Source organism: Candidatus Methanoperedens sp. (assembly GCA_027460525.1).
GTDB lineage: Archaea > Halobacteriota > Methanosarcinia > Methanosarcinales > Methanoperedenaceae > Methanoperedens.
The window spans coordinates 1-54295 of sequence record JAPZAS010000003.1; the positions used below are offsets into that span (position 1 = coordinate 1).

Sequence of the window (54295 nt, forward strand, 5' to 3'; positions counted from 1 at the left end):
AGGTGTGGAGCCCGAGGGCAGGCACGGCTGTGATTGGCACCCTGAAAACGGAGGTGGAATGATGGAATCACAGCTTCCTGCAGAGTTCACCGTGAACGTTGACCATGAAAGGTGCCGGAGGTGCAAGCGCTGTGTGATAAACTGCAGTTTCAACGCGATTGAATTTAAGGACAAAGTCACGCCGAATCACAAGTTATGCGTGGCATGTCACAGGTGTGCAACATTCTGCCCCGAGGGCGCAATCACAATTACCGAGAACCCGCTTGACTACAGGGATAACTACAATTGGACGCCTGAAATCAGGAAGAATATCCTGAAGCAGGCTGAGAGTGGAGGCATCATACTTACGGGTATGGGCAACCCCAAGCCTTATCCCATCTACTGGGACCATATACTGATAGACGCATGCCAGGTTACCAATCCCTCGATAGATCCGTTGCGTGAACCAATGGAGCTGCGCACATACCTTGGAGCCAAACCCGAGGCTCTGGAGTTCGATGGAGAGCATAACGACGTAAGTCTAAGAACCGAGCTTGCGCCGCAAGTTAAATTAGACATACCTATAGTGTTTGCAGCAATGTCGTACGGCGCAATAAGCCTTAATGCGCACAAGGCGCTTGCCATGGCGGCAAGGCGCATGGGAACCCTGATGAATACGGGCGAGGGGGGTCTGCATGAGGACCTCGCGTCCTACACAGACAGGATTATAGTGCAGGTTGCGTCAGGGAGGTTCGGCGTAACGAGCAAATACCTGAACAACAGCGCAGTCGTTGAAATAAAGATAGGGCAGGGAGCAAAACCCGGCATAGGAGGACACCTGCCCGGTGAAAAGGTAGGAGAGGATATCTCAAAAACAAGAATGATACCGGTGGGGACAGACGCCCTATCCCCTGCTCCGCACCATGATATATACTCAATCGAAGACCTCTCACAGTTGATCTATGCCATAAAGGAGGCAACGGATTACAAGAAACCCGTATCAGTCAAGATTGCGGCAGTGCACAATGTTGCAGCAATAGCAAGCGGAATCGTTCGCGCAGGAGCGGATATAGTGATGATAGACGGATTCCGCGGTGGAACTGGTGCTGCTCCCATGATAATCAGGGACCATGTAGGGATACCCATCGAACTTGCCCTTGCAGCAGTGGATGAACGGCTGAGGCAGGAAGGCATCCGAAACAGGGCAAGCATTCTTGTTGGAGGCAGCATCAGGCAGAGCGCTGATGTTGTAAAGGCGATTGCTCTGGGAGCAGATGCATGCGTCATAGGCACAGCATCACTTATAGCGATAGGATGCAGGGTATGCCAGAAATGCTACACTGGCAACTGCGCATGGGGCATCGCGACGCAGAAGCCTGAACTCGTGCGACGCCTGAATCCTGAAGTGGCGGCTGACCACCTGTGCAACCTTCTCACTGCATGGGGTCATGAAATCCAGGAAGTGCTGGGGTCGCTTGGAATAAATGCAGTCGAGTCGTTGCGGGGCAGCCGTGAAAGACTGAGAGGCGTAGGGCTAAATCAAGAAGCTCTTGACATCCTGGGGATTAAACATGCAGGGATAGGACAGTGATTCGTATGAGCAATTTTATGAAAAATTGGTCACCTGACACGTATGGCGAAGCCATACGTGAATACGGCATAAAGGGACGTGACGCTTTATGAGAATCGACGCAAAAGGCATGCATTACAGACCGTTAAATAAAATAATTCGCGACGCGGTTGCATCGGGCGAAAAGGAGTTCGAGCTTGATAACGTGGGAGGGCAGAGGTATATCGGCGACGGGTTGAATGAGAACGTAAAAATCACCATTAACGGCACGCCGGGAAATGACCTCGGGGCTTTCATGAACGGACCCAGGATTATCGTAAATGCGAATGCGCAGGACGGCATCGCGAACACCATGAATGCAGGTGAGATTATCGTCCACGGAAATGTTGGCGATATCATCGGCTACGGTATGCGTGGCGGTAAATTATACATCAAAGGAGATGCGGGCTACCGCGTGGGCATACATATGAAGGAATACAAAAAGCAGGTGCCTGTAATCATAACTGGCGGCACTGCTGGTGACTTCTATGGAGAGTACATGGCAGGCGGGATAATGATACTGCTGGGCATGAACGAGAAGAGTCCGCTTGTGGGCGACTATGTCGGAACAGGTATGCACGGCGGTGTGATGTATATCAGGGGAAAAGTTGACCCCTATCATCTCGGGAAAGAAGTGAGCTGCCTTGAATTGAATGAAGAGGATACGAAGCTCATTGGTACTTTTCTCAAGGAGTATTGCGAGCATTTCGGGTTTGACCTGAACGAAGTGATGGGCGGGAAATTCACGAAACTGGTTCCGCTGTCGCATCGACCGTATGGGAATCTGTACGTATATTAGATACTTGTAGTCTCGGAGTTTTATGGTCTGTCAAGTCTGTAGCCAATTAGTCATGCTGTCAAAATTCCTCTGATAATGGTTAGAAATTTTAGTAAAAAGCCCCTACAATTTTCCCGCCCTCTGCATCCTATGCGGTGCCTACAACCAAACCGCAAAGCGCAAAGGTCGCAAAGATAAGTTTAAAATGTTTAGTTTTTAACTATAATTGCAAAATTGAAGAAGCGGTCGGCAAAAAGCTAAAGTTTATCGATACCTTTATCTAACAACATGCACTATGCGAACCCGCAGGGCCGGTAGCTCAGGGGTAGATCGCTCCCTTGGCATGGGAGAGGCCTCGGGTTCAATTCCCGACCGGTCCATCATAATTCTTGTTTTACCTTTATCCTTATATTATTGGAGAGCCTAATTGGGGGGCAACTCAAATGAAATCTATATCGTAAGAGACCTTGCAAATTATTATAATAACCGGGCGCTGAAACTTGAGAGGGAACTGGGTAAACCCATTATGAAGCCAAAGAAAGAAACCTCCGAGCTTCTTGTATCCGAAGTCCTCAAAGGAACCGAAATAAGCGAGAAGATTTTTGAGACTGTACTCAAAATAGCCATTGAAATCAGCACCGAAGGAAGAGAGGGGCGTGCCGTTGGCACAGCGTTTATCATTGGCGACACTGCAAACGTAATGGCTAAATCCAGACAGCTTGTATTGAATCCTTTCGAGGGGCACAAAAGGGAAGAGAGGATAATCACAGACACAGAGACGCTGAATAACATCAAGGAGTTTGCACAGCTGGACGGGGTTTTCGTAATCTCAGGCGACGGCGTGGTTGAAGCCGCAGGGCGGTACATTACCATTGATACGGGCGTGGCAAAAATACCAAGAGGGCTTGGTACACGCCACTCCTCGGTTGCTGCTATCACCTCGGTGACAGGAGCTATTGGTATTGTAGTTTCCCAGAGCGGCGGGATTATCAGGGTTTTCAGGGACGGTAAGATAGCGGCAACCGTAAAACCCTGACGAAACATTCATGCTCCTTATCGTCCTTTGAATACAAAATTCAGGATGTTCAACAATGGTAGATATTCGACCTTTTAAGGCTACTATACTTAACCCGGAAATGCAGATAGAAAAGCTTGTTTGCCCGGTTTACGATACCATAGACGGCGCCGATTATCAGAAATACGCCAGGGAAAAAAACAACATCATCCATGTTACCACACGAAGAAAAGACATGAAAAGGGATGAGTTTATTGTTCACGCCAGGAGAGAATTTGACCGTTTCATAAGTTCAAAAATCCTTGTAGATAGAGATAAGCCGGCGCTTTACATTTACGGTATCATGTATTCCCTGAAGCCAGAGATTCTTGCTCTGCTTCCTGAAAAAGAGAGGCGAAACCTGTATTTTGTTTTCGGGCTTGTCTGCCTTGTCAGGGTGGAAGAGCTTGGAGAGGGAAACATAGTCGGGCATGAAAACATTTTTGAGGTCAATACCAGGGAACGCTACAGCCTTATGAAAGCATGCATGATGAATTTCTCCCCGATTACAGCAGAATACACTATGCCTGACCATGAATTGAACAACCTTTTTGAAGAATACCTTGGATTCAAGCGTCCGCAATATATTCCAGATCCGGAAAAACCTCCTGTTGTCGATGTAACCCTTAAATGCAGCCGCCATTTACTCTGGGAACTAAAAGATGAAAGCCTTATCAGGAGAATCACGGAGATGGTATCGGAACTGAAACTGCTCGTTCTTGACGGGCACCACAGGTATACCGCAGCCAACCTCATGCGGGAAAAAGACGGGATAGAATATACCATGATGATGCTGCTGGAGGGCGGGGACAGGGCTCTTTTGTTGCTGCCGTGGCACAGGACGGTGAAGAATTTCAGCAGGAAGGAACTTGATAATAAAATAAATGAGAATTTTTCAACGGACTGGCAGGATGATGAAAACGGCGAAGAGTTCTATTCACAACTGCGAAAGCGAAGCGGCGAGTTCGATATTAAGCTCGGCATGTACGATGGGAAAAAATTCAGCATTCTCAGGGCTAATGAAAAAGCTGTACAGAGGCTTTTCGAAAAACGAAAAGAGAGTGTGGGGCTTGACCTCATGGTTCTCCATGAGTGGCTTATCAACCCGATAATAAAAAAACCTGAAGAAGACGTATCGTTCAATGCAAGCCCATCCGAGGCTATAGCCAGGGTAGACAGCAAGGAATTTGATGTAGCTTTCCTGCTAAACCCGATTTCTATTAAAGACGTGGAGAGAAAAGCATTTACAGAGCATAAGAACTTCCCGCAGAAATCCACGCTTTTCCTTCCCAAGGTTGCTGAAGGAATAGTGATGAGGAGAATAGAATAAGCCTTAATTACATTTTTAAACTCATGTTGCGTCACATTCCTGCGTTAATGGATAAAGGCAGACCGGTAAGCCTTCTTTTTACCAATGGCGAGGGTGAACAATCAGCCCTCCTGTACTGCGAGCTTGTACAGAAGGCCAGGTTTGGCGAGTCGTTCGTGATAAAAAAACAGGGCTGCAAGGTAGGTGCGTATGTGCTGGGTGATACAGAAATAAGTCCTGAGGATTACTATTATACATCAAAGAGATATAAAGACAGGAATGCTGCAAAACATGCAGTTTCTAATCTAAACAGGCTCGCAAAGAAAGAAAGCTCAATAAGAATAGCTCCTTATTCTGGCGGAGATTTTGATATCCTGCTCCTTTTCCTGAAACCAGAGCGTGCGATGCGAATAATTCAGGCTCATGCTTACCAGAGGGGAAGCCCTGTTGAGTTTAAGGGTGGAGGCATAGCATCTATATGCAGCGACTGCACTGCCTATCCTATGCAAGGGAAGCTGGGGATATCCCTTGGCTGCAAGGGTTCAAGAAAACACAGTAGATACGAGGATGTGGAACTTGTGGTTGCAATACCATTTCAATTAGCCGGGGAAATTGACGATGCCCTTGGAAACATTCCAGAAACTCGCGCATAGTTAACCTAACAGTATTTATTTTAGAATAGACAATAAACTATATTTATGGCAATCCTCAATAAAATTTCGAATTTTTTCACGAAAAAACCCGAACTCCAGGGAAAGAATGACAATACATCCAAGGCTCATGGATATGTTGGCAAATTCGTCAAACAAAACAGTGAAGATATCGGTGAGAGCATTGCAGTCGAGGATGGGAGGCTTATTGTAAAAAATTCAGACAACATTATGTCAATTCCCCTCGGAGTTGTGGTAGCAAATACTGATAATATTGTGGTGGGAGATTTTAACAGGGAAGAATCGCTTGCGCTTGGAAAAGAATGGTTTGACAGAAAGGACACATTGAAGTTTGACGAGAAGGGAATGCTGATTAAGTGACATGAGCGAGTATAAACAGTGCATCATCGTGCGCGATGACCTGAAATTGTCAAAAGGCAAGCTTGCTGTCCAGGTTGCGCATGCTGCAGTCTCAGCTTACGACGTGGCAGGCAGGGAAGTTCGTGAAGCCTGGAAAGAGGAGGGGCAGAAGAAAGTGGTACTGAGAGTTGCGACATTGCAGGAGCTTTTTGAATTGAAGGAGAGGGCAAGGAGGCACGGTCTGCCTGCTGCTTTAATCACGGATGCAGGTTTGACCGAGGTGCCACCCGGAACGGTTACAGTGCTGGGAATCGGACCTGCTGAAGTAGTAGAATTAGATAAGCTCACAGGGAATTTGAAGCTGCTATGAAACTCAACCACCCTTCAGCCTTCTATATTCTTTCATCATGCACTTATCCATCACCACTTCAATCCCCGCATCCCGCGCTTTCGCCGCAGCCTCTTCGTTTACGATACCCTCCTGCATCCACACAGCCCTGGCTTTTATCCTGATAGCCTCGTCCACGATTGGAGGCACAAACTCGGAGCGCCTGAAAATATCCACCACATCCACTCTTACAGGTATGGAGATGAGGTCGGGATAACATTTCTGCCCTTCCCACTCGGTCAATTTCGGATTGACGGGAATGATGTTATACCCGTGCCCGGCAAGGAAACTTGCCACGTAGTGGCTCGGGCGTTCCGGGTCTTCGGATATGCCCACCACTGCTATATTCCTGTAATTTAAAATTCCCTCTATGGTCATATCATTTTAAACTTTTCAGGGTATTGAGTTCGTTATTTAATGCCCTGCGCAACCGGAACAGGTTTAAAATATATACCACAAATACAATCCATACGATAGCGAAGGCAGCGTCCAGATAACTCATATTGACCATTCTATTCGCTTATTACATAAAGGTTAAGGTAGAGTAAGAATAACGTGAACCTGTGACAGAACATAAAGTCAGACCTCCGAGGCTTGTTGCATGGGAACTTACCAATGCATGCAATCTTGCATGCATCCATTGCAGAGCATCAGCAATTAAAGAGCCGCTGCCCGATGAATTATCCACAGCCGAAGCAAAACATTTCGTGGATGAACTTGTGGAATACAAACCGATTATTATACTCACCGGTGGGGAGCCGCTTCTCCGCGCAGATGTTTATGACATCGCTCGCTATGCAACAGGAAGGGGGCTGAGGGCAGTGCTTGCCACCAATGGAACGCTTCTTACGCCTGATATCGCCAGAAAATTGAAAGAGGCGGGCATACAGCGGGTGAGTATAAGTATAGACGGCGCGAATGCGATGACCCATGATACCTTCCGCGGAGAGCCCGGTGCATTTGATGCCGCGCTTCGCGGAATAGATATCCTGAAAAAAGAGGGGATAAGTTTCCAGATCAATACCACGATCACAAAAAGAAACCTTGATGAAATCCCGCGCATTTACGACCTTGCACTTGATTTAAAAGCGTCCGCGCTCCACATATTCCTGTTAGTCCCCACAGGGAGGGGAGAGGAGATAGTTGAGGATGAGATTCCTCCCGATGAGTACGAACGCGTGCTTAACTGGTTCTACGATAAAAGCAGGGATAAAAGGCTCCAGTTAAAAGCCACATGCGCCCCCCATTATTTCAGGATCATGCGCCAGCGTGCAAAAGCAGAAGGAATAAGGATAACAAGAGAAACGCACGGGCTTGAAGCCATGACAAAAGGCTGTCTCGGCGGCTCTGCATTCTGCTTTGTTTCAAGCAAAGGTGATGTCTATCCGTGCGGATACCTGCCCGCGCTTGCAGGGAACATACGGGAAAAGCCTTTTTCAGTCATCTGGGAAAAATCGCATGTTTTCAATGACCTCCGCAACCCCGATAAACTCAAAGGCAAATGCAGGGATTGCGAGTACCGAACCGTATGCGGAGGCTGTCGGGCGCGCGCCTATGCCGCCACGGGAGATTACCTTTCCGAAGAGCCGTATTGCGTGTATGTGCCTGTGAGAGGAGCATGATTTCCTTAGACGAGGTTGATAAAAGGATATTGAATGCTGTACAGCTTGATTTCCCGCTTGTGAGCAAACCATTTGAGGAGCTTGGGGAGAGCCTGGGTTTGACGGAGGATGAGGTAATCCGGCGCATCAAAAGGCTGTGCAGGGAAGGGGCTATCAGGCGCATAGGTCCGATTATAAGCACGAAGAATACAGGCGGCGTTAGCACGCTTGTGGCGATGAAGGCGCCTGAGGAGAGAATTGAGGAGGTGGCGGGGATTATAAACAAGTATGAGGAAGTTTCCCATAATTATCTAAGACCAGCAAATTACAATATATGGTTCACGCTTTCGGCTGAGAGTGAGGAGAGGATGCGGGAGATTCTGGGGGAGATTTCTGAGAAAACGGGGTGTGAGGTCATGAATTTGCCTACGAAGAGGCTGTTTAAGATTGGGGTGAAGTTTAATATCAGATAATTTAGTGCGGGAAAAACCATGCAAAGCGCAGAAACAGTATTCATAGGCGTTGACCTTGGAACAAGCACCAGACGCAAAAGCACAGGTCTGGCTTACGTTTTGGAGAAAAACGGGGTACCCTGGATAGAAAGCCCGCCATTACATATCAAATCCGACGATGAATGTATCCATTCCTGCATAATTCAAATGGCGGAAAATTTCAGTTCAAGAATTATAGCCATAGATGCGCCTCTATCAAAACCGGAGCACGGAACAATGAGAGAGTGCGAAACGCGGCTGCGCAAGCACGGCATCGCATGCTATCCATCAGGCGCAGAATGGGTAAGTAAATGGGTGGGGAAGGGGATTGGACTCAAAAAATGGGCTGAAGATGAGCTGGGCGCAAGGGTAATAGAGGTATATCCATACGCCGCCAGAAGGGCGCTTGACATAGGCGCTCTGGTGAAGAAAAAAACAAAGGAAGGGCGCAGGAATATCCAGAAGGGGTTGCTCGGGCTCATCGGAGGATTGGATGATCTCACCAAAGACAAGCTGCTGTCCGATGACGAACTTGACGCCATACTTTCAGCATATACTGCCTATTGCGAAGGAAAAGGTATTGCCAGTAAAATAGATGGAAATGACGGTGCAATTTATCTCCCTGTAAAAATGCGTGACCATACGATAGATGAATACACGAGCCTGGGCGATAATTTTATTAATTCCATCTCCCCTAACTAATACATGCACCTCAAAAGGCGTGAATTTCTAAGGCTCTGCGCCAGAGCAGGGTTGTATGCAGGTTTGGGAGTTGGTTTAAGCGGGTGTCTTGAGAAAACGAAAGAAGCACCGCAGAATACCACCCTCCCTTCGGGACTGCACCCTGTTAAGGGAACATATATAGATGGCACCTCCACAGGCGATGCCGAGACCCTGAACTGGGCTCTTGCCGCTGACAATGCCTCGCTTAATTATATCGGTCTCACCATGGACGGCTTGATAACCTACGACAACAGCCTCAATGTGCAGCTGCGGTGGCTCGCAGAACCGGTAAGGGTATCAGAGGACGGGCTGACCTATACCCTGGTGTTGAGGGACGACCTCTACTGGGGCGACGGCAAACCGCTTACAAGCGATGACTTTGTCTATACCTTTAAGAACCTGCTCTTCTCAGACTGGCTCCCCTTCAACTACAAGGACGATTACCAGGAGACCGTCAACGGCAAAAAGCTGTACGTTGATGTTGTGGCTGTGGACAGGCAGACCTACCAGTTCAGAAGGCAGACAGTATATCCTGAATTCATTTACAGGGTTACGGACTTCTGGGCGTATCCAAAGCACATAGCCCAGAAATATGAAGGGAACCTGGATGCTTTTACACAGGCTGATGAGCTGAACAACCTGAGATACACGGGCAACCTCGGTCCATACAGGTTCGTGGAATGGGTAAGGAGCGATAAGTTCGTGGTGGAACGCAACCCTGATTATTATCTTGGAAAAGAGAACGGGGCGCCGTTTTTTGAACAATATGTAGTAAAGATATTCGGAACGCCTGCGGCAAGACAGGCTGCGCTCGAAGCCGGGGATATCACTTCCACGACCATCGACCCTCTCCAGGTGAGTAAGTTCAAGGGGATGAAGGGAATCAATGTTTACACGAATCCCACAAGCGGCTATGATGTTCTTCTGTGGAACTTCAGGAAGAACGGCTGGGAAGGTTTCAGGAAGAAGGAGGTGCGGCAGGCCTTTGCAGAGAGCATAGGCAAGGATGCTTTAATCCAGTCCATATACCTTGGATTTGCAGACCCTGCATTCAGTTTCATACCCCGTCCCTCCCCCTGGTTCGTGGAGACAGGATTGAAGCGATTCGGAGTTGGGGCACTGTATAACAAGGAAGAGGCAAAGAAGAAACTGGAAGCTGCCGGGTATAAGCAGAAGGAAGGCTTGCTTCTTGATAACAGCGGAAACCCGCTCAAGCTCTCCATAATCACGAACTCTGGCAACAAGGTAAGGGAATCGATAGCCTTCCTGGTAAAACAGGAACTTTCGGACATAGGCGTGGAGGTTGAGCTCAAATCCCTGCCCTGGCCTACCATGCTAAACCAGTACCTGAAAAACAAGGCTCCTGGCGATAAAGCTTCAGGGTTCAATAATGGTCCTGATGCTGTGAGCGAGAAATCATGGGATATGTGCGTAATAGGTTTTAACACGGATGTGAATGCGCCGTCTGGAACCTCATCCTTCTTTGCCTCGGATGGGGGTTTGAACATGTCCGGGTATTCAAACCCTGATGTGGATGAACTCTTCAGGAAAGCCAGGTCGAAGGAGGCTCTTGATACCAGCGTGAGAAAAGGGATATTCGCCGGGCTTTCAGCCCTGATATCGGAAGAGCTGCCCGCAGACTTCCTGGCATTCCCGCAGAGCAATATCGGTATTTCAGCGAAGGTGAAAGGCATCGAGCCCGGCATCAGCATGGGCTATAACTCCCAGCTCTGGTATTTTGAGGAATAGGATGGCGGGAAAAAAAGCCTCCATGGGCGAATACATCGCAAGGAGGCTTATCTATTCCCTTGTAATCGCATGGGGCATATTGACAATCACTTTCTTCCTCCTGCGCCTTGGACCCGGCTCGCCTGCAGATAAGTACCTTGCCAATATCGCAGCCTCAGGCAGGGTAAGGGATATTGCGCAGGTGCAGGCAGCCATAGAAGCCAGATACGGGCTGGACAAACCTCTCTACCTCCAGTATGTGGATTACATCTCTAACCTTCTCCACGGCAACCTTGGCTGGTCATTGAGCACTTCCCTGCCTGTTACGGAACTATTATCAAAACACTGGATTTATTCATTCGAGCTTATTTTATTAAGCACAGTTTTTGCTGTTTTGATAGGCGTGGGTATAGGCATTTATTCTGCTGTCAAACAGGGTACAAAAGCAGATTATGCTGTCACGTTTTTTTCGTTCCTCGGCATCTCCATCCCCAACTTCTGGCTCGGCATAATGCTCATCTTGATATTCTCTGTAAAGCTCGGTTTGTTCAAGACATACTACGATACCTCGCTTCCCCTTTTCAGCCTCGAGAACCTGAAAGCCATGACGCTGCCAGTAATAACCCTTGGCTCTGGCATGCTGGCGGGCTACAGCAGGTATGTGCGCTCGGCAACGCTTGACAACCTGCGCAAGGATTTCGTGAGGACGGCAAGGGCAAAAGGGCTGCCTGAGCGCACTGTCATCCTGAAGCATGTATTCAGGAACGCCATGCTGCCAGTTATAACGATAATAATGCTGGACTTAAGCGGTGTGGTCTTCGGAGGCGCATACCTCACAGAGATCATCTTCGGGATTCCCGGGCTTGGAAGGATATCCTTCAACGCCATATTTGCGGATGATTACGCAGTCGTTGTTGCGGTAACGCTGATAGGCGCAATGGTGACGCTCATCTTCAACCTCCTCACCGATATTGCCTACACCTTTCTTGACCCGAGGGTGAGATATGTCTGAGTTGAAAATTTCAAGGAATATTCTCTTCACCCTGATAATTGCGGGTATAATGGTCACTATTGCAATCGACTTATTTGCGATGAAGGGAAAACTTTTCTCACCGCTTGATTATTTCTATGCCTTTTTCTCAGTTTTTATGCTATTCTACATCGTTTACCCGCTCTACCTCAACCGGCGACTTTCGGCTTATTACTGGGAAAGGACGAGGAAAAACAAGCTCTCCATGATGGGATTATTTTTCATAGTATTCTTGGTATTACTGGCTATTGGCGGACCTTTCTTCACGGTAAGCCCGAACTATGTAAACTTCGAGGAGAAGAACCTGCCGCCTGTGGGTTTCACCACAAGCCAGTCTGTCTATGACAGGGACACGGGAAGCCTGAGGAATGCTGAAATCCGGGGTACGTGGAAGCATCCACTGGGTAGCGATGATAAGGGAAGGGACATACTTGCCATGATAGTATCAGGCGCACGGGTATCGCTTCAGGTGGGTCTTGTTGCCACGTTCATCGCCCTCATGATAGGCACTGTAATCGGTGTTTCATCGGCTTATTTCGGAGGCGCGGTTGACAACGTGCTCATGAGATTCACGGATATCATGATGACGTTTCCATTCTTCCTTCTCCTCGTGTTCATAGTGTTCATATTCGGCGCTGACCTCACGCTTATAATATTGATAATTGGCGTGACCGGCTGGACCGGGGCAGCAAGAATAGTGCGAAGCGAAGCCCTGTCCCTTCGGACGCGGGAGTTCGTGCTTGCAAGCAAAGCGCTTGGTGCCAGTGATACAAGGATAATCTTCCGCCATCTCATTCCCAATGTGATGGGCACACTGATAGTGATAGCCACGCTCTCGATACCTGGCGTTATCCTGGCAGAAGCTGCCCTGAGTTTCATCGGGCTGGGTGACCCCACGGTGGCGAGCTGGGGCAGGATACTCAATGCAGGGCAGGACAACCTCGACACAACGTGGTGGGTGGCGGTCGAACCGGGTATAATGCTCTTCCTTACCGTGCTTTCCTTCAACTTCCTGGGAGATGGGCTTCGGGATGCCTTCGACCCGAGGAGCGAGCTATGAACATACTTGAGGTAAAGGGGCTTGTGACCTGTTTTTTCACCCGCAGGGGAATTGTCAGGGCTGTTAACGATGTCAGCTTTGACCTTCAGAAAGGCGAGGTGCTCTGTCTTGTTGGGGAGAGCGGCTCTGGAAAGACGGTCTCTGCATTATCCATACTCGGGCTTGTCGACTCCCCGGGAAGGCTAACAGGTGGAGAGGTAATGCTGGATGGTGAAGACCTGAGGCAGTACACGCCTGAGCAGCTTCGGCTCATCCGGGGAAAGCGGATAGCCATGATATTCCAGGACCCCAGGGAATCGCTCAATCCCGTGCTCACCATCGGCGAGCAGATAATGGAGCCGATGAAAGTGCACATTAATTTATCGGATAGAGAAGCCAGGGAAAAGGCGCTTCGTCTCCTTGAGAGGGTGGGCGTGCCTAAAGAGCGGCTTTTTAGCTATCCTCATGAGTTCAGCGGGGGCATGAACCAGAGGGTGATGATAGCCATGGCTCTTGGCTGCGATCCCGAGATACTGATAGCAGATGAGCCAACGTCTGCACTTGATGTCACAACGCAATCAAGATTCCTGGAGCTTTTGCTGGATTTGAAAAGGGAAAAGGGGATGTCCATGATATTCATAACCCACGACCTGGGAATAGTGGCACAGATCGCGGACAGGGTTGTGGTGATGTATGCAGGCAAAGCCATGGAAAAAGGGAACGTCTGGCAGATATTCGAAAACCCGAGGCATCCTTATACCATAGGCTTATTGAACTCGCTGCCAGATGTCGCGATGAAGCGGGAGAAGCTTGTGCCGATACCAGGGCAGATTCCAAGCCTCATAGCTCCTCCGGGGGGGTGTGTTTTCCACACACGATGCAGGTTTGCGAAGGAGGTTTGCGGAAGGGTCGTGCCGCAAGAGGCAACAGTTGAAGATGGACACGTAAGTGCATGCCTTTTCTGGGATTCGGAAGAGGTAATAAAAGCATCGAAGGAGGTCAGGGTTGAACAGCAAGCTTCTTGAGATTCGGGAAATCAGGAAATACTACCCCGTACGCTCGGGATTCCTTTCCAGGCGTGCGGGCGATTTAAAGGCTGTGGATGGCGTATCCCTCGGCATTAATGAAGGGGAAACCCTAGGGCTTGTGGGCGAGTCGGGCAGCGGGAAGACCACGCTTGGCAAGGTGATAATCCGGCTTGAGGAGCCTACGGAAGGGGAGGTGCTGTTCAGAGGCAGGAACATATTTTCATTGAAAGGCGATGAACTGAAGCAATATCGCCGGGAGGTGCAGATGATTTTCCAGGACCCCTCGGCTTCGCTTGACCCGAGGATGACGGCTGGTGATTCCATAGGCGAGGCGCTCCTTATCCACGGCATGGAGGACGAGGAGGAAAGGCTGGGGAGGGTTGGGGAACTGCTTACCGAGGTGGGGCTTCTGGCAAGTGATGCTTCCCGTTATCCGCATGAATTCAGCGGGGGACAGAAGCAAAGGATTGGCATAGCAAGGGCGCTTGCGCTTCGCCCGAGCCTGATAATTGCGGATGAGCCTGTGAGTGCGCTTGACATCTCAGTCCAGGCGCAGATACTGAACCTGCTCACCGAGCTTAAGAGGGAGCATGGGCTATCGTTGCTTTTTATCGCCCACAATATGGGGGTGGTAAGGTACCTGTGCGACAGGGTTGCTGTGATGAAGGCTGGGAAGATTGTGGAAGAGGGGAAGGTTGAGGAGGTGTTTACATCGCCGCAGCATCCTTACACGAAGGCGCTGTTAGAGGCTGCGCCTGTGCCGAATCCGCATGTGAGGAGGTTGTGATGGTTGACTATAAATCGCCATGTCTTAGTCGAGAGCCAGCCTCAATAAATTTCACCTTTTACTCTGGTTTTTCTGATGTATTCAGTGGGCTCTACAGACGCTGCAACTGCCTTTTTAGTTTTAGCGAGGTATTTCCTGTAATCTTCTATAGTAAGCAATGGCTCATGTTTTGAAATAAAAGACTTGAGTAATTCGAGCTGTTCTTCGAGAGCTTTGATTTTTTTATCCACCTGAAGTTTTTGCATATCTGCACTCAATGTACTATGATTTGATAATCTATCTACTGTTGACTTGTATATATAATCATGTAGCTATAGCCTTAATTACCTTTCATTTCAGAAAGGAGTGCCAGAGTATTCTTTTTCAAATCAGGTAGCTTGTTTTCCATTACATCCCATACGATTTCCAGATTTATTCCAAAATATTCGTGCGTGAGAATATCCCTTAATCCGGCAATCTTTTTCCACTCAATCTCTGGTTTTTTATTTTTTATCTCATCAGGAATTTTCTTAACAGCTTCGCCTATAATTTCCAGATTTCTTGCAACGCCGTCCTGTCTTAATTCATCTTCTCTGAAATCCCCATAAGACATGTTTTCGGTATATTTTTCAATTTTACGGATAGACTCAAGAATGTCTTTAAGATACGCTTCATACGCCCGCTGCATATTTTACACTCCCGATGATGTATGGTTTTAAATCTGGTTTAATTACTTCTTTCATTACAAGATCGACTTTACATTTGAACAGGTCTTCTAAAAAGAATTTAAGATCCATGTAGTTGTCGAATGTTATTTTACCTTTTTCAAATTCAACGAGAATATCGATATCGCTTTCGGGTTTTTGTTCTTTTCTGATGTATGAGCCGAATAATCCGATTCGCTTTACGCCGTATTTTTTTATTGCGGCTTTGTTTTCTTCGAGTTTGGTTAATATATTTTTGTAGTTCAGCATTTCAGTTCTCATTAAGTGATGTTATAAATAAATGATTTACTTATTTTTTCTTTTAAAATTGTGTAGGAATAACTATCTGGATACATAGTTGAGCCACACGTAATAACTTCATTATGGCTGTCCATGCAACAACCCCAATTGTGACCAATCCAATGTGCCAATCTCAACCTGATGATGAATTTGATTAATACCCCATTCAGCGGAATCAACCAACTTCTTCGCTCGTTCTTCTGGGGTTATATCGGGATACAACCCGATCATGATTGCCGCAAAAATACCTTCTGGATCTAGGCTGTTGATGTTTTGGAATGTCTCTCTCTTTCCTTTTCTTTCAGATTGATTTAAAACTATACCCAGCGCAGCACCTAGCCGCCACGCATCTCTCTGCTCATGGAATAGCCCCTTAGATACTAGCTCTTTCATTTGCTTTTTCGCGCGATCACTTGCAGGAAAGGTCCTCATATCTCCAAACGCATCATCATTCATGGCGCAACCTCCAAATCTTGCGTTGCGAACACTCGTGATCCCTCTTTTTGGCTTTTGTATATAATGGTGAAGTCATTCTTGATTTTTCCCTCAAGATATCTTTCATCCCCTTTTCTAAAATCTCGATCCGTTACCAATAGGACCACTTGATCTGCTAGGTTGGGGAGATATTTTAAGACACGCTCGCCATGTTTTATATCCAATCTACCAAAGGGTGTATCCATAAACACTGGTGCTTTTACGTGGGCTGATTTATTAAGGGCTCCAATCAATGCCAAGGCAACGATCTGCTCCTCACCCGCTGATCTCCATTCACTTCTGCTAAGGCAAGTTCCATTTTTAGTCATTATGGATAAGCCAAATTGCTCATTAATTTTGAGGCTATCAAACTCTTCTTTTGAGCGTATCGTTCGAAATATTTCCGTAGCAATTCGTTCAATATCGAATTTTTTCTTATCTCTATATGATGAAATAGCTTCTTCAAATACTTCTTTTACAGATTCTACAAACTCAATTCTTTTCCCCAAAATGTTGATCTCTCGCTTAGGAATACTGGCTAAACTTGCCTCAAATTCTGCCTTCGTTTCTTTAAGACCCAATACCTCTTCTGCCTTAACCTTTACAAGACCTTCAAGTCTCCCCTGTTCTTTTTTCAAGTTTTGTATAGATATTTCTAATTCTCGTGGCTCTTCTTTATCTTGCCCGGTCAGTTTCCCTATTATGTCATTTAATTGCGCCTGTAGTGATGCTAGTTCATGATCTATCTTGCCTATTTCGTTCTCGATTTCTCTGAAATCTTCTCTAATGTTACTGTGGGAAATTATCTTTTCTAATCTTGTTTTGTGATGCTCAAATGTCAAATTTGGCTCAGGGATTTCTGTTAATTGTTTAATAAGGATTTCAGTTTCATGAAGTTCCTCCTCTAACTGCCGAAGTTTCTTTGGCTCTAGAACAGTGCCGCATAAGCTACATTTCTGTGATAATATCCCTTTCTTTAATCTCTCGACTCTTTCAACCGCCCGTTGTTTATTATTATACTTCTCTAGTGATGCCTCAGATTTGGCAGTGAGATGAGATATAACATTTTTTGCAATCGGTTTAAGTAATTCCTTGTATAGGTCTTTAACCAGTGCTTGCATCTTCTCCAAAGCTTTTTCCTTTTTTTCCTTTTTAAGACTGATATCTTTCTCAATGCTGATCTGGCTGTGTGCCAGCTCTTGAACCTCTCTTATATCTGTCAGTCTTCGCTTTTTCTCAACTATTTCATCTTCAAGTTTAGATATCTGTCTAATTAGCCCTTCGATTGTTGTTTCCTTATCCTCTATTTCTGCGGTCACCGTCTGAAGACATTCTGCTAATTCCTCATACTCCTTGCCGCCAAGTTTTCTGATGAGTTTATTGCGTTCATTCTCTATTTTCTTTTGAATGGCTACCAAGTCGTCTCTGGCAGTCTTGAAGTATGGAACACCCAAGACACGCTCAATTGAATCTCTGATAATAAACATTGATCGGCTATCTTCATCTAGGAGTTCCTCATAATCCCGTAGCATCTCACCATCAAAGAAGTAGAACCTACTTACATCTGATGGCAGGATACGTTGTATAACGTTCTCAGGATCAGCGAGGACTTCGCCGTCTTTAACAACATTTAGCGTCATTCCCTCAATATATTTCTTATCTTGATGACTATTTGCTTTCATTTGTCGCAAAACCGCCCACCGCCCACCATCATGATTGAAAAAAACGCCGACTCCAAATTTGTATATGTCCTCACTCAATGCGGTAAGGTTCAGAAGAGAAGTCGGAGGAATCTCTTGTCCCTTCCTATCGTATACCTTGCCGTATAGTGCCCAAATTACTGCGCGTTGCAATGATGTTTTTCCTTGCCCATTGCCTCCACGAAAGATGATTATTCCAGGGTCACTACTCTGAAATTCAATCTTATGTTTTCCATAAAAGGAGCCAAAATTTAATATCTCAATAATATCAATCATCATGCTCTTCGCCTCCACTCATCTGAAATAGGACCTGCTGAATCTGCTCTTGGCATTTTAGTCGATCTTTCTCTAGAGGATTCTTTATGACTAGTGCCATGACTGTTTGGAGAACTTTTTCCGGTACTGGATTCTTCCTCTTATCATTTGTTATTTTCAGGACCGAGATCATTTCTTCATGTTCCACGTCTATTCCTCCTGTACATCATCTTGCAAACCAATCTGAGCGTCTGATTCAATATCAACTCCATATTCCTGGGCTAATCGCCACAACTTATGAGTAACTTCTTGATTCTCTGCAAGTTGAGCAAATTTCCAAGCACGTGCTAGTTCACCCCTTACTATTGGTATGGCATATTCATCTTCTTGAGACACTGAATTAGGAAGAACAATTGCGTCTATAATAGTTGCCTTTTGCTTTCCTTTTGCTTTTCTGAGTACTCTTCCTCTGCGTTGTATATACTCCCTCGGATTTTTCGATGATGCAAGGATTATGGCGCCATCTACCTCTGGAATATCCACTCCCTCATCAAGGCATCTAATACTCACAATTATGCTAGGGTGTTGCTCAAAATACCCCAAGGTTCTATCCCTCTCCGTGGAATCCATCTTTGAATAGTACGTTACAACATTAATGCCTACCGTTTGATTTCTGATTACTTCTGTGACGCGTCTTAATTGTTCCTCATCCTCACAGTAAATAATCCAACGCCCATCGGCAGGGTATCTTTCGGAGACAATACGATATGCACAATCGACTTTAGCTTCTGCATGTTTTAGAATACGTGCTCTTTGAATTAACAAGTTCTGCAATCCGCTATCGTCAAATAACAAACGATTATTGCTGTTTTTTTGCATTTTCTTTGCGATATATATTTTAATCTTCGACGTGAGCTCATCCCACCTACCCTGCTCTTCTAGATTCAAATGAACAACCTCAAAGAAATAATTGTAGCGAGATAAGAATTTACCTAGTATCGGCACATCTTTTTGATCGTCCTCCGACAGTCTAACCTTGCCTCCAAGGGGTAAATAGAAAACTGGTTCCGTGCCGAATGCATTCTTTAAGGCATTATCGCCTTCAGGATCAAATAATCTCTCGGGTGTTGCTGATAATCCTAACCGCTCCTTAAATTGGATTTCCATGATGATACGCCGATTGATTGGACTTCCCAACCGATGCACCTCATCTGCTACAAGAACTGGATTTTCGGCTTGTTGAAGGAACTTGATAAAATCACCAGTTGCTGCCGTGCTCATGGTAGCAAGTATTATCCGTGGTAACGATTGCTTCGAAACGTACATTCGCTTTTCTGTAATAGCTTTCCAATCATATCCACCACCTGCTAGAAGGATTGGAACATGAGGATAGATGTATCGAATTTCTTCATTCCATTGGGATAAAAGAATCTTGCTTGGAACCAAAATCACTATAACTTTCCCCTCTTGAATCAAGCTTGAAATTGCAAATAATGCTGTAATTGTTTTACCTGTTCCTGTCGCCATTAAAAACATTCCAATTTTACCGGCATTATTCCATGCATTAATGGCCTGGCGCTGATAGTAATAAGGAGTATATTTTGGTTTATCAGTTTTATCCATGAGGGATGATGTCCTAAGATGAGCACCAGGCCTACAATCTTCGAAGCTTTTGTGTGAGCGAAATCGGGCAAGAACTTCACGTTCCACTTCGTTTAAAGGCCTTACTTTAGTATGCTTAGTGCCTACACTAAAAAGTTTATGGAGATACTGCATTTTTTTTAATGCCTTTGAGGACTCAAAGTTGTTACCCCAACTACGATATACATCGAATTCCTCATCGTTACCCCAGCCTTCAATCGAACTTATCGCCATTTGTGTCTCATTGCCTGAACCTGAGAATGCAACTATGTTTTCTTGAGCATCATAGAATGCACCGATTTTTCTATGATAAATTCCACCAATTCTAGTAGCAATAAATAAATCTAAAGAGCCACATTCAATAAGGAGACGAAGCATTTCTAGGCAGTCAGATTCTTTGGGATTATTCGACATGACCTCTAGAATATCGACTAAACTCGCCTCCTGATTGTGAGTTGATCGAGAATTCCTGAGAGCATATCCTTCTCTCGCCGCATCCTCATCAGAAACTGGTATATCTGGTGAACATACTATACGAACCTTACCTCCTGCAATAACAAAGTTTAGCAAATCTTCACCTAGCTCTCGATAAATATTTGCTCTGAAATAACCGATAGCTCGATCATAGAATTTGGAAACTTTAAGGCAGGGGGCATAGAACTCTCGAATTATATCATCATCTTCTGTATTATATTCTGGTTTTAAGGTTATACTGATAAGGCTTGGATTCATTATATCTTTACCTTCACTTTGTTTTTCGTTATCCATTGCCATATCATCTCCTCATAGTAGTGGTTATATTCAGATTAGCCAAGATTCTGGGAATCTAGACATTGATGCTTTCGCATATGATTCTTCCTTTTCAACACATCTCCACCTCCGATTTAATCTTTCAGCAGCCCATCCGGTTATATTGCTTCCGGCAAAAGGATCTAAAACAAAATCGTCTTTCGTAGTCAAAAAGCGTATGAAGAATTCTGCCAATTCAGGAGGCATTCTTGCTGGATGACCCTTTATACTGTTCGCTTTGCAGTATGCTAAATAGGGATCGTTGGATTTAGTATTGGGAATAGAAAGAACATTTGATGGGATTGAACCACCGTTGTTCCTCAGGAAGCTCTCCTCTCCTATCAAATGCTCAGATGGCCTTTTACCTGCATTGTATTTCCCGCGCTTTAATAACAGTTTCATATCTTTACTATACTCATGTAATACTGCGCGGTTATTGGCTTTTGGTTTTGGAGTTGTTGATAACCACCATAAGCGAGTATACGCATCTTTAACCCGAATTCTCTCGATGTTAACCCATTGTGCCGGTGATGGAAGTCTGGTAGTATTATTCCAAATAAATTCCTGGCAAAGGTAGAAATTGCCCCTACGTTTAAACTCCATAAGAGCTTCGATGCTTAAAGTAGACATTGTGGGTATGCCCGGTTCCCATGCATTGCCGAGTTCAATCACAACAGAGCCTGTTGGATCTAGCATTTGCTTAAATATATCAGCAAAGCCAGCTAGCCAATCAATATAATCTTTACCTTTCAGATTGCCGTAAGCTTTTCGTCTGTTAAGCGGAAATGGAGGTGATGTAAATATAAGATTTATTTTATGTTCGAGAGGTTTAAACCATTTTGCCTCAAGTATATCTTCTGATGCACCATGATATAAGACTCCTCTTTGGGTGCGGTAAAGCGGTTTCATGGCTACTTCTATCATTATTTCTTTTAGTTATAATACTTGCGGGACATTTTAGTATGTATTGGTGAAGATGCTTTTTTATCCTTTTAACGTAGCGCCGCCTCCACACACTCCTCCGTGGTCGCCATTATGCTCTTCGCGCCGCACAGGTTCGGCACGTACTTGTGCGCCTTGCCTGAGTTCACCATCATGCAGCCAAACCTCTCGCTTGCAGGCGATACAACCATGCATGTATCGCAAAAAACCTTCGCGCCGCTTTTCTCGATTTTTCTTATCAGTTCAGGATGCCTATTCTTAATGGCGCGCGAGGTGCACACCCACACCTCTTTTCTCACCTTTTTGCCGTTCAAAAGCTGCGCCAGCCGCTCAAGCTCGCTGACGCTGCTGTGTGGACAGCCGAATGCTATTAAATCAGGCTCGCCTTTTGTGTAAACCTCTTTTATCTGTGCTTCTTCAATCGTGATCGTCTCCTCCGGCGCCCTGTATTTCCCGGCTTCAGGCGTGGCACCGGCAACATGATACAGCGCCACGGCGCCCGAGGCTGCCATTGCTGCGCCGAGGGATTTCAGTTCGTCCTTCGATGGCTTCGATTTGAGTTCAAAAAATGGCACTTTATCTCCCACCATCTCACCCACGATATAACCAAGAGCGCCGTAATCAGAATCGTGAAGCTCTGCTTTCACCTTTATCAAAACATCAGGAATTCTATTCTCATCAAGATGATAACCGTAATTCGGAGTCTTGCCAATCAGCGCAGCCGCAAGCGCACTCGGCCCCCCTTCCCTGTTGGTGCGCGCCCCGATGACAGAGTTGGCGTAAGAAATTGCCGAGGATTCGCTCCACGCCACATGGTCTTCGAACCTTGCGAGGCTGTCAAAGATATTATACGGAGTGCAGGAGCACTCAGTTCTCACGCCGAGCGCTTCATAAGCCCTGATTATCTTTTCCTGCTTTTCAGCGAAATCCTGGCTTATACCCATCTCCTTCCAGCATTCCCTGTCCATGCCTGCAGGGTTGAGAATCGAGGGTACAGCAACTTTTCCTTTTAAATCCGATATCCATTCAAGCCCGGCTTCGCCTATGGTCTTGTACGAGACACCTGCTATCTGCGCGCTCTTTATGGGAATTAGCGTGTCAGCATCATAGATATCGCCAAGGGCGGCGAGAATCTCCATAGCTTTCTGGTATGTGGCGCCGAGCTCTCCATTGAATATTTTTTCTTCTTCAGGTGTGAGATGCATCTATGCCTCCACATAAATCAAATTAAGAAATCTGCGTTTATCGGCGTTATGCCCGCCGCTTTGCATAGACACGTAACTCCACGTATTGCGAAGCAATACGTGCGGGCGACGCCAACTGGCGCAACGGTTGACGTGGATGCGCCCTCCGAGGCGCGACTCGGGGCATGCATCTGCGGTTCGTTTTCACTCATACCTTTGGCTTGGGAACTCTCTGGAACTTCCATTTCTTGCTCAAATCCATCGTTGCATCAAAACCCACCTTTGTCCCAATACCGTTCTCCGAGCGCGGGTCAAGGGTACTGCCCCGTACACTGGGATAGATGTATATGTCCTCATCGCCCTTAACACGCGTGGCTATCGCAAACTCGATATCGTTCGGATCGAAAATATTGATGTCCTCGTCCACGATTATCACATGCTTCAAGCTCTTGTGCGCTGCAAATGCGGCATCGATAGCCTTCTTTGCTTCATCATCGTTATTTTTACGAATCTGCACAGCAGCATGGAAATAACAGCATCCTCCCGGCGTAAGCACCACATTCTTCACATCAGCTACTTTTTTAACTTCATTGAATATCAGCGGTTCGTACGGAATTCCCATCAATACATGATGTTCGCTTCCAGCGGGAAGAAGGGCATGGTAGATGGGGTCGCGCCTGTGCATCATGTTAGTGAGATAGATGACCGGCTGTTTCCTTATTATATCGTAGGTGCCGCTTATATCCACAAATGGTCCCTCATCCACAAGCTCCGTAGGATGGATATACCCTTCAAGCACGATTTCAGCATGCGGAACCTTGATACCGTTCTCGCATTCGAATAACTCGGTAGGCTCACCGCTCAGCGCTGAAGCATAATTGAACTCCTTTCCTTCAGGCACGCGGGTTGAGACCGCAAAAAGCGTCACCGGGTCGATTCCGATTACGATTGCGACAGGAAGCGCTTTCCCGTTTTCCTGTGCTTTCTTGTAAAGATTATAGGTGTGCCTGAATTCAACAAGCCGCACTGCAAGCTTGTCTTTCCCTATGACACGCAGTCTGTGGATAGCTGCGTTCATAACACCCTCGTATTCAGTCACCACGACTCCTGCGGTAATATACGGAGCGCCGTCCCCTTCAAAATGCGTGAGGATGGGAAGTTTTGCAAGGTCGGGTTTTACTGCGATTTCTTTTGCGGGCGAATCCGAAACTCGCTTTACCTCTCCGTCAGGCGGATGTGAGGAAAGATATTCTATTATTCTGTCAGTCGATACTCCGAGTGCTCCTGCAAGCAGTTCCCTTGAAGCAAGGATGTTCATTGCCACTTTTTGACCGTTGACATTTGTAAAAAAGGCAGGCTCTTTCCCGATTGTGGCTGAAACCTCATAAACAGGCGAGAGGGGGTCTTTTACCTCCTTAAGTTTCCCTTCAGATTTGAGCTTTTCTAGGAATCCCCTGAAACTCATTCACGCCACCGTTTGTACAGGTTATGCTCGATGCGAAGAAGGTCAAGGGCGCGGCCTGCCATGAAATTAATGATGTCGTCAATGGTTCTGGGTTTCGGGTAAAAGGCAGGACATGCGGGAAGTATGGAGGCGCCGGCGTTAATGGCTCGCTCCATGTTCTGGACGTGTATTAAATTGAGGGGAGTTTCACGCACCATTAAAATAAGGGGACGTTTTTCTTTAAGACAAACATCCGCAGCCCTTGAGATCAATGTATCAGACATGCCGATGGCAATGGAGGCAAGCATCTTCATACTGCACGGCGCCACTATCATGCCTATTGATTTATGCGAACCGCTTGCCATCGGTGCTGTGAAATCATAGTCGCCGTAGACATGGTCTGCCAGTTGTTCTATATCGCTGATGGAATATTCGGTTTCGATCTGGACAAGTTTTTTTGCCGATTCGGACATGACAAGATGGGTTTTGTATCCTTCCAATTGCTTCAGGGTTTCAAGAAGTCGTATCCCGTACTGCACACCCGAAGCGCCGCTGATGCCTATAATAATTTCATTAGTCATATGATATTATAGTGGGTTACATCCTTGAATAGTTTTTGTTAAGAATAAGATTATATCAAATAGGCACAATTTCAGGTTGAACATGATTCAAATACTCTATGATATTGCGCTTCGCCTCGGTCTTGGTCTCATTATCGGCATACTGCTCATGATTTTTATCACAATACTTGAAACCGCTTTTTATAATCATAATAAACAAATCCATGTAGTTGTAATCGCCTTTCTAATTGCGCTCATCATATACGCACTCGGGGATATCGCGATTGATGTATTACGGATTTGACTTTTTTCTTCGAATTTTGCTTATCAATTTTTTTATTCTGCCTTTGCTTGGATTCTTGATTTTGATTCTAAGATAACCCCGTTTTGAATTTATCAGCATTTTAAATACGGTATCCTCAGGACATGAATCAAGAAAATTCCTTATCTCTCCTTCTGCAGTCTCTTTATTAATCCCCGTGTATTCAATGCTCATAACTCGGTCAGCTACAATTGGAATAATTAAATATAAAAGCTTCCAATCCATAAGCTTTAACTCAAAGCACAAGCATTAATCAAAACTGGAAATATGGTACTGGATAAACTGGGCGATTCCCTTCAGAGCGCACTAAAAAAACTCGTAGGCGCAAGCAGGATTGATGAGAAGATAGTGGACGAGGTAGTGAAGGATATCCAGCGCGCCATGCTGCAAGCGGATGTAAATGTAAAACATGTAATGGAATTATCCCAGAAAATAAAGCAGCGCTCCCTCAAGGAAGCCCCGCCCAGCGGAATGAATCCAAGGGAGCACGTGATTCGTATCGTTTATCAGGAACTAATAAACATCCTCGGGAAAACCGCAAACGTCAAGCTTGCTCCCCAGACCATAATGATGGTGGGGCTCCAGGGGAGCGGCAAAACAACCACGACCGCAAAGCTTGCGCGCTATTTCCAGAGGAAAGGATTAAAAGCCGCTGTGATATGCGCTGATACTTTCAGGGCAGGTGCGTATGACCAGTTAAAAACACTGTGCGACCGCATGGGCATCTTTTTCTACGGCGAAAAGGATGTAAAGGATGCAGTTGCCATCACGCAGCGGGGGCTCAAAGCAGTTGAAAAATACGATGTGAAGATAGTCGATACCGCAGGAAGGCATGCCCTTGAAAAAGACCTGATAAAAGAAATGGAGGATATACACAAAATAGCAAAGCCTGACCACAAGTTCCTGGTGCTGGACGCTGCCATGGGTCAGCTTGCAAGCGAGCAGGCACGTGCCTTCAACGCATCCATAGGAATAACGGGCGTGGTGATAACAAAGCTTGACGGAACAGCAAAAGGAGGCGGAGCATTATCCGCAGTCTCAGAGACTGATTCCGCCATTGCTTTCATAGGCGTTGGCGAGACCACCGATGACCTTGAAAAGTTCGAGGCTGACAGGTTTATCTCGCGCTTGCTGGGAATGGGAGACATCAAGTCGCTTATCGAAAAGGCAGAAGAAACCCTGAAAACCGAGGAATTCGATGTGGAAGCCATGCTCAGCGGGAAATTTTCATTGAAGGATATGTACAAGCAGATGGAGGCTGTGAACAAAATGGGTCCGCTTAAGCAGGTCATGTCGATGATACCTCTTGGAAAGATGGGAATGAAGGTCTCGGATGATATGTTCGCAGTAACACAGGAAAGAATGAAAAAATACAAGTACATCATGGACTCGATGACCGATAAGGAACTTGAAGACCCCAAGCATATCAATAGCCCGAGAATCACCAGGATTGCACGGGGCTCCGGGACGAAGTATGAGGAAGTACGCGAATTGCTGAAATATCACAAGATGATGCAGAAGACCATCAAAGGCATGGGAGGGGGCAAGTTCAATATCCAGAAGATGATGAAAAAATTCGGGATGTGAGATGGAAAATATTATGAACAAGAACATTCATAATATCAATGGGGCAGTCGGCATCGCATCCATCCCCTCCGATGATCCCGCATTGCCCCCTTTTTCTTTCTGATACCTGATGGGATTCCGGTAGCTCCTGTTTTTGAGCTGAGAGGTTTTGGGTTCGTAATGATTTATCCCGCATGAACGTGCCACCCGCGCGTGGGTGCATGAGTTAAAATTCGAGGCACGCCAATTACAGACCTCTTTTGAAAAATCACAGCATAACAGCATCTTTGAAATTTTTAAAATGAGGATCTCCTGTCAATACCTTTATTTTTCTGCTCCGGGCTGATGCAAGTATTATGGCATCAGCAAGACCGAAATCAGGGGTCTTGACTTTATTCTCAGCATGTATTTTTGCAGATTCAACTGCGATAGTTACATCCAGTGCTACTACAGCGCATCTTTTTGTTATGAAATCCTTTCTCTCTTCGGCTTTTCCATCGGTTCTGAGAGATTTAGAGTATATTTCTGCTATTACTATCGGGGAAGTGTATAATTGCGAGTCGTCATCTACTAATGTTTTGACTTTTTCACCCTTGCGAGTCCCCATGAAATATTCCATCCATGCGAAAGAATCCAGCATCATTCTAATCGGTCCTCATGGTCTCTGAGGTCTGATAAATCAGTTTTTTGCATTGTCCCAAAAAGGCTTTTCTTCTCTTTGAAAAGCGTTTTGATTAAAATTTCATTTATTTTTTCTGATATATTTTTGACCCCAGCTTCCTTGAGGGTTTGATATACATCTTCTCTTAATTTTATTGTAGTTCGGACATATTCTGTCATCATTAACACCTGCATATATGATATCATCTACATCAACATAAAATTTACGGTGCATGTTAGAATGCGCCCGAATTTCAGGTTTTGGGAGCCGCACAGGATAGCTGTGCGCACGGCAGAGGATATTGGGAAGATACTGACCCGCGAGCTCCTCCCTCAGAGCATCAGGGAAAAGACACCGGAATCCAAAAGTCGGCTGGCAAGGATGCTGAAGCGCATGGGTTCGAATGGAAACGGAGGAGCACAAAAACAATAAAGCTAGTGGAAGACTGAAAAAAGCGCATGCCTATGCTACATGAAGGAATGTATGTCGGACATCAGAAATTATTAAATCTAATACCGTCGTTTTAACGTATATGACAAAAGTTATTCATGGCATGGTTCATAAAGGTATGATAAATCCTGTGGACATGCTGGAAGAAAATGAAGAAGTGCTCATCATACGTGTCCAGAAAACCAAAAAATCAAAAATCGATATGATAGCGAAAAAACCCAGGAAAACGTTGAATCATAGCTTTGTTGAAGAAATTATCGAATCGACCGAATCCGGTGAAGGCATTGACTGATCGGTCCAAAATCCCCAGAGCTTCCTTTGTATTTATTGATTCTAATATATTTACCTATTTTTTACTCAGAGATGCTGATTTTTTTGAAAAATGCAGCCGGTTTCTTAAGAATATTGAATCAGGATATTTTATTGGTTTTATAAATAATATTGTTATATCCGAAACACTGTTTAACTTCGTCAAGGCAGAGGTTTGCAAAAATCATGGATTAAAACCCAACGAGTTCATACGTTACGTAAAGGAAAATCCTGAATCGATAGGAGATGTGGATATTTCTGATGTTATTGATGTTTTTACAATGGTGAACCTCAATTTGGTCGATGTTCCGCCAAAGCTCATCCCAATATTGAAAGATGTTCATAGAAAATCACTTTTATCAAACGATGCTTTTCATCTACTGACTATGGAATATTTGAACATCAAAGACATCGTAACCAATGATGGCGATTTTGAGAGAATTGCTGGTATAAAGGTGTGGAAACCCGAGACGTTATAGCCTGCAATAAAGAGTGTATGGGGAGCACCTGAATCGGCTATTGAAAGTGTGAGGCGCGGTGGGATGCATGAGCCTAAACCACTGTAAGATAGCGGCGCGCACGGCAGAGGATATTGGAAAGATATTGACCCGCGAGCGCCTCCTCAGAGCATCAGGGAAAAGTACCGGAATCCAGAAGTCTGGCAGGATGCTGGAGCGCAAGGACTAGAATGTATATGGTGACCTCATTTTGTTAGAAGGTATTAGATCCTTGAGCTTTGAGAAAGGTAAAGCTCACGTTAAAAAACCACAGAGAGCACTGAGGACACAGAGAAAAAATAACAACTCTCTGTGGTCTCTGTGTCCTCGGTGGTTAGCGTTTATAATTCCTATGTTTCAGGAAAGCGCCAGTTGTTGACTATGATGCGCTGCACATTACGCTTGCGTTGAGTGCGCAGGTCACAGACCGACGTGAATCGGCGGGGCATGGGCGCGGATGACACACCTCTTCTATGAAATAAGAGCCGAAATAACGAACAAACAATAGAAATCCTAATGCATCCACGCCGATGACATCTACAATGCGACAATTGCATTAAATAGAAGGGATTTCAATCAAGTTCTTATGTTAAAGAAAAAAACTAATATTATTTCTGAGGCAAAAACTAAAGAGGAAAATGCTAAAGAAATTATTGTTCTTTTGGCGTCGCATCCAGTCCCTCCGATATTTCCGATTGCCCCCTTTTCTTATAGAGTTCTGAGCTAACATTAGGGTTGAAGGTCGAAGGGATTAATACTATTAGCACCATACAATAATCATATTTATGACCGCAATAAGGCTAAAAAAGAGAAGGAGAGCATAAAATATGAACGAAGTTTCTCTCGGAATAATCTATAAAGAGATACTAGAAGTAAAGAAAAAACTTGAAACAATTGAGGACATAATTATTCCAAGCGAGAAAGTTTCTGAAGAGGAACTTAATGAGATAACACAATTAAAAGAAGAATCTTTGAAAGGAGAGTACGTCAAATGGAGTGAGATGCTTATCTCACCCTCGTCCCTTCCTTAACCTCCTTCTCAGGCAGCAGCAGCACCGCGCCCTCAGCATCCGCAGCAAGTATCATCCCGCGGGATTCCACGCCGAAAAGCTTTGCAGGCTTCATATTCGCAAGCACCGCGACCTGTCTCCCCACAAGTTCAGCAGGAGCATGGGACTTCGCAATCCCCGCAACAATCTGGCGCTTCTCTCCTATGTCCACCTCAAGCTTCAGCAGTTTATCAGAACCTTTGATGTTCTCAGCCGAGAGTATTTTTCCAATCCTTATATCCAGCTTCTGGAACTCCTCGAAGGTTATCTCAGCCTTCTCCTTCCCGACCTCAAGCTTATTTTTCTCTTTTGCCATTGCTATCTTTATCCTTCTATTTAGGATTGCTTCCATTTCCTTGATCTTCTTATCCTCGATTTTAGTGAACAATATTTCAGGAGCCGCAAGCTCCTGCGAAGGAATCTCCACAAGAGCATCCTCAAGCTGCGCGGTATGGACATCGCCGGGCAGTGCAAGCTGCCTCCATGCCTTTTCCATATTTCCGGGAAGTATCGGCTCAAACAGCAATGCAAGCGCTTTTCCTATCTGGAGGCAGTTCTTCACCACACGTGCGCAGGCTTCCCTGTCTTTTTTAATGAGCTGCCACGGCTCACGAGACTGGAAATATGAGTTCCCGTAGGCAGCAAGCTCCATCATCTCATCCGTGGCTTTCTTGAACTCGTATTCGTCAAAAGCTGATGTTACCTTATAGATAGTTGACTGGATTTTCTCGAAAATCTCTTTATCAACCTTGCCTTCTGGAACCGCGCCGAAGTTCTTGTGCGCAAAATGTAGCGTCCTGTGCAGGAAATTCCCAAGCGCCCCCACAAGCTCGTTATTTACCTTCTCCTGGAATACCTTCCACGAGAAATTCAATTCCTTTGTGTGAGATGTATAGCTGGCGATATAATACCTCAAGAGGTCGGGATGAAAGCCGTGGTCGAGGTAATCCTCATCCACCCAGACAACGTAGCCACGGCTCTTTGAGAACTTCTTATCATCGATCTTCAGCATACCTGAAGCCACGACAGCCCAGGGCTGCGTGTAGCCCGCACCCTTCAGCATCGCGGGCCAGAAGATGCAGTGATGGTAGGTGATATCCTCCCCGATGAAGTGAATGATGCGGGAATTGCGCCGCCAGTATTTCTCCCAGTCCTCCCCTGTGTTTTTAGCCCATTCCTCAGTGAACGAAATGTAGCCGATGGGCGCATCAACCCAGACATAAACAACAAGGTCGTCGTGACCCGGAAAGCGCACGCCCCATTCAAGATTCCTTGTGATGCACCAGTCTTTTAGCTCACGAGCCCATTCCTTTGCATAATTTATGGCATTGGACGTGCCTTCCAGAGTTTCTAAGTATGATGAGAGGAAGCCGCTAAAAGCTGAAAGCCTGAAAAAGAAATGCTCCTGCTCTCTGTATTCTGCTGGATTCCCGCATATCCGGCACTTCGCATTCTTTATCTCTCCCGGCTCAAGATGTTTCCCGCATCCCTGATCGCACTCATCACCTCTTGCGATAGCGCCGCAGTAAGGACAGATGCCTTCCACATATCTGTCGGGAAGGAACCGTTTATCGTAGGGACAATACGCCAGCCGGATGACCTGGGGATACACATATCCACGTTCAATCAGAGCTTCAACGATGCTTATTGCCCTTGCATGGTTTGCGGGAGAATCCGTATTCCCGAAGAAGCTGAATTCCACTTCCATCGCTTTAAAAATGCTCTCAAAATGTTTATGATATTTATTGACAAGTTCCCTGGGGGTGATACCGAGTTCCTCTGCATTTACCACGATGGGAGTGCCGTGGGCATCAGAGCCGCAGATAAAGACAGCTTCCTGACCCTGTTTTCGAAGAGCCCTGACAAATATGTCCGCAGGTACGTAGGTGCGTAGATGCCCTATATGGCATTTTCCGTTAGCATACGGAAGTCCGCAGGTTACAAGCACGGGTTCTTTTGACGGGAAGTTGGGCATGGATTTCTAACATGGAACTTCCATATAAAATAACTTCCCAAAGCATCTTTCTTTTCAACAGCAAGCATTATATCAAATTAAATTGATTTTACACAACTTTATTTGAGTTGATTTTAATGCTCTATCCAAGCGGAACTCCCACACAGCCTGAAATGATAACCCTGGCTTTATCAAAACTCCATCTTAAACCCGCAGATGTGTTTGCCGATATCGGGTGCGGGAGCGGTTCTGTTTCCATAGCCGCCGCCTCTATGGTGAAGCATGTATACGCCATTGATAACAGGGACGAGGCTGTTCGCGCCGCAGATCACAATATTAAAGAGTGCGGGATACGTAATGTCTCTGTGTTAAAAGGGGATGCAGCCTCGGTACTTACAGATATCGATATCGATTGCGCTTTCGTAGGCGGGAGTAAAAATATCGAACAGGTTCTTGCGTTATTAATTAAAAAGGGCGCCAGGTTTGTGGTCAGCGCAGTCAGGATAGAGACCGCTGTCCTGGCCCTTGGAATACTGAAAAAGAACAACAGGTTCAGGGAAATAATGCAGATACAATTATCAAGGGGGCATGAGCTTGGAGGCGGTACCATGTTTAAGCCTGAAAATCCAGTTTTCCTGATTTTGGGAGGGACATGCTAATCGGTGTTGGTCTTGGACCCGGGGACCCTGATCTTATCACTGTTGCTGCAATAAAAGCATTGAAAGAAAGCAGGAAGGTTTTTGTGCCAGGGAAACTTGCTGCAAAACTGGTAGCGCCTTACGCAAAAGCTCTGATTCTCGATTTTCCCATGATTCAGGACAGAAGAGAACTATCAAAAATGTGGGAAAATAATGCCGGAATAGTTGCAGTTGAAGCAAGAAAGGCTACCGTCTCATTTGCAGTACTTGGCGACCCTAATGTTCTCTCCACTTTTTCACACCTTGCGCGGACAATCAGAGAAAAATATCCTGAAATAGAGATTGCCACCATTCCTGGAGTCAGCGCCGTAACAGCACAGGCAGCGCACACCAATACCAGTATCGATGGCTCGTTTACGGTAAGCGATGGCTCTCCTGTGACCACGAAAATAATCCTGAAGGCAAAACATCCAGCAGATGCAAAAAAAGCGCTGATGGATGAAGGTTTTAACGAATTCATTTTTGCAGAGCGGCTGTTCATGGAGAACGAAAAGATTACAGATGAAATCCCAGAATCAGGCGATTATTTCAGCCTCATGGTGGCAAAGCGAGGAAAAGTCAGGAAAAATAAAAAAGTGGTGTATTTTGTGGGAGCAGGGCCAGGGAATCCAAAATATATTACAGTAAAAGGACGCGAGCTTCTTGAGTCCTGCGACCTTGTTATGTTCACAGGTTCGCTTGTTAATCCCGATATTCTAAATTATGTCCATGGTGAGAAAATCGACAGCCACGGCATGAAACTCGAAGACATTGTAGATGTCCTGGCAAGGAATGTTGATGACGGGAAAACGGTTGTCAGATTGCACAGCGGCGACCCTTCATTGTACGGGGCGATTATTGAACAGATTGAGGAGTTGAAAAAACGAGGCATAGATGTGGAAATCATCCCGGGCGTCACATCCCTCTTCGCCTCCGCTGCAGCGCTTAAAACCCAGCTTACGATAAACGGGATCACAGAGACGCTCATCATCACAAGACCTGCTGGAACCACACTTCCGAAGGACTCGATTAAAGAATTGTCGCGCCACAATGCTACCATGGCGATCTATCTTGGAACGCATAAAATAAGGGAAATCACAGATAAAGTAACATATCCGAAGGATACGCCTGCAGCAGTTGTATATCACGCTTCATGGAAAGATGAAAAAATTATTCTTGGAACAGTGGGCGACATCGCAGACAGGGTCGAAGCTCAGGGGATTGATAAATCAGCCATGATCATCATAGGGAACGTGCTCTTACCGCAGAACTACAAGAGGTCTCATCTTTATGGGTGAACTGGCTGTCATCACATTTTCGCGAAATCTTGCCGTTGCAGAAAAGATAAGGGATTTCACAGACTGTGATATATTAACATACTCAAAAAAGGCTTTCAAGCAGGGATTTGAAGAATATAATTCCTTAATAGCCGTAATGGCAGCAGGTATAGCGGTCAGGAACATTGCCCCTTTAATAAGCGATAAATGGAAAGACCCGGCAGTCGTGGTTGTGGATTCGGGATTGAATTTCGCCATACCAATACTGGGCGGGCACCATGGCGGCAATAAACTGGCAAGAAAGCTGGCAGGCATCGGTATAATTCCTGTAATAACCACAGCCACAGAAGTTAAAGGTAAAAAATCTGTTGAAGAAATTGCGGAAAATCTTGGCTGCAGGATAGTTAACAAAGGTTCAACAAAAAAAGTGAATATAGCATTGCTGGATACGGATATGGAAGTTCTGCAAATAAAAGGTCCAAGGATTGTGCTTGTTGAAGATGATGTCAGTGTGCTGAAAAAATACGGGCTGATAGTGGGGATAGGCGCCAACCGCGGTGTGAGCAGATCCGAGGTGATGGAAGCTGTAACATCTGCGCTTTCGCAAATCAATGCAGGTATGGAGGATGTGAAATATTTTGCATCCGCAAAGCTCAAGGAAAACGAGAAAGGTATTATTGATGCAGCAGCAGGGTGTGGAGTGGAACTCAGGTTCGTGTCCCATGAACTAATCAATTCCATCAAGACCCCAACGCCATCGAGGGCAAGAGCCCTGGGATTGAAGGGGGTATGTGAGCCTGCCGCACTTGCAGTATCCGGGGAAAAAAAACTTTTACTCAAAAAGAGGATATACGGGAATGTCACAATCGCAATCGCACGGTAAACTGTACATCGTGGGCATAGGTCCTGGAGGAGTAGAACATCTTACGAAAAGGGCGCACGATGCCTTGATCGAATCCGAATATGTGATAGGCAACGGCACATATCTTGACCAGATTGCCGAAGTCATAAAAAATTCAAAAACCATAAGAAGCGGGATGGGCGGTGAACTTCTGCGCGCCAGGAAAGCGGTTCTTCTCTCAAAAGACCATGTCGTCTCAATAATTAGTGGCGGGGATGCGAATGTGTACGGAATGGCAGGGCTTGTGCTTGAGGTTGCGCAGAAGGCAGGCGCTGTCGAAATCGAGGTCATTCCTGGCGTGACAGCACTGAGCGCGGCTGCTTCGCTTCTCGGCGCGCCTGTAGTATCAGATTTTGCGGTAATCAGCCTCAGTGACCTTCTGACTCCGGTGGAGATTATAGAGCGAAGACTCAAGAGCGCGGCAGACGCGGATTTTGTGATTGCTCTTTATAATCCAAAGAGCAGGAGCAGAAGAGAAAACTTTGGAAAGGCGATTGAGATCATACGAAGGTACAGGGGCGATGAAACGCCTGTTGGAATCGTGAAAAATGCAACACGGAGCGGTGAAAAAGTTGTTGCCACAACGCTTGGAAGAATACTGGAGTACAATGATGCGATTGACATGAGCACGATTGTACTTATCGGTAACAGCGAGTCAAGGCTGTGGGATAACAGGATAATAACGCCGAGAGGATACCAGAGGAAATATGAATACTGACCTTGGCGCACGCACAAAGGAAGCAATAGCTATCAGCGAAAAAAGCTGGGCAATTGTGCGAAGCTTCGTGAAAGGCGACACGCCCGAGGACAGGATAAGACAGCGCTGTGTGATAGCCACCGGCGACCCTGCATTTGTTGACCTCCTGAGGTTTAACAACGATCCGATAAAAGCCGGAATAGAAGCCATCAAGAAAGGCGTAACAATTTTCACGGACATAAAAATGGCGCAGGTTGGAATAACAAAGCGCGGGCATAACTGCGATGTGCTATGTGTTCTGGATGCTGGAAGCGATATCTCAGAGAAAACAGGCGCTACGAGAACAAGCGCAGGTTTCATGGCACTTGAAAAAGAGCTTCAAGGCACGATAATCGTGATCGGAAATGCACCTTCTGCCGCGCTGACCGTATGCGGGATGATTGAGAACGGTCTGAAACCTGCGCTGCTTGTGGCAACGCCTGTGGGGTTTGTGAATGCTGCTGAATCAAAGGAGCGCGTGCGAGCGCTGGCGGTGCCCTCCATCACCTGCGTGGGGACAAGGGGCGGGACGCCAGTGGCAGTTGCGGTTGTGAATGAACTTGTGGAGATGGCGGTGGAGAGAGACGCATAGGAACAAGTAAGAACTGAAGAAGTTAATGGCCATGCAAAAATTGGTGCTGATAAATGAAATGGATATTTCGATTAGACTAAAAAAAATGGACCCGGCGGGATTCGAACCCGCGGCCTTTGCGTTGCGAACGCAACGATCTACCCCTGATCTACAGGCCCTTTAAAAAAAATTACAACCTGCCGAGTTCTTCCACATTCACGCTTTCCACGCCCTTCACTTTGCTGAAGGCTTCTTCGACTTTCTCTGTTCCGCCTTCAATATCGCCCACTTTCACCACCACTATAAGGGCTTTTAAGCCAAAAGCCACGGGTTCTTCAGCGAAACTGTGCAATCTTACCCCTTGCGGAATTACCTTTTTCAGGGACTCTTTAAGCTTATTTAAATCAACTTCCATTCCCGAAGGCATGATTTTTAGTTTAGCTGCTACCTCTCCCATTTTCTTCACGGTCCTTCGAATCCGCAGCCCTGGCACTTATAAGGATTGCTCTGGTGCCTGCAGCTTGAGCATCTCCCAAGTTCTTCGCCGCACTGCGGGCATGGAAACCGCACATAACCGCGCTCAATAAGATTTACGCCACATGAAATACATTTTTCTGCTTTTTCTTTTCTTGCCATAATATTCTCCTTAAGTAGGGCTTCCTAAGAGAATCGAATGCTATTAAACTTATCCTTTAGTAATATATTGTTATCTGTATATATTTTAGATAATTATATCATGCATTTACCTTACTTGATACACAATTAACCATAAAAAGAAAGCCTTACAGTCTTATCTCCTTTTTACTATGCTAATTGGATTTTTCCTGATATTTTGCATTTTCAAGATCTGTTTAAATAAAAATCTCTTTTCTAAAAACTCATTTCGTATTTCTGTGTTATCTTGAGAGAGTCCTAACTTTTCTTCTATGATTTCGTTATCTTTTTCTGTATTACAATCCGATTTATTAAACTTCTTTCCATATTCGTCTATTATCAAATCTGGCATAACAACTCCCCCCTTTCAGCCCATTGCCCTATTTATTAAATGGTGGGGGTTACTTATAAATATTTTCTTTTGATTTTGCAAAAGAATTTCAAGTCATAGAAGAACCTTGACCTTTTTGAGATAATGTGCCATATCGCATATTTGAGGCTTATCGGATGATTGCTGGTAGAAATAGAGCGGTTTACCTCTAACTCTATGCAGTTTATGATTAAAAGTTAAATCCGGCATAAATTATGGCATAATATTGGAAAATTGCTTTAAGTATCTGATTTAATTTATGGATAAGAGGAACCAAGCAAGGTAACCACTCCTATCCTATCTATCCTATCCACAAAATCTTTTTTTGGTTCCTCATGACAACTGCAAATAGAGTACCAATCATTTGTTTATCTGTCATTGTACTCATGCGGTTGAAGTACAACATCAAACCAGAACATTCGCTAACCCTTGAAAATGAAAAGGCTGCATATCCCTTGCTACTAAAATATAAGGTTGTGGTTAGCTCTTATGTATAAAAAAGATTGGGGAACCGGATGGCTCCCCTTTTGAATTTAAAGGCTCTAAGCGAAGTCAGTATCCGTACCCTCCGTACCCGGAAGTAGTTGCCGTCGCTGTCGGGGTCACGATTACTTTTCCGTGTACTATGCTGGGATGGATTGTACAACTATATTCAAATGTTCCGGCTTGATTAAATGTGTAGCTAAACGTACCTCCTGAACTTATACTGCCTGAATCAAATGCACCCGATACGGATGTTGCAGTATGCGGAACGCTATCGCTGTTTGTCCAGGTGACGGTTGTTCCTTTAGAGATTGTTACGGTTAGTGGATTATATGCGAAACCTTTAATCTCTACGGCTACCCTTGCTGGCGTCGGTGTTGGTTGTGCAGAGGTTGTGGCTGCGGTTATGGTTATAGTTTTTTCTTCTGACCAGTAATTTTTCCCATCGATAATGGCATGCGCCCTGAAATAGAAGATCCCAGTCTTGCCTATGGTTATGTTCCCACTGAAATCAGCGGGTATTGTTCCCTTCTGAACCGTGGTGAGCATGGGATAGCTCGTAAGCGTCAGAGGCTCGGATTTCGAATCCGGACCATAGTGAACCGCAGTGTGATTGATATTCTCTTGTACGGGGCTGTTGACCCTCCACGACACCATAAAGCTCTGACCTGACACTGCTGTTGCAGGTGCACTTAAAAACTCAACAGTGTAACCGGTTATTGGGGGTGTCGGAGTAGGCATGGGCTTTGTTACTATTGGTGTAGCTAATGGTGTAGCTGTAACAGTTTGAATTGGTGCTGTTGAAGTGGGTGCAGTTTGGTTACCTTCAGTTGTAGAACATATTACCGTTTGATCATCAGCATTAATCCATGAAACAATTTTCAAATCTCCCTCACTTATTGTTGCCTTATACATAGCTGCGGGTGTAATAGCTTTATCACACTGCTGGCTGATTTCTTGGATTGATTTCGCCACTTCATCTTTTGACCAGTAGGTGACTATTATCTTAGCATTGGGATGTTCTTTCATAAACTGCTGGACTTCAGGTAAAGCCTTGACTACCGAAGAAACATCCTGACCACCTGTACATCCTGAAGTTATAATCGCTAATCCTACAATTGCTATTACTAAATATAAATTATATTTCGCCATAGTACCACCAAAGATAAACTAATTTAATATAATATAAAACTGTCGATTATTTAATTAATGCATTGATTACAGGTATAAATAGAGCCGTCCACTTCAAATAGCATGCAGATTAAGTTTAAATTAGGCTGGTAGCATTTTTACCACTAATCCCCTACAAGCCTCTAACTCCATGCAGCTTAAAGTTAAGTGACCGTTACTTTTACGTATTTTATTTGCATACTATAGATCGCAAGGACTGAACCAATGCGAATCCCCTCTAAAATTCGGTTTGTTCTCAGTCCTGTACTCATGCGGTTATGATACTGTGAGATGAATAACGGCATAAACATGTACGGGAGATTGTGATGAGTGACGAATTCAATTTAGACTTGTTGAATGAGAGTTTAACCTGTGATTATTGCGGTAAAACATTTAAGACTCATCGGGCTCTGCATGCTCATATGAGATTCTGTGAAGAACGGGAATTTTCAAGGCGCCCTGCGGGGTGGTTCTAATGCCCTTTAATAAGCGTCCCTGCAAAATTCCCACGAAGTGCATTGATTAATCTTCCCGGGCAGTTGCCGTTAATAATCTCGCAGTTCATTTTATTTTCCATGAGAAAATGCGGGAGTTGTGCATCCACACATGTCTCTTTCCCTATGAGTAGAGACGCTTTGAGTTCCTTTTCCAGTACACCGTTTAAGTATATTCCATCCACATCCGTGGCTTTTATAAACCTGGCTTCAAGCTTCAATGCAACCCATGCAGCAATCGTATCAGAGCTTACATCCCAGGTATGAGGAAGCTCGTCCTTTTTCTTCAGGAGATTATATGGCAGAAGAATACTTACCCCCTCATCAATGTCCAGGCTGTCGACAAGTTTCGCATCAGTCCCGCTGCCAAGATAATAACCATACTGCTCCATGGCAAGAACAGCCATCCAGTGAGCGGTCTCCTGCGATGCTTTCACTTTTCGTACCGTATCTGCAAAGATCGAGCCGCCGGGAACTATCAGGATTTTCCCACCCTCAGCACTTGAGTACTCGATTATTTCATTTACAAGCTCCCTTGCCCTGTGAATCAGGCTTCCTCCGAGCTTAACTACTATCATGCGTTTTAATTAAACGGCAGTATTTAAATATGTAATGGCAGATATGGCTATCAATGCGAACCATAGACTGGGATTATGAAAAAAACAATATTGTCATGATAGACCAGACCCTCCTGCCCGGAGAATACAAAATTATTGAATGCAGCACCATCGAATCCCTGTGTGAAGCCATAAGCATGCTTCGCGTGAGGGGCGCCCCTGCCCTCGGGGTTGCCGGGGGTTTTGGCGTGGCGCTTTCTGCATTCAGAAGCAATGCCTCTTCATTGAATGCTTTATTGGAAGAAATACAAGCCGCAGGAAAAACTATTATTGCCACAAGACCCACCGCAGTAAACCTTTCATGGGGTGTGAAGCGGGTCATGAGGGCAATAGAGGATGCCAGGAATCTCAAGGAAGCAAGGATGTTCGCCCTGGAGGAGGCAGGTGCAATCGCGGACGAAGACGTGGAGAAGAATATGAAGCTGGGTGAGCACGGGGCAGCTTTGCTTGAGGACGGGGATACCGTAATGACGCACTGCAATGCAGGAAGACTTGCCTGCGTGGACTGGGGAACTGCACTTGGTGTTATCCGCTCAGCCCGAGCGCAGGGAAAAGACATCAGGGTCGTTGCGTGCGAGACCCGACCTCTCAACCAGGGGAGCAGAATTACGGCATGGGAATTGCTGGAAGATAAGATTCCGGTAACGCTTATCACGGATAGCATGTCCGGCACTGTGATGCGAAAAGGAATGGTGGATAAGGTGATTGTTGGGGCTGATCGGATTACGCAGGATGCTGTGTTCAATAAGATCGGGACATATACTCATTCGGTGCTTGCAAAAGAGCACAAGATTCCGTTTTATGTGGCTGCGCCTGTATCTACATTTGATTTTGAGCACCTGGAAGATGAAATCGAGATAGAATTGAGAAAACCCCAGGAGTTAAAGTTTTTCGGGAATCAGCAGATAGCGCCTCTCGATGTTGAGGTGTACAATCCTGCATTCGATGCAACCCCCATGGAAAATGTTACTGCCATCATAACTGAGAATGGCATATTCTATCCTCCCTTCCTGATCGATGAAGTCAGGATAACTGTTTAATTCTTTAAATTCGTACTATAGTCCCGAAATCTTTGACTTTATACCATCCATTCGGCATGGGAAAACGAAATAAAGTTGTAAAATTAACAGATAAAAAGATATTTCGTACAAAAGAATAAATTGCATGCAAATACATAGAGCGCATGTGTCAAAAATCGGAATAACCGCCCTAGTACCCCCTGAGTTGATATTTGCATGTGCAGGCGAGCCGTTAGATGTTAATAATGGCATACCCGCATCCAAGAATTACCCGAAGAACAAGCTGTGCGCCTGGACGGCTATCTGGCGGGAGATGCTGGTAAAAAGAGAAATAAAAATCGATTCTCTCATAGTGGTTGCTGGCGGTGACTGCCATAATGCCCTCGTGGACGGACAGAAAGCTGCGATGAGCGGGATTCCAACTCACTTTTTCTTTTATCCTTTCGACGGGGATGAGCAATATTTAGAGTCGCAGTTGTATAAACTATCATCCTTTCTTGGGAATATTGAATATCCTGAAAAATTCAGGGAGATTAACAGACTTAAAAAAATAGGGCACAGGGTCGATAAGAAAAGGCTCAATGGTAAAATATCGGCAAGCGAAGCATTTCGTATCCTGGTTTCTTTCAGCGACCTCATGGGCGATACGGATAAATTCCGCAAGGCAATGGAAGTCAAAGAGGAAAATATTGTTCTCAGGAACAGGGTAGCATTGATCGGCGTTCCTCCGATATATCATGATTTCCATGAAGCGGCGCAATCACTTGATCTGGCGATAGTATTTGATGAACTCCCTTATGAATTTGTAAGGCATACAGGAAATGATATAGCCGAGGTAGCGCAGGATTACTGTGATTATACCTTTGCAAGACCGCTTGATTTCAGGATAGAATTCCTTCAAAAGGAACTGGAAAAAAGAAAGGTGGACGGGGTTATACATTATACCCAGTTCGCATGCCACCATGTGCTTGAAGACGAGATCCTGAGAGCGAAACTGGATTATCCCATGCTGACAATTCAGGGAGACCTGCCCGGTAAAACACCGGAACAGATAAAATTGCGGCTTGAAGCATTTCGGGAGGTGCTTGAGAGGTCATGATTAAACTGTACGAAAGTTTAATCAAAATAAGGGGTATGCTTCTCATACCCCTGTACCAAGTAAAGCGGAGCGTCGCTTTATGATTGGACTTGATGTGGGAAGCACGACTGCAAAAATTGTCAGAACTGTGGACGGGGAGATTAAATACCAGATAACAGGGACGCATAACTGGAAAGACCTTGTAAAAGGAACAAAAAAAGAGGATATAATTTCAACAGGATATTTTCGCCACTCAGTTCCACATAAAGCATCGGTGACCGAAATAACCGCAGCGATTTTCGGCGTTCGCCATTATTTCCCGGAGGCAGATGTGATCGTGGATATAGGAGGGCAGGATACAAAGGTGATTGATGTCAAGAAAAATAATTTTATGATAAACGACAGGTGCAGCGCGGGCACAGGGGCATTCCTTGAGTTTGTGGCAAATTATTTCAAAATAGACTTAAAGGATTTGAGCAGGCTTCATTCAAGGGCAAAACGCATTCCTGAAATCAACAATACATGCGGCGTATTCGCAATCTCGGAGATGATTTCACAGCTCGTGGCAGGCTATTCAAAGGAGGAGGTTATAGCAGGGATGCATTATGCTTTTGCGCGCCGCATCTCGTTTATGATACCTGAGGCGGAAACAATTGTTCTGATAGGAGGGACAGTAAAGAATAATGGGATGGTATCGGCTCTTCGGGATATCCTCAAAAAGGAAATACTGATACCTGATGAACCCCAGATTGTGAATGCGCTGGGGGCGCTGGAGTATTATTCTTAGCTCGCCATTGGCATCAATTTTTTTACACTGTCCGGCGCCTCCGCAGAGTACAGCGCCTTCGTTTCCTCAAAGAGGGCGGCGCGGCGGGCGGGTGGGGTGGTAAAGGAGATGCGGCGGATTCGTTGCTCAGGTCGCCATTACTTCTACCGGAATATTCACTTTTTTATCGATTGAAAGATTCAATTTTTCAAATCCGATGACCCTGTTATCCTTATTTTTTTTGAGTATTACTTCTTCTCCAGTTTCTTCGCTTATGAATTCTTTCTCAGGGTCATCAAATCATACATCAAGGGTGTTTGATTCGCTGTTAACTAATACTCTAATTTTTTGCATATCTGGATATGCTCAACGTCAAGAAGATTTTTTTAGTTTTCTGGCTTTTGTTAGGGTATCCAATCCTTTCACAAAGTCACTTTCCGACAAATTCAACGGAATTCCGATTTCCTGAAGTTTATATATAAAAATTCTCTTGGGCAGACTTGCTATTTCGGATGCTTTTCCCAATGAAACCGAACTATCGGTATATTTTCTGATGGCTTTTCTTAGTTTGTATTCCATATTATTCATAATGACTTTCTTTTTACATTTCGATATTCTTATATGGAACAGCTTTTATTTATAAAACATTGTAACATATAGTATAAGGATATTAAGGTCACTAAAACCCCACCTAAACTAATAAACACAAAAAGGATTCGATATGGAAAGTTATTATTCAAATAATACTCAATATAAATCAATCAACTTTATTTTAGATGTTTTCTCAACTGAAATTTTCGAGATAATCACATGGATGAGGCGACCTGTGGTTGGCGCTGTCGACTATTTACGTTCAATGCGCAGACTGTATGCTGTCCAGAATGAACTGGACCAAATTTTAAATGTGGATTATAAAACCAGGGAAAAATTACTTAATGCTTTGACAGATATCGTTTCTATCAATATCTATGAAGAAGACCTTGAAGAAATCGAAAAAAGATTGGAAGATAAAATCTCGGAATTGAAGGATTTCGATGAATCTTTTAAAAAATTGAAATCCTTTACAGCTAAACTGGATACACGTCAGCAATATGAAGTTTATAGATTGTCTTTGATAAAACTTAACGGGAGAATCTCTTCTATAAGGGATGAAATAAAATCGAAAATTTGGGATAAAAAAGAAAATACCAGCCAGTTATTAGTCCTTGACCAGATGTTTTTTTTAGTTCAAGAATTCGTAAAAGAAGGTGTAAAAAATCCAGAAAAAGTTGAGCTGTGGACAAGGATAGCAGTCTCATTGCTTAAACTTGAAGCTTTTCACAGGGGCAAAATCACATTTGATGAGCTTCAGGATTATATCTCTGAGTTAAGCATCCTAAATTTAAAAGTAGAATCTATCCCAAGGAATTATAATGCCATTTTTGAAGTGTTAGAGGCATGAGATGAATTTTTCCCTAGATACAAATATAATTTTAGGGATAGTTAACAATGGAGACAGGATTCATAAGTTGTCGGTTGCATTGATAAAAGATAAACGAGATGAGCAACTGGTTTTATGTAAATCTGCAATAAAAGAATCTCATAATGTTTTGAGGAATAAAATAAATGAGATTCTGGTGGAAATTTTCAAATTTTTTCCCGATATTTATCAAAACCCGACTCTCAGTTCAATGGATTCGCAGGCTTTGCTTATCGAAAAATTCAAGAAAATAATGAATAAAAAGCCCGGAATTACGAATTTCCTGATTCTGGTTTTTCATGAAATCTCTCTTTTTCTAAAGGATCACGATAGAGAGGATCTTCCCTCTTTTTTATCAGAACTTTCCATAAATCTATCAGGATTGATTCTCCTGAAAATAGGCGAAATCCATCCGAATTATGAAATAAAAACCTTAAATTCCAAAAATCTTGCCAATGTTAAGAAATCACTTGCTGAAATCCACTTTAAGGATTCCTATGACGAACGGATTTTTCTGGAATTGATGACAAATTTGAACGAAATCAAGCCGATTGAGTTCTTTTTAGATGACAGGGAGTTTGCAAAGAATTGCAAAAAAGGTTTTACGAATATAGCCAATGACTTGAGATTTCAAAAAGAGGCATTTTCATGCAAATTATTGAAGGATTATAATCCCAGTTCTTAAACATTTTTTTATGTCTCTTCTCCAGATTTGGGCTTTCCAGTTTTCCCCGAAATACTCTCCTCGACAATCCTTATTTCATCATCAGTCAACCCATACAGCTTGTAAACAATCCTGTCAATCAGCCCATCCGTCGCCTCAATCCCCTTCATAAGCGGCGCAAGTTTGCCTGCGGAATCGTTATACCAATCCTTCAGGATTTTATAATTGTTAGGATTTTTGGGGTCGTATCCAGCCTTTAGCTTCTTCTTATTTTTGACAAGCACATCTATTAGATTCTGGAACTCATGGCTATAATATTCCTGAATTGCGGTCTTATTGGATAAATCATCAATAGAAGCGCCTATCTCTCCCTTCAGGAAATCCAGAAAGCCCTTTATCTCCGCATTTTTCTTCTTGTTCATCGATCATTTGCTCAGCCAGATAAGCGAGCAGGTCATGTACCACATCGCTCTCCTCGGCATCGAGGCGCGTGCCTACGAAACCAAAATCTTTTGACTGTCCGGCGCCTCCGCAGAGTACAGCGCCTTCGCCTCCTCAAAGAGGGCAGCGCGGTGGGGTGGGGTGGTGAAGGAGATGCGGGAGGAATTAATCGTATACATGCTTTTTGTGGCGTATATATATCGCAAAATAAGACTTTTGTCTATCACTTCAACCTTTCTCTCACCAGACCCGCCGACCCCTTCGAACTGAACGCCCTGAAAAATATCAGGCTTTCGGCATAAACAAGAGCCTCAATCGCCCTCTCCGTATCCTCATCCACGCTGTAAATCCTGTCAAAGAACTCCCTGATAGCGAACTTGCAGTTGCTCCCGAAGATCTCCTTATCTTTCTTGCCCGGATTTTTCGCCCGATACGTTTCAAGCGTCCAGTTCCACATGTCCCTGTACAGCTCCGGCTCATACACTTTCAGCACATTAAACACGATGTCCTGCCAGAACGTAGCCACATTCCCTTTGATAATATCGCCCTTGGGGAACTCCAGGTTTATGAGTTCTCGCGGCGTGCCTGTAATCCCGTGCTGTGCAATCCCAACGTTCAGGTTATTGTCCCGTAATGCTTTCGCAACAGCCTTTGTCTGCGGGATGTTGATGGATACCTGCTCAATCACGTTCCCGTGCTCATCGTATACATTCCCGTGCACGCTTCCGTTGGCAATAGCAATAACCTGGGGATGCACGCCGTTCCCGTTCAGAGCCTTGATGAACACGACCGCTTCCTCGGGCTTTGTAAGCACAAGACCATGCTCATCCTTCCTTCCGATCTCGCCAACCTCAACCTCAAGCCCGAACTCCTTTCCCTTCATTCTTTTTTCTATGTGCTTTGCCAATTCGGTGGTAACTTGGATATTCTTATCTAGCTCCTCCCGCAGGTTCTTTCCCTCAAAATTAAAGAGATGAGAAGCATCTATTGCGAACGAGGTGTAGTCTGCTTCTATCTGGGCGTCGATCAGTTTTTTTGTATCATCTATTTCTTTGGCATCGCCTTTCTTGACCGTGATGTGGTCTGCATGGAGCGCCCATACATCGCATTCCGTATCCACAGCAGCCTTTCTCACCCTTTCTGAAAAAGCCTTTGGAGTAAGCCCGGTGTATCCGCCTTTTAAGTCGCATTCGGAGCGCGCAAGTTCCATAAACACAGCTGAATCCGTATCCCTTGCAGCCCTGAAGATGCCGCGGGCGACCGTGGTAACCCTTGTGTTTGTCGCCATGATTATCATTCTCCTGCCGACGATGCTGTTCAGAATGGTAGAACCAGAAATTGGTGCAAAATCACTTTCTTTCATACAAACTCTCTAATATCATCATTGCGCCATAAGCTTTTCAATCAGGCTGATTTCCTTTTTACCTCCTGCGTAGATTGGAGTCAACTCATCGATAGCCAGAGGCTTAATAGAAAGGATATTCACTCTTCCGTTGCTGATTGCCCCCCCAGCTTCGGTTATTATCTTCCCCATGGGGTTTGCCTCGAATAACAGACGCAGCTTTCCCTTTTCTTTTCCTTTGAATCCCGGATAGGTGAAAACCCCGCCTTTGTGGAGAATCTGGTGCATGTCTGCCACGAAAGAGCCGGAAAAGCGCAGTTTATACCCCCCCTTCTCAAGATTCTCAATAAACATGGCGTGTGCTGGCAGGTAATCCTTTCGAAGAGCGCCGGGTGCATATATTTTCCCGTCCGGGATTTTAACATCCCTCTGAGTAAGATTGAATACCCCTTTTTCATCCATGACAAAATCATGCACCCCATTGCCTGCCGTCAGCGTTAGCGTGGTCAGGGGCCCGTAGAGGATATACATCGCTGCAAGCATGTTTTCCCCTTTATCCAGCACATTTCCAGGATAAATCCCTATAATCGTGCCGACGGCAAGGTTCACGTCTATCAGGGAAGAACCGTCAAGTGGGTCTATGACCACCCCGAATTCGTTTTTGGGATTATCGATTTCGATAATATCAGGCTGCTCTTCCGTAGCTATATACCGCACTAGCCTTGTTTTTTTTAATCCGCTAATCAAAACCTCATCGGCCCATTTGTCAAGAGCCATCTGCTCCTCGCCGTAGATATTCTTTGTCCCGGCTTTATTCTGTCCTCGGAGGAAGCCGCTCTTTATTGTTTTCCCCTGCTCGCTGAAGAACAGGATTAACTCTGACAGTCCGGGTTCGGTATTGCTCTTTGAAAGAAAATCTTTGAGGTTGATGCTTCCACCCTCTTCGTTATTCTTATTACATTTTAATGCAACTTGGTCTAAATAGTTATCGTTTTGTGTCCTGTATTTATTTCAAAAACTTTAGGAAAGTTTTATCAAACGGGGGGTATGCTGTGCATACCCCAACACTGCAAGCCGAAGTTTCGGCTTGCAGTCAAGAAAAATTTATATACCGTTGATTTTAATAAAGAGATGGTGTTATATGGGTACTTTCGAAAAATTGAAAATAAAGGATTACAAAGCTACCGGGTATGCCCTGCTCATTGCAGGTTTGATACTTATAATCTGGGCGGTTTATTCAATGTACAATGTATATACAGGGGCAACGCCACCTCCTTCGGTGATTGAAATGAACAGCGTCACCCTATCGCTGCCAACAGGAGCAAACACACCGCAAGCGCAGGCCGAGCTGATTTCAGGCAGGGATTCAAGCAAGCTCGTAAACATGGGTATATGGTACGCGCTTATGTTCTTTGTAGCCTCCGCAGGCGGAAGGATTGGAGGGATGGGCGTCAAGCTGATAAGAGAGATAAAGGTGGAAGTGAAGAAAGAGGATTAATGTCACTCTTCCACCTGATGCTCTTTAAACAGCTCCCTGCATCTTGCTTCCAGCAGGTCATTCCCATTACCAAGAAACTCGGCTGCCGTCAGTAATTAAGAGCTGTCAGAGTATTAAAGATCGAGTAAGGAAAAAGTCGATTGGCATGAAGAGGACGAAAATAATTTTCCTGGGGATTATAGGTGCATTATTTTTACTTCTGGGACTGTACTACCGTATTTACGACCCGGCTAAAAGTGATATCTCTTATGAATATCTCGGCATAGGGACATGGTCTGCCGGTCTCATATACTACACGCTTTTCCAGAAGTATAAAGAGGTAACTTCGCTTGTTTTAGGTCTCTTGATACTGCACTCAGGCGTTGTGCTTCTATTCCAAAACGCCTCGCATCAAAAACTTCTTGGTCTTCTTGTTTTTACCGCAGGGATTCTTGTGGTGCTAAATTGCGGTTTTTCGGATTATTTAAAAAGGAGAAAAGCGGAAAAATAATCAGAGTTTCTTATCCTCTTTCATTGCCCTCAGAAGCTCAAGCACCGAATACCCGGCTCTTGTAACTCCCATACTCCGGTTATCCGTATCTGTTCCGGCAAGGTATAGGTTTGGAAGGGGCGATCGCGGCCCGGCAAAATAGCCGTTGAGGGTTACAGCAGCCTTTTCTGGGATTGTCACCTGGTAATGGGTCATTTCAATCCTGTTCTCGATTCCCGGAAGTGCGCGCAGGATCAATTCAAGCGCCCGTTTCTTTTCGCCTTCGATATTCTGCTTATCGTCAATAACGAAGGTGAACCCCACAAGCTGCTTACCCTTTGGCGCAATGCACACATCGTAATTGCTGATAGGCATAGCCCAGTATGCGCCGTCCTTGAACCATATCTCAGACCCCATGTAATCAAATTCCTTCATTTTTTCACTCAAGCCCAGCCAGATAGTAAGACTCAGCGTCTGGTCGATGCGGGAAAGTTTTTCTTTATAATCGGAAGGCAGCGAGACAAAAGATGCCAGGCTTTTTACAAACCCTGTATATATGACAGCATCGGATGAGAAAGAATCGCTATCTGTGGCAACTCCTGTTACTTTTCCGTTCTCCGTAAGTATCTCCTTTACCCTTGAATTTGTTTTTATCTGCACAGTTCTGGGCATCGAGTGTAAAACCGCATTTAAAAGTGATTTCAGACCGCCGCGCGGGTATGCCTGCGCGTAAGCTATTTTATTGGTCGCAAGTCGGCTTAAAGCTGAAAGATGACCTGTCAGCTGGTATTTTGACAGCCTGTCGGTTATCATGGAGGAGTATGATGAATTCTCCTGGACAGCCTCAAAAATATCCTCAGAAACGCTGTCCCTGACAAAGCTGCTCCCGTATAATACGCGATGAACCGATGTCTCTTTCATGGATTTTCCAGAAAGGGAATAAGCTATTGCATCCACAAAATCATATGTGTCCTTGGACAGCCCTTTTGGCAGGTAATCGTACACCGACTGATTGGCATCCAGCATCCCGAATGTAATCTGTGTAATGGCTTTTGTCAATGCCTGTGAAAGCAGGAGCCTGTCTTTTCTGGGCAGGATATCAAAAGTGACAAACTCTTTGATATTGGAGGGCAGTTTCGTAAGACCTTTCTCTGTGCGCACAAAGTAATGCCCAAAATCCAAAAACAAAGGTATGTACGTGAAATATTCATCCATCAGTCGCCGCAGAGGCCCCTCACGCAGGTGGGTTATAGCATGCACGCCTGTATCCACCTGGAAACCGTCCACGGTGTAGCTGTTGCAGTTGCCTCCCACGATGCTGTCTTTTTCAAGCACGAGGACTTTCTTCCCGTGTCTTGAAAGGGTCAGGGCTGATAGGAGACCGCTTATGCCTCCTCCTACAACGATTACATCATATTCCGCCATATTAATTCTACACTACATTAGTTCATTGTTGAAAAATCTTGCTGTAAGATTCTTTTCCAAGTCTGTTAAGCCTTCGTAAGAATCCGCGTACAACCTGAATAAATACCACATATAATGGAGCAATCTGTCCGCCAGAGCGTGTTCTTCCTTCTTTAATTGCGGACAGGACAGACCCTTCATCCGATTCTGCTTCTATTTCCGTAAACCCGAGACCTATTGTTGAAAGCATGTGGGAATCGCTTCCTCCGACTCCAGATTTTCCAAGAGCCACAGCCATCTCTTTTGCTTTCAGGTTTTCCCCGAATATGCACCTGGAATTGAAGGTTTCGACTGCATCCACGTCGAGCCCATCCACATTGCCGATGCTTCTCACCTTGAAAGGATGCGCCGCTATTACCACAGCGCCCTTTTGATGGGCAATCCTGATAGTTTCCTGCGGCGAAAGGTTTGGCTGGATATTTTCTGTTACCCCGAGTATGATAAGATGCCCCCCGGTTGTTGAAACCTCCACTCCTGAAAGCACAAGCAAAGGCAGGTTCAATTCTTTTGCCCTCCTCCTGGCATGAAGGCTTCCTTCCACTGTATTGTGGTCGCATATAGCAATCCCGTCAAGCCCTTTTTTTACAGCCTGCTTCAGGATGTCGTCCACTTTCAAGCTGCAGTCAGTTGAGTGGTTTGAATGGATGTGCAGGTCGAAGCGCATACGTTTACTTTTGCCTCCTGCTTGGGCACAGCTCAGCAAGCATGCAGGCGCCGCATCTCGGCGCTACGGGTCTGCATATATCCTGACCAAAGCGCACAAGGAGTTCGTTGATGTGGCGCCAGTGCCTTTTTAAGAGCACTTCTTTGAGTCTTACCTCAGTTTCCTCCGGCGTCTTCGTGTTCACAAGCCCGAGCCTGTTTGAGATTCGGTGCACATGGGTGTCAACAGCTATCGCATCCTTGCCGAACCCGTAAACCAGTACACAATTGGCTGTCTTTCTTCCCACGCCCGGAAGCGAGAGCAGCGTATCCATATCGTCAGGTACTTTGCCCTTGAAATCGTTACTGATAATCCGGGCTATTTCCTTCACGCGCGGCGCTTTCACACGATAGAACCCAACCGCGCGAATTAATTTCTCGATATCCACAACATCTGCCTGAGCAAGAGCGCCGGGTGAGCCGTATTTTGCAAAGAGTTTTTCTGCTGCCCTATCAGTGACCTCGTCGCGGGTGCGCTGGGAGAGGACTGTGGCAATGAGCACTCGGAATGGGTCAGATGAGTGGAATTTGCCTGGAGGGTAGCGCTTTTTGAGGCGGGAGATAATTAAATCAATTGTCATTCGATTAGCTTCTCAATCGCTTCTGCGAACTCGTACAGGTCATCAATTTCTTCTTTCAGGTAATGGTAGGCTCTTGAATCATCCACCTTGCCATATCGGTGAACCAGAAGATTTCTGAATCCTACCATATCTTCGAGCCTCTCCGATAGTTTCTTCGGAATTATTTTGTTATCAGCAAGCTTTCGTATCGCATCCCTGTTATCCTTTGGAAGCCCAAGACCTTTGCCGGCGATTATCAGGTTGCAGATGTCCAGAATAGTATCGCAGGCAAGCTGGAAAGTTCTCTCACATGCTCTTCTTGTCCGGCGCTCCTCTATATATTCATCTTCTGCGCCAGGTATATCCTCATCAAGTTCTGCGATATAAACCAGAAGCTCACTCAATTTATCCTTTATCCTTTCAGCATCCATGTTAAACCCTTACTCTCCTGCTCATTTCCCTTATTGCCTTGTTGTAATATTCCCTGTATCTCTTGTAGCCTGCATACTCTAGATCGTTCTCTTTGAAAAGAGTGAGCAGATGGTACATGTCCTTTGTGTAAAGCACCTTTCCCTCCTCTGAAATCCTTTTTCTGATGTGAACCGGCAGTTCGTGGTACATTGAAATGTCAACACCCGATGGCATGGCAGAATCAATGGATAATCTCTCTCTCAGACTGAGTTCTCTTGAAGGGATGATGCAGATGTCTATGTCCCTCCCTGTTTTTCCTCTTGCACGCGAGCCGAAAAGCAGAACGCTGTGGATAAAGTCGAAGCTCTTCAGTGTCACAAGAATTTCGTCTGTTTTTGGTTCGGTTTTTGTGCTTTTACTTTTCATTTTGTTTTTATTCCCTCAACACAATATCTGCCTGTATTAATTACTATAATTCTTTCATTATGTTAATAATCTTGCCTCAGAAAAGGGGGGAAGAGTCGCGTAACTTATTTTACCCCGCACCGCATCTATCACGAAATAATGACCCTCGAATGCACCGCCTGCAAAGGCACAGGCTTGATAATAATCAGCGAAAAGGAATGCCCCGACTGCAAGGGCTCAGGCAAGACAAAGTCCATAAGCCTTGAAAAACTCTCGGAAAAAGACATCGGCAAACTCATGGCAGGAGGAATGACATGCACCGCTTGCAACGGAACGGGCAAAATTTCAGTCACAGAACCATGCAAAACCTGCGCCGGCAGGGGAAAGTTCTTCACATGCACGGTCTGCGGCAAGGAAACCACGAAAGGAGACCTCTGCGAAAGCTGTGCTAAAAAACCTCTTGTGAATATTCTCAGTCCTGAGTGCGACACCCGCGAGCTTGAGATCGGGAAGATTTACGAAGGAAAGGTGCAGGGGCATGCTAACTTCGGGGTTTTCGTGGATTTGAATCCCCAGCTTCGAGGACTTATTCATTCAAGCAACATCAATTTCACTCCTGAAATCGGCGATAAGCTCTTTGTCGAAATAAGAAACATAGCCTCAAACGGCAATATCGAATTAATCCCACGCAGCCTCAAGGAATACCAGGTGATCGAGGTTGAAAAACAACTTCCTCGAAGGAAGACCACAGAACTCTCAAAATACCTTGGCAAACTCGTCCATCTCTCAGGCGAGGTAATCCAGATAAAACAGACAGGCGGCCCCACAATATTCACAATCTCAGATGAAGACGGCACGGTGCAGTGCGCTGCTTTTGAGAAAGCAGGTGAGCGGGCTTACCCTGAGATAAAGTCAGAGACCATCGTAAAAATCTTCGGCGAACCCTCAATGAGGAACGGCGCCATGCAGGTGGAGATCCGTTCCATGAAACCGCTGTGGGGAGGGGATGCCACAAGTATTAAAGAGCAGATAGAATCCGCAATCGACAAGCGGGCTGAACCACATGATACCGAGTTCCTTGTAAAGAGCGATGTGCTGGAAAAACTCAAGCCCAGGATGCGAAATGCTGCAAAACTGATCAGGAAAGCAGTTTTTAAGTCCCGCCCGATAGTCATACGGCACCACGCCGATGCAGACGGCATCACTTCGGCTATCGCTATCGAGCGCGCGCTCCTGCCCCTGCTGCGGGAAGTCGGAGGCTCCGATGCAGACCGGCACTTCTACAGGCGCTCTCCTTCAAAGGCGCCGTTTTATGAACTGGAGGATGTGACAAAAGACCTCACCTTTGCACTCGAAGACCAGGAGAGATTTGCCCAGAAAATGCCCCTTGTGGTATTGATGGACAACGGGGCGACAGAGGAGGACATGCCAGCTATGAAACAGGCGGCGATTTATGGCGTGGATATCCTTGTCATTGACCATCATCATCCCGACGGTACGATAGATTCTATGGTGCTTGAGCATGTAAATCCTGCCTATGCAGGCGGAGACTTCGGCATAACCACAGGCATGCTGGGAGCCGAGATTGCAAGGATGATAAACCCTGAAGTCACGGAAGAAATAAAGCACCTGCCGGCGGTTTCAGCGGTCGGGGACAGGTCGGAGGCGCATGAAGCAGAGCTTTATAAGTCTCTGATAGCAGAGAAATATAAACCAGAAGAGCTAAAGGAGATGGCTCTTGCCCTGGATTACGAGGCGTTCTGGCAGAGGTTCAACGATGGGCGGGGGATGATGAACGATATTCTCAACCTGGGCTCTAATGTCAGGCATCAGCAGATCGTGAAATTATTGTGCGAGCAGGCAAATGCGGCGATTACAGAGCAGCTTGAGGCTTCGATGCCCAATGTAAAAACGCAGACGCTGCCCAACGGCGCAATATTGAATGTGATCGACGTGGAGAACTATGCCCACAAGTTCACCTTTCCCCCTCCGGGCAAGACAAGCGGGGAGATACATGACCGCCTGTGCACCAAATACAGCGGGCAGCCTGTGGTAACGATAGGATACGGTCCTGATTTTGCAGTGCTGCGCTCAAGGGGTGTTAAGATGAACATCCCGCAGATTGTGAAAGAACTGCACGGCGAGATTAAAGGTGCGGGCGTGAGCGGAGGAGGGCATCTTGTCGTAGGGAGCATAAAGTTCGTGGAGGGCATGAGAAAGGAAGTGCTGGCGAAGCTGGCGGAGAAGATAGGGGCGGCAGGAACCCGATGAAAAACTTTAGGAAAGTTTTATCAAGGAACTTTGGGAAAGTTCCATCAAAAACCGTTGCGCCGCTTTACTTCGCAGACACGTATGCCCACAGGCATACGTGGATACAGCGTGAACCGATGTTTCGGTTCTCAAACGACGGGTATGGTGCGCCATACCCGGACACGCCCTCCCGAGGCGTGACTCGGGACGTCATAAAGGGGCGTAACCCTTTATGAAAGTCAGCGAGAAATGCGTGGGCTGCGCTCAGTGCGCCGCATACTGCCCCTACGATGCAATAACAGTATTCGGGTGCGCAATGATGAACGAAAAGTGTGTTGAGTGCTGCATTTGCGTGGATTATTGCCCCGTCTGTGCCATCTCGGAGGACGGATGAAAGCGGTTATCATAGGCGCAGGTCTCGGGGGTTTGCTGGCTGGCGCAAAGCTCTCAAAATCAGGGTACAATGTAGAGATATTCGAGCGA

Annotated in this window: 69 protein-coding genes, 2 tRNA genes and 1 pseudogene (1 of these 72 cut by a window edge); 39 read left to right on the forward strand and 33 right to left on the reverse strand. The window is 45.4% G+C overall.

Features of this window, described 5'->3' with window-relative positions; all coding sequences use genetic code 11:
• Positions 1–58 precede the first annotated feature (58 nt).
• The 8 genes from O8C68_00395 to pth2 all read left to right on the forward strand — a co-directional run bounded on the left by O8C68_00395 (position 59) and on the right by pth2 (position 6109).
• Complete coding sequence (locus O8C68_00395; protein ID MCZ7394261.1) at positions 59–1570, forward strand: glutamate synthase-related protein; 1512 nt, start codon at positions 59–61, stop codon at positions 1568–1570.
• Between the two features lie 88 nt (positions 1571–1658).
• Complete coding sequence (locus O8C68_00400; GenBank protein ID MCZ7394262.1) at positions 1659–2387, forward strand: hypothetical protein; 729 nt, start codon at positions 1659–1661, stop codon at positions 2385–2387.
• A gap of 287 nt (positions 2388–2674) precedes the next feature.
• Positions 2675–2746: transfer RNA gene (locus tag O8C68_00405), tRNA-Ala, on the forward strand.
• A 47-nt stretch (positions 2747–2793) separates the two neighbouring features.
• A complete protein-coding gene (locus O8C68_00410; GenBank protein ID MCZ7394263.1) occupies positions 2794–3402 on the forward strand; it encodes a diadenylate cyclase in 609 nt (202 codons plus the stop codon).
• Positions 3403–3457: 55 nt separating this feature from the next.
• A complete protein-coding gene (locus O8C68_00415; protein ID MCZ7394264.1) occupies positions 3458–4750 on the forward strand; it encodes a DUF1015 family protein in 1293 nt (430 codons plus the stop codon).
• Between the two features lie 47 nt (positions 4751–4797).
• Complete coding sequence (locus O8C68_00420; protein MCZ7394265.1) at positions 4798–5382, forward strand: DUF169 domain-containing protein; 585 nt, start codon at positions 4798–4800, stop codon at positions 5380–5382.
• A gap of 45 nt (positions 5383–5427) precedes the next feature.
• Positions 5428–5760 carry a hypothetical protein gene (locus tag O8C68_00425; GenBank protein MCZ7394266.1) on the forward strand — a complete coding sequence of 111 codons (333 nt, stop codon included), beginning with the start codon at positions 5428–5430 and terminating at the stop codon, positions 5758–5760.
• A 1-nt stretch (position 5761) separates the two neighbouring features.
• Positions 5762–6109 (forward strand): peptidyl-tRNA hydrolase Pth2, encoded by a 348-nt coding sequence (gene pth2 / locus O8C68_00430; protein ID MCZ7394267.1) that lies wholly within the window; start codon positions 5762–5764, stop codon positions 6107–6109.
• A gap of 3 nt (positions 6110–6112) precedes the next feature.
• Here the strand turns inward: pth2 and O8C68_00435 are convergent, their stop codons facing one another.
• Positions 6113–6505 (reverse strand): CoA-binding protein, encoded by a 393-nt coding sequence (locus tag O8C68_00435; GenBank protein MCZ7394268.1) that lies wholly within the window; start codon positions 6503–6505, stop codon positions 6113–6115.
• Position 6506: 1 nt separating this feature from the next.
• Complete coding sequence (locus O8C68_00440) at positions 6507–6629, reverse strand: CcmD family protein (GenBank protein ID MCZ7394269.1); 123 nt, start codon at positions 6627–6629, stop codon at positions 6507–6509.
• A gap of 61 nt (positions 6630–6690) precedes the next feature.
• Between O8C68_00440 and ahbD the strand changes: the two genes are divergently transcribed.
• Genes ahbD through O8C68_00480 form a run of 8 tightly spaced genes read left to right on the forward strand, consistent with a single transcriptional unit; the run spans position 6691 to position 14554 of the window.
• Positions 6691–7749, forward strand: coding sequence for a heme b synthase (ahbD, locus tag O8C68_00445; GenBank protein MCZ7394270.1), 1059 nt, complete (start codon positions 6691–6693; stop codon positions 7747–7749).
• Complete coding sequence (locus tag O8C68_00450) at positions 7746–8201, forward strand: AsnC family transcriptional regulator (GenBank protein MCZ7394271.1); 456 nt, start codon at positions 7746–7748, stop codon at positions 8199–8201. The genes ahbD and O8C68_00450 overlap by 4 nt, the downstream gene beginning before the upstream one ends.
• Positions 8202–8219: 18 nt before the next feature.
• On the forward strand, positions 8220–8921 hold the full coding sequence (locus tag O8C68_00455; GenBank protein MCZ7394272.1) for a DUF429 domain-containing protein: 702 nt from the start codon (positions 8220–8222) through the stop codon (positions 8919–8921).
• A gap of 3 nt (positions 8922–8924) precedes the next feature.
• A complete protein-coding gene (locus tag O8C68_00460) occupies positions 8925–10691 on the forward strand; it encodes an ABC transporter substrate-binding protein (GenBank protein ID MCZ7394273.1) in 1767 nt (588 codons plus the stop codon).
• 1 nt (position 10692) lies between these two features.
• Complete coding sequence (locus O8C68_00465; GenBank protein ID MCZ7394274.1) at positions 10693–11682, forward strand: ABC transporter permease; 990 nt, start codon at positions 10693–10695, stop codon at positions 11680–11682.
• The gene (locus tag O8C68_00470) at positions 11675–12760 is read left to right on the forward strand and encodes an ABC transporter permease (protein MCZ7394275.1); all 1086 of its coding nucleotides are present in this window, start codon (positions 11675–11677) and stop codon (positions 12758–12760) included. Before O8C68_00465 ends, O8C68_00470 begins: the two co-directional genes overlap by 8 nt.
• Positions 12757–13764 carry an ABC transporter ATP-binding protein gene (locus O8C68_00475; GenBank protein MCZ7394276.1) on the forward strand — a complete coding sequence of 336 codons (1008 nt, stop codon included), beginning with the start codon at positions 12757–12759 and terminating at the stop codon, positions 13762–13764. The genes O8C68_00470 and O8C68_00475 overlap by 4 nt, the downstream gene beginning before the upstream one ends.
• The gene (locus O8C68_00480; protein ID MCZ7394277.1) at positions 13745–14554 is read left to right on the forward strand and encodes an ATP-binding cassette domain-containing protein; all 810 of its coding nucleotides are present in this window, start codon (positions 13745–13747) and stop codon (positions 14552–14554) included. Before O8C68_00475 ends, O8C68_00480 begins: the two co-directional genes overlap by 20 nt.
• Positions 14555–14595: 41 nt before the next feature.
• Here O8C68_00480 and O8C68_00485 read toward each other — a convergent pair whose 3' ends face one another.
• The 12 genes from O8C68_00485 to O8C68_00540 all read right to left on the reverse strand — a co-directional run bounded on the left by O8C68_00485 (position 14596) and on the right by O8C68_00540 (position 24547).
• Positions 14596–14799, reverse strand: a complete 204-nt coding sequence (locus tag O8C68_00485; protein ID MCZ7394278.1) for a hypothetical protein — start codon at positions 14797–14799, stop codon at positions 14596–14598.
• A 74-nt stretch (positions 14800–14873) separates the two neighbouring features.
• Positions 14874–15221 (reverse strand): DUF86 domain-containing protein, encoded by a 348-nt coding sequence (locus O8C68_00490; GenBank protein ID MCZ7394279.1) that lies wholly within the window; start codon positions 15219–15221, stop codon positions 14874–14876.
• Entirely contained in the window at positions 15205–15519 is a 315-nt protein-coding gene (locus tag O8C68_00495; GenBank protein MCZ7394280.1) for a nucleotidyltransferase family protein, read from the reverse strand. Before O8C68_00495 ends, O8C68_00490 begins: the two co-directional genes overlap by 17 nt.
• 99 nt (positions 15520–15618) lie before the next feature.
• Positions 15619–15993, reverse strand: coding sequence for a hypothetical protein (locus tag O8C68_00500; protein MCZ7394281.1), 375 nt, complete (start codon positions 15991–15993; stop codon positions 15619–15621).
• Positions 15990–17990, reverse strand: coding sequence for an AAA family ATPase (locus O8C68_00505; protein MCZ7394282.1), 2001 nt, complete (start codon positions 17988–17990; stop codon positions 15990–15992). The genes O8C68_00500 and O8C68_00505 overlap by 4 nt, the downstream gene beginning before the upstream one ends.
• The gene (locus O8C68_00510; GenBank protein MCZ7394283.1) at positions 17980–18174 is read right to left on the reverse strand and encodes a hypothetical protein; all 195 of its coding nucleotides are present in this window, start codon (positions 18172–18174) and stop codon (positions 17980–17982) included. The genes O8C68_00505 and O8C68_00510 overlap by 11 nt, the downstream gene beginning before the upstream one ends.
• Before the next feature lie 2 nt (positions 18175–18176).
• Positions 18177–20381 carry a DEAD/DEAH box helicase family protein gene (locus O8C68_00515; protein ID MCZ7394284.1) on the reverse strand — a complete coding sequence of 735 codons (2205 nt, stop codon included), beginning with the start codon at positions 20379–20381 and terminating at the stop codon, positions 18177–18179.
• 27 nt (positions 20382–20408) lie between these two features.
• Entirely contained in the window at positions 20409–21320 is a 912-nt protein-coding gene (locus O8C68_00520) for a site-specific DNA-methyltransferase (protein MCZ7394285.1), read from the reverse strand.
• A 68-nt stretch (positions 21321–21388) separates the two neighbouring features.
• Complete coding sequence (locus tag O8C68_00525) at positions 21389–22543, reverse strand: aconitase X catalytic domain-containing protein (protein MCZ7394286.1); 1155 nt, start codon at positions 22541–22543, stop codon at positions 21389–21391.
• 17 nt (positions 22544–22560) lie between these two features.
• The gene (locus tag O8C68_00530) at positions 22561–22734 is read right to left on the reverse strand and encodes a hypothetical protein (GenBank protein ID MCZ7394287.1); all 174 of its coding nucleotides are present in this window, start codon (positions 22732–22734) and stop codon (positions 22561–22563) included.
• Positions 22731–23987 carry a UbiD family decarboxylase gene (locus O8C68_00535; protein ID MCZ7394288.1) on the reverse strand — a complete coding sequence of 419 codons (1257 nt, stop codon included), beginning with the start codon at positions 23985–23987 and terminating at the stop codon, positions 22731–22733. The genes O8C68_00530 and O8C68_00535 overlap by 4 nt, the downstream gene beginning before the upstream one ends.
• Positions 23984–24547 carry a UbiX family flavin prenyltransferase gene (locus tag O8C68_00540; GenBank protein MCZ7394289.1) on the reverse strand — a complete coding sequence of 188 codons (564 nt, stop codon included), beginning with the start codon at positions 24545–24547 and terminating at the stop codon, positions 23984–23986. Before O8C68_00540 ends, O8C68_00535 begins: the two co-directional genes overlap by 4 nt.
• 82 nt (positions 24548–24629) lie before the next feature.
• Between O8C68_00540 and O8C68_00545 the strand changes: the two genes are divergently transcribed.
• Positions 24630–24830: a hypothetical protein gene (locus tag O8C68_00545; GenBank protein MCZ7394290.1), complete on the forward strand. Its 201-nt coding sequence runs from the start codon at positions 24630–24632 to the stop codon at positions 24828–24830.
• On the opposite strand, the gene O8C68_00550 is transcribed toward O8C68_00545, so the two are convergent.
• A complete protein-coding gene (locus tag O8C68_00550; GenBank protein ID MCZ7394291.1) occupies positions 24819–25022 on the reverse strand; it encodes a hypothetical protein in 204 nt (67 codons plus the stop codon). The genes O8C68_00545 and O8C68_00550 overlap by 12 nt on opposite strands.
• Positions 25023–25115: 93 nt before the next feature.
• On the opposite strand from O8C68_00550, the gene O8C68_00555 reads away from it, so the two are divergent.
• The gene (locus tag O8C68_00555) at positions 25116–26435 is read left to right on the forward strand and encodes a signal recognition particle protein Srp54 (protein ID MCZ7394292.1); all 1320 of its coding nucleotides are present in this window, start codon (positions 25116–25118) and stop codon (positions 26433–26435) included.
• A gap of 247 nt (positions 26436–26682) precedes the next feature.
• Here the strand turns inward: O8C68_00555 and O8C68_00560 are convergent, their stop codons facing one another.
• Positions 26683–27057 carry a type II toxin-antitoxin system VapC family toxin gene (locus O8C68_00560; GenBank protein ID MCZ7394293.1) on the reverse strand — a complete coding sequence of 125 codons (375 nt, stop codon included), beginning with the start codon at positions 27055–27057 and terminating at the stop codon, positions 26683–26685.
• The gene (locus O8C68_00565; protein ID MCZ7394294.1) at positions 27054–27263 is read right to left on the reverse strand and encodes a hypothetical protein; all 210 of its coding nucleotides are present in this window, start codon (positions 27261–27263) and stop codon (positions 27054–27056) included. Before O8C68_00565 ends, O8C68_00560 begins: the two co-directional genes overlap by 4 nt.
• Before the next feature lie 52 nt (positions 27264–27315).
• Here O8C68_00565 and O8C68_00570 point away from each other — a divergent pair, with 52 nt between their 5' ends.
• From O8C68_00570 to O8C68_00590, 5 genes are all read left to right on the forward strand, one after another.
• Complete coding sequence (locus tag O8C68_00570) at positions 27316–27507, forward strand: hypothetical protein (protein ID MCZ7394295.1); 192 nt, start codon at positions 27316–27318, stop codon at positions 27505–27507.
• A 100-nt stretch (positions 27508–27607) separates the two neighbouring features.
• Complete coding sequence (locus O8C68_00575; protein ID MCZ7394296.1) at positions 27608–27817, forward strand: hypothetical protein; 210 nt, start codon at positions 27608–27610, stop codon at positions 27815–27817.
• Positions 27801–28313 (forward strand): PIN domain-containing protein, encoded by a 513-nt coding sequence (locus tag O8C68_00580; GenBank protein MCZ7394297.1) that lies wholly within the window; start codon positions 27801–27803, stop codon positions 28311–28313. Before O8C68_00575 ends, O8C68_00580 begins: the two co-directional genes overlap by 17 nt.
• A 67-nt stretch (positions 28314–28380) precedes the next feature.
• Positions 28381–28521: a hypothetical protein gene (locus tag O8C68_00585; protein MCZ7394298.1), complete on the forward strand. Its 141-nt coding sequence runs from the start codon at positions 28381–28383 to the stop codon at positions 28519–28521.
• Positions 28522–29158: 637 nt separating this feature from the next.
• Complete coding sequence (locus O8C68_00590; GenBank protein MCZ7394299.1) at positions 29159–29362, forward strand: hypothetical protein; 204 nt, start codon at positions 29159–29161, stop codon at positions 29360–29362.
• On the opposite strand, the gene metG is transcribed toward O8C68_00590, so the two are convergent.
• A complete protein-coding gene (gene metG, locus O8C68_00595; protein MCZ7394300.1) occupies positions 29337–31355 on the reverse strand; it encodes a methionine--tRNA ligase in 2019 nt (672 codons plus the stop codon). The two genes, O8C68_00590 and metG, sit on opposite strands and share 26 nt — an antisense overlap.
• Positions 31356–31471: 116 nt before the next feature.
• Here metG and cbiT point away from each other — a divergent pair, with 116 nt between their 5' ends.
• The 6 genes and pseudogenes from cbiT (at position 31472) to O8C68_00625 (ending at position 35517) form a co-directional block, all read left to right on the forward strand.
• Positions 31472–31993, forward strand: coding sequence for a precorrin-6Y C5,15-methyltransferase (decarboxylating) subunit CbiT (cbiT, locus tag O8C68_00600; GenBank protein MCZ7394301.1), 522 nt, complete (start codon positions 31472–31474; stop codon positions 31991–31993).
• Positions 31987–32583: pseudogene (locus tag O8C68_00605) on the forward strand (cobalt-factor II C(20)-methyltransferase). Before cbiT ends, O8C68_00605 begins: the two are co-directional and overlap by 7 nt.
• Positions 32569–33309: a precorrin-4 C(11)-methyltransferase gene (gene cobM / locus O8C68_00610; protein MCZ7394302.1), complete on the forward strand. Its 741-nt coding sequence runs from the start codon at positions 32569–32571 to the stop codon at positions 33307–33309. Before O8C68_00605 ends, cobM begins: the two are co-directional and overlap by 15 nt.
• Entirely contained in the window at positions 33302–34171 is an 870-nt protein-coding gene (cbiG, locus tag O8C68_00615) for a cobalt-precorrin 5A hydrolase (protein ID MCZ7394303.1), read from the forward strand. Before cobM ends, cbiG begins: the two co-directional genes overlap by 8 nt.
• Positions 34146–34907: a precorrin-3B C(17)-methyltransferase gene (cobJ, locus tag O8C68_00620; GenBank protein MCZ7394304.1), complete on the forward strand. Its 762-nt coding sequence runs from the start codon at positions 34146–34148 to the stop codon at positions 34905–34907. The genes cbiG and cobJ overlap by 26 nt, the downstream gene beginning before the upstream one ends.
• Complete coding sequence (locus O8C68_00625; GenBank protein ID MCZ7394305.1) at positions 34897–35517, forward strand: precorrin-8X methylmutase; 621 nt, start codon at positions 34897–34899, stop codon at positions 35515–35517. The genes cobJ and O8C68_00625 overlap by 11 nt, the downstream gene beginning before the upstream one ends.
• A gap of 86 nt (positions 35518–35603) precedes the next feature.
• Here the strand turns inward: O8C68_00625 and O8C68_00630 are convergent.
• The 6 genes from O8C68_00630 to O8C68_00655 form a co-directional block, all read right to left on the reverse strand.
• Positions 35604–35675: transfer RNA gene (locus tag O8C68_00630), tRNA-Ala, on the reverse strand.
• An 11-nt stretch (positions 35676–35686) separates the two neighbouring features.
• A complete protein-coding gene (locus tag O8C68_00635) occupies positions 35687–35953 on the reverse strand; it encodes an elongation factor 1-beta (protein ID MCZ7394306.1) in 267 nt (88 codons plus the stop codon).
• 5 nt (positions 35954–35958) lie between these two features.
• The gene (locus O8C68_00640) at positions 35959–36132 is read right to left on the reverse strand and encodes a zinc finger domain-containing protein (GenBank protein MCZ7394307.1); all 174 of its coding nucleotides are present in this window, start codon (positions 36130–36132) and stop codon (positions 35959–35961) included.
• A 154-nt stretch (positions 36133–36286) separates the two neighbouring features.
• On the reverse strand, positions 36287–36502 hold the full coding sequence (locus tag O8C68_00645) for a hypothetical protein (GenBank protein MCZ7394308.1): 216 nt from the start codon (positions 36500–36502) through the stop codon (positions 36287–36289).
• A 570-nt stretch (positions 36503–37072) separates the two neighbouring features.
• The gene (locus O8C68_00650; protein ID MCZ7394309.1) at positions 37073–38155 is read right to left on the reverse strand and encodes a cupredoxin family copper-binding protein; all 1083 of its coding nucleotides are present in this window, start codon (positions 38153–38155) and stop codon (positions 37073–37075) included.
• Positions 38156–38645: 490 nt separating this feature from the next.
• Complete coding sequence (locus tag O8C68_00655) at positions 38646–39245, reverse strand: amino acid kinase (GenBank protein MCZ7394310.1); 600 nt, start codon at positions 39243–39245, stop codon at positions 38646–38648.
• Positions 39246–39298: 53 nt separating this feature from the next.
• Between O8C68_00655 and O8C68_00660 the strand changes: the two genes are divergently transcribed.
• The 3 genes from O8C68_00660 (at position 39299) to O8C68_00670 (ending at position 42168) form a co-directional block, all read left to right on the forward strand.
• Entirely contained in the window at positions 39299–40324 is a 1026-nt protein-coding gene (locus O8C68_00660) for an S-methyl-5-thioribose-1-phosphate isomerase (protein ID MCZ7394311.1), read from the forward strand.
• Positions 40325–40469: 145 nt separating this feature from the next.
• On the forward strand, positions 40470–41402 hold the full coding sequence (locus O8C68_00665; GenBank protein MCZ7394312.1) for a 2-hydroxyacyl-CoA dehydratase family protein: 933 nt from the start codon (positions 40470–40472) through the stop codon (positions 41400–41402).
• Between the two features lie 79 nt (positions 41403–41481).
• On the forward strand, positions 41482–42168 hold the full coding sequence (locus O8C68_00670; GenBank protein MCZ7394313.1) for an acyl-CoA dehydratase activase: 687 nt from the start codon (positions 41482–41484) through the stop codon (positions 42166–42168).
• A 351-nt stretch (positions 42169–42519) separates the two neighbouring features.
• On the opposite strand, the gene O8C68_00675 is transcribed toward O8C68_00670, so the two are convergent.
• Positions 42520–42726 (reverse strand): UPF0175 family protein, encoded by a 207-nt coding sequence (locus tag O8C68_00675; GenBank protein ID MCZ7394314.1) that lies wholly within the window; start codon positions 42724–42726, stop codon positions 42520–42522.
• Positions 42727–42868: 142 nt separating this feature from the next.
• Here O8C68_00675 and O8C68_00680 point away from each other — a divergent pair, with 142 nt between their 5' ends.
• Positions 42869–43588, forward strand: a complete 720-nt coding sequence (locus O8C68_00680) for a hypothetical protein (protein ID MCZ7394315.1) — start codon at positions 42869–42871, stop codon at positions 43586–43588.
• A 1-nt stretch (position 43589) separates the two neighbouring features.
• Positions 43590–44291 (forward strand): hypothetical protein, encoded by a 702-nt coding sequence (locus O8C68_00685; protein MCZ7394316.1) that lies wholly within the window; start codon positions 43590–43592, stop codon positions 44289–44291.
• A gap of 8 nt (positions 44292–44299) precedes the next feature.
• Here O8C68_00685 and O8C68_00690 read toward each other — a convergent pair whose 3' ends face one another.
• The 3 genes from O8C68_00690 to O8C68_00700 all read right to left on the reverse strand — a co-directional run bounded on the left by O8C68_00690 (position 44300) and on the right by O8C68_00700 (position 46896).
• Complete coding sequence (locus O8C68_00690) at positions 44300–44692, reverse strand: hypothetical protein (protein ID MCZ7394317.1); 393 nt, start codon at positions 44690–44692, stop codon at positions 44300–44302.
• A 242-nt stretch (positions 44693–44934) separates the two neighbouring features.
• Positions 44935–46074, reverse strand: a complete 1140-nt coding sequence (locus tag O8C68_00695; protein MCZ7394318.1) for a class II fructose-bisphosphate aldolase — start codon at positions 46072–46074, stop codon at positions 44935–44937.
• 18 nt (positions 46075–46092) lie between these two features.
• The gene (locus O8C68_00700; GenBank protein MCZ7394319.1) at positions 46093–46896 is read right to left on the reverse strand and encodes a fructose-1,6-bisphosphatase; all 804 of its coding nucleotides are present in this window, start codon (positions 46894–46896) and stop codon (positions 46093–46095) included.
• 298 nt (positions 46897–47194) lie between these two features.
• Here O8C68_00700 and O8C68_00705 point away from each other — a divergent pair, with 298 nt between their 5' ends.
• Positions 47195–47551, forward strand: coding sequence for a hypothetical protein (locus O8C68_00705; GenBank protein ID MCZ7394320.1), 357 nt, complete (start codon positions 47195–47197; stop codon positions 47549–47551).
• Between the two features lie 145 nt (positions 47552–47696).
• A complete protein-coding gene (locus O8C68_00710) occupies positions 47697–48041 on the forward strand; it encodes a hypothetical protein (GenBank protein ID MCZ7394321.1) in 345 nt (114 codons plus the stop codon).
• On the opposite strand, the gene O8C68_00715 is transcribed toward O8C68_00710, so the two are convergent.
• The 5 genes from O8C68_00715 to O8C68_00735 are packed head-to-tail and all read right to left on the reverse strand — an operon-like array spanning position 48042 to position 51583.
• Entirely contained in the window at positions 48042–49445 is a 1404-nt protein-coding gene (locus O8C68_00715; GenBank protein ID MCZ7394322.1) for an NAD(P)/FAD-dependent oxidoreductase, read from the reverse strand. It lies immediately after the preceding gene.
• 22 nt (positions 49446–49467) lie between these two features.
• Positions 49468–50148, reverse strand: coding sequence for a PHP domain-containing protein (locus O8C68_00720; GenBank protein MCZ7394323.1), 681 nt, complete (start codon positions 50146–50148; stop codon positions 49468–49470).
• Positions 50149–50152: 4 nt separating this feature from the next.
• Positions 50153–50767 carry an endonuclease III gene (locus O8C68_00725; GenBank protein ID MCZ7394324.1) on the reverse strand — a complete coding sequence of 205 codons (615 nt, stop codon included), beginning with the start codon at positions 50765–50767 and terminating at the stop codon, positions 50153–50155.
• Positions 50764–51177, reverse strand: a complete 414-nt coding sequence (locus O8C68_00730; GenBank protein ID MCZ7394325.1) for a DUF86 domain-containing protein — start codon at positions 51175–51177, stop codon at positions 50764–50766. The genes O8C68_00725 and O8C68_00730 overlap by 4 nt, the downstream gene beginning before the upstream one ends.
• 1 nt (position 51178) lies before the next feature.
• A complete protein-coding gene (locus tag O8C68_00735) occupies positions 51179–51583 on the reverse strand; it encodes a nucleotidyltransferase domain-containing protein (GenBank protein ID MCZ7394326.1) in 405 nt (134 codons plus the stop codon).
• Positions 51584–51721: 138 nt separating this feature from the next.
• Between O8C68_00735 and O8C68_00740 the strand changes: the two genes are divergently transcribed.
• The 3 genes from O8C68_00740 to O8C68_00750 form a co-directional block, all read left to right on the forward strand.
• Positions 51722–53833, forward strand: a complete 2112-nt coding sequence (locus O8C68_00740; protein ID MCZ7394327.1) for a DHH family phosphoesterase — start codon at positions 51722–51724, stop codon at positions 53831–53833.
• Positions 53834–54044: 211 nt separating this feature from the next.
• Positions 54045–54206 carry a 4Fe-4S binding protein gene (locus tag O8C68_00745; GenBank protein ID MCZ7394328.1) on the forward strand — a complete coding sequence of 54 codons (162 nt, stop codon included), beginning with the start codon at positions 54045–54047 and terminating at the stop codon, positions 54204–54206.
• On the forward strand, positions 54203–54295 hold the start of the coding sequence (locus O8C68_00750) for an NAD(P)/FAD-dependent oxidoreductase (GenBank protein MCZ7394329.1). The gene runs 1137 nt beyond the window's last position; 93 of the gene's 1230 nt are visible here — the first part of the coding sequence; its start codon is at positions 54203–54205; the stop codon falls past the right edge of the window. The genes O8C68_00745 and O8C68_00750 overlap by 4 nt, the downstream gene beginning before the upstream one ends.

Excerpts from the sequence above, each read along its gene's own strand:
- O8C68_00395 (MCZ7394261.1), top strand. The coding sequence starts at position 59 with ATGATGGAATCACAGCTTCCTGCAGAGTTCACCGTGAACGTTGACCAT.
- O8C68_00400 (MCZ7394262.1), top strand. The coding sequence starts at position 1,659 with ATGAGAATCGACGCAAAAGGCATGCATTACAGACCGTTAAATAAAATA.
- O8C68_00415 (MCZ7394264.1), top strand. The coding sequence starts at position 3,458 with ATGGTAGATATTCGACCTTTTAAGGCTACTATACTTAACCCGGAAATG.
- O8C68_00420 (MCZ7394265.1), top strand. The coding sequence starts at position 4,798 with ATGGATAAAGGCAGACCGGTAAGCCTTCTTTTTACCAATGGCGAGGGT.
- O8C68_00425 (MCZ7394266.1), top strand. The coding sequence starts at position 5,428 with ATGGCAATCCTCAATAAAATTTCGAATTTTTTCACGAAAAAACCCGAA.
- pth2 (MCZ7394267.1), top strand. The coding sequence starts at position 5,762 with ATGAGCGAGTATAAACAGTGCATCATCGTGCGCGATGACCTGAAATTG.
- O8C68_00435 (MCZ7394268.1), bottom strand. The coding sequence starts at position 6,505 with ATGACCATAGAGGGAATTTTAAATTACAGGAATATAGCAGTGGTGGGC.
- O8C68_00440 (MCZ7394269.1), bottom strand. The coding sequence starts at position 6,629 with ATGAGTTATCTGGACGCTGCCTTCGCTATCGTATGGATTGTATTTGTG.
- O8C68_00450 (MCZ7394271.1), top strand. The coding sequence starts at position 7,746 with ATGATTTCCTTAGACGAGGTTGATAAAAGGATATTGAATGCTGTACAG.
- O8C68_00455 (MCZ7394272.1), top strand. The coding sequence starts at position 8,220 with ATGCAAAGCGCAGAAACAGTATTCATAGGCGTTGACCTTGGAACAAGC.
- O8C68_00460 (MCZ7394273.1), top strand. The coding sequence starts at position 8,925 with ATGCACCTCAAAAGGCGTGAATTTCTAAGGCTCTGCGCCAGAGCAGGG.
- O8C68_00465 (MCZ7394274.1), top strand. The coding sequence starts at position 10,693 with ATGGCGGGAAAAAAAGCCTCCATGGGCGAATACATCGCAAGGAGGCTT.
- O8C68_00470 (MCZ7394275.1), top strand. The coding sequence starts at position 11,675 with ATGTCTGAGTTGAAAATTTCAAGGAATATTCTCTTCACCCTGATAATT.
- O8C68_00475 (MCZ7394276.1), top strand. The coding sequence starts at position 12,757 with ATGAACATACTTGAGGTAAAGGGGCTTGTGACCTGTTTTTTCACCCGC.
- O8C68_00485 (MCZ7394278.1), bottom strand. The coding sequence starts at position 14,799 with ATGCAAAAACTTCAGGTGGATAAAAAAATCAAAGCTCTCGAAGAACAG.
- O8C68_00490 (MCZ7394279.1), bottom strand. The coding sequence starts at position 15,221 with ATGCAGCGGGCGTATGAAGCGTATCTTAAAGACATTCTTGAGTCTATC.
- O8C68_00495 (MCZ7394280.1), bottom strand. The coding sequence starts at position 15,519 with ATGAGAACTGAAATGCTGAACTACAAAAATATATTAACCAAACTCGAA.
- O8C68_00500 (MCZ7394281.1), bottom strand. The coding sequence starts at position 15,993 with ATGAATGATGATGCGTTTGGAGATATGAGGACCTTTCCTGCAAGTGAT.
- O8C68_00505 (MCZ7394282.1), bottom strand. The coding sequence starts at position 17,990 with ATGATGATTGATATTATTGAGATATTAAATTTTGGCTCCTTTTATGGA.
- O8C68_00515 (MCZ7394284.1), bottom strand. The coding sequence starts at position 20,381 with ATGGCAATGGATAACGAAAAACAAAGTGAAGGTAAAGATATAATGAAT.
- O8C68_00520 (MCZ7394285.1), bottom strand. The coding sequence starts at position 21,320 with ATGATAGAAGTAGCCATGAAACCGCTTTACCGCACCCAAAGAGGAGTC.
- O8C68_00525 (MCZ7394286.1), bottom strand. The coding sequence starts at position 22,543 with ATGCATCTCACACCTGAAGAAGAAAAAATATTCAATGGAGAGCTCGGC.
- O8C68_00530 (MCZ7394287.1), bottom strand. The coding sequence starts at position 22,734 with ATGAGTGAAAACGAACCGCAGATGCATGCCCCGAGTCGCGCCTCGGAG.
- O8C68_00535 (MCZ7394288.1), bottom strand. The coding sequence starts at position 23,987 with ATGAGTTTCAGGGGATTCCTAGAAAAGCTCAAATCTGAAGGGAAACTT.
- O8C68_00540 (MCZ7394289.1), bottom strand. The coding sequence starts at position 24,547 with ATGACTAATGAAATTATTATAGGCATCAGCGGCGCTTCGGGTGTGCAG.
- O8C68_00545 (MCZ7394290.1), top strand. The coding sequence starts at position 24,630 with ATGATTCAAATACTCTATGATATTGCGCTTCGCCTCGGTCTTGGTCTC.
- O8C68_00550 (MCZ7394291.1), bottom strand. The coding sequence starts at position 25,022 with ATGAGCATTGAATACACGGGGATTAATAAAGAGACTGCAGAAGGAGAG.
- O8C68_00555 (MCZ7394292.1), top strand. The coding sequence starts at position 25,116 with ATGGTACTGGATAAACTGGGCGATTCCCTTCAGAGCGCACTAAAAAAA.
- O8C68_00560 (MCZ7394293.1), bottom strand. The coding sequence starts at position 27,057 with ATGATGCTGGATTCTTTCGCATGGATGGAATATTTCATGGGGACTCGC.
- O8C68_00570 (MCZ7394295.1), top strand. The coding sequence starts at position 27,316 with ATGCGCCCGAATTTCAGGTTTTGGGAGCCGCACAGGATAGCTGTGCGC.
- O8C68_00575 (MCZ7394296.1), top strand. The coding sequence starts at position 27,608 with ATGACAAAAGTTATTCATGGCATGGTTCATAAAGGTATGATAAATCCT.
- O8C68_00585 (MCZ7394298.1), top strand. The coding sequence starts at position 28,381 with ATGAGCCTAAACCACTGTAAGATAGCGGCGCGCACGGCAGAGGATATT.
- O8C68_00590 (MCZ7394299.1), top strand. The coding sequence starts at position 29,159 with ATGAACGAAGTTTCTCTCGGAATAATCTATAAAGAGATACTAGAAGTA.
- metG (MCZ7394300.1), bottom strand. The coding sequence starts at position 31,355 with ATGCCCAACTTCCCGTCAAAAGAACCCGTGCTTGTAACCTGCGGACTT.
- cbiT (MCZ7394301.1), top strand. The coding sequence starts at position 31,472 with ATGCTCTATCCAAGCGGAACTCCCACACAGCCTGAAATGATAACCCTG.
- cobM (MCZ7394302.1), top strand. The coding sequence starts at position 32,569 with ATGGTGGCAAAGCGAGGAAAAGTCAGGAAAAATAAAAAAGTGGTGTAT.
- cbiG (MCZ7394303.1), top strand. The coding sequence starts at position 33,302 with ATGGGTGAACTGGCTGTCATCACATTTTCGCGAAATCTTGCCGTTGCA.
- cobJ (MCZ7394304.1), top strand. The coding sequence starts at position 34,146 with ATGTCACAATCGCAATCGCACGGTAAACTGTACATCGTGGGCATAGGT.
- O8C68_00625 (MCZ7394305.1), top strand. The coding sequence starts at position 34,897 with ATGAATACTGACCTTGGCGCACGCACAAAGGAAGCAATAGCTATCAGC.
- O8C68_00635 (MCZ7394306.1), bottom strand. The coding sequence starts at position 35,953 with ATGGGAGAGGTAGCAGCTAAACTAAAAATCATGCCTTCGGGAATGGAA.
- O8C68_00640 (MCZ7394307.1), bottom strand. The coding sequence starts at position 36,132 with ATGGCAAGAAAAGAAAAAGCAGAAAAATGTATTTCATGTGGCGTAAAT.
- O8C68_00645 (MCZ7394308.1), bottom strand. The coding sequence starts at position 36,502 with ATGCCAGATTTGATAATAGACGAATATGGAAAGAAGTTTAATAAATCG.
- O8C68_00650 (MCZ7394309.1), bottom strand. The coding sequence starts at position 38,155 with ATGGCGAAATATAATTTATATTTAGTAATAGCAATTGTAGGATTAGCG.
- O8C68_00655 (MCZ7394310.1), bottom strand. The coding sequence starts at position 39,245 with ATGATAGTAGTTAAGCTCGGAGGAAGCCTGATTCACAGGGCAAGGGAG.
- O8C68_00660 (MCZ7394311.1), top strand. The coding sequence starts at position 39,299 with ATGCGAACCATAGACTGGGATTATGAAAAAAACAATATTGTCATGATA.
- O8C68_00670 (MCZ7394313.1), top strand. The coding sequence starts at position 41,482 with ATGATTGGACTTGATGTGGGAAGCACGACTGCAAAAATTGTCAGAACT.
- O8C68_00675 (MCZ7394314.1), bottom strand. The coding sequence starts at position 42,726 with ATGGAATACAAACTAAGAAAAGCCATCAGAAAATATACCGATAGTTCG.
- O8C68_00680 (MCZ7394315.1), top strand. The coding sequence starts at position 42,869 with ATGGAAAGTTATTATTCAAATAATACTCAATATAAATCAATCAACTTT.
- O8C68_00685 (MCZ7394316.1), top strand. The coding sequence starts at position 43,590 with ATGAATTTTTCCCTAGATACAAATATAATTTTAGGGATAGTTAACAAT.
- O8C68_00690 (MCZ7394317.1), bottom strand. The coding sequence starts at position 44,692 with ATGAACAAGAAGAAAAATGCGGAGATAAAGGGCTTTCTGGATTTCCTG.
- O8C68_00695 (MCZ7394318.1), bottom strand. The coding sequence starts at position 46,074 with ATGAAAGAAAGTGATTTTGCACCAATTTCTGGTTCTACCATTCTGAAC.
- O8C68_00705 (MCZ7394320.1), top strand. The coding sequence starts at position 47,195 with ATGGGTACTTTCGAAAAATTGAAAATAAAGGATTACAAAGCTACCGGG.
- O8C68_00710 (MCZ7394321.1), top strand. The coding sequence starts at position 47,697 with ATGAAGAGGACGAAAATAATTTTCCTGGGGATTATAGGTGCATTATTT.
- O8C68_00715 (MCZ7394322.1), bottom strand. The coding sequence starts at position 49,445 with ATGGCGGAATATGATGTAATCGTTGTAGGAGGAGGCATAAGCGGTCTC.
- O8C68_00720 (MCZ7394323.1), bottom strand. The coding sequence starts at position 50,148 with ATGCGCTTCGACCTGCACATCCATTCAAACCACTCAACTGACTGCAGC.
- O8C68_00725 (MCZ7394324.1), bottom strand. The coding sequence starts at position 50,767 with ATGACAATTGATTTAATTATCTCCCGCCTCAAAAAGCGCTACCCTCCA.
- O8C68_00730 (MCZ7394325.1), bottom strand. The coding sequence starts at position 51,177 with ATGGATGCTGAAAGGATAAAGGATAAATTGAGTGAGCTTCTGGTTTAT.
- O8C68_00735 (MCZ7394326.1), bottom strand. The coding sequence starts at position 51,583 with ATGAAAAGTAAAAGCACAAAAACCGAACCAAAAACAGACGAAATTCTT.
- O8C68_00740 (MCZ7394327.1), top strand. The coding sequence starts at position 51,722 with ATGACCCTCGAATGCACCGCCTGCAAAGGCACAGGCTTGATAATAATC.
- O8C68_00745 (MCZ7394328.1), top strand. The coding sequence starts at position 54,045 with ATGAAAGTCAGCGAGAAATGCGTGGGCTGCGCTCAGTGCGCCGCATAC.